The organism is Pseudovibrio axinellae (assembly GCF_900110875.1).
GTDB classification, from domain to species: Bacteria; Pseudomonadota; Alphaproteobacteria; order Rhizobiales; family Stappiaceae; genus Pseudovibrio; species Pseudovibrio axinellae.
In genome coordinates this window covers 229,358-286,667 of record NZ_FOFM01000007.1, presented here as the reverse complement: position 1 = coordinate 286,667, position 57,310 = coordinate 229,358, and the positions used below count along the sequence as shown (strand labels likewise).

Sequence of the window (57,310 nt, the reverse complement as noted above, 5' to 3'; positions counted from 1 at the left end):
CGCGGTGTTGGGATGGTGTTTCAAGATTCACGGCTCTTTCCGCACATGAATGTGGAGCGGAACCTGCTTTACAGCCAATGGGCAGCAGGGCGTAACTCTGGTGTTGGTCTGGGTGAGATTGCTGAGTTGTTGGGGATCTCGCATTTGCTGAAAAGGCGCCCCTTTGGGCTGTCTGGCGGAGAGAAGCAACGCGTTGCTATTGGCCGGGCGTTGCTTTCAAATCCGAAGGTCCTTGTCTTAGATGAGCCGCTGGCCTCGCTTGATGCCTCCCGTAAAGCGGAGATCCTGCCGTACCTTCTCAAGCTGAAGAATGAATTTGGCATTCCGATGCTTTATGTGAGCCATAGCCTTGGTGAAATTGAACAGCTTGCCGATACTCTGGTGCTGTTAGATCAGGGAAGCGTTGTTGCTTACGGGCCGATCGCGCAGATGCTGAGCAATCTGGAGCTGCCACAATTGGTGAACGGGCCGGATGCAGGTTCCTTGCTTTTTGCCAAGTTTAGTCAATACGATACGCATTGGCAGATGACAGAGTTTTCCTTAGAGGGGCAGAAGCTGTTTTTGCCGGGGCAGCTTGGCACGGTTGGACAGGATGCGCGTATCCGTATCAAAGCCAAGGATGTGGCTCTTGCCCGCAAAGTTCCCGAACAAGCCTCTGTAAGAAATGTGCTTTGTGTTTGTATTGAAGGCATTACGGAGACCGCTGGCCCCTACGCTGAAGTTGACTGCCGTGTTGGCGAACAGCACTTGCGGGCACGTTTGACACGCCACTCAGTGCATGAGTTGCAGCTGGCTGCTGGACAAGAGGTCTTTGCACTGGTCAAGAGCGTTGCGCTAGACCAGTGATCGTGCACAGGTTACACCAGAGCGAGCTTTGCGATGCTTTCGGCAGCATCCTACCCAACATCTGTATCGGACAATTGGCGTGAACAGGAAGAGCAGATCTGAGAGATGGCGGAGAATCTCCAGTTTTGCGCTGGTGACATTTGCTGTGTTCTCACTCATCGTTGCATGGGTCGCGATGCAGTTGAGCAGCCAGTTCTATATGGCAGATTTGCACACGCGTAGTCAGGCTACCTTGTCTGTGCAGGCTGCGGGGCTAGAAAAGTACCTCGACAAATACAGGTTGCTTCCTCCGCTTTTGGCACGGCGTTCTGATATCGTGCAAATCCTCGCCAATGACGGGCATCAACGTGGGCAAAATGTTGCCAAAGTGATTGCGGGAATGTCGGGTGCGCAGGAGGTCTGGTTCCAAAAATCGGATGGTCGCATAGTTGCATCCAACCTGATTGGTGATGCCAGTATGGCCGAGCAAGGTATGTCCTCTTATGCAGATGCCTTGCGCGCTGCTCAACAAGGGCGACTTGGACGGCAATTGGTGCTGTCGCGTAGTGGTGGCCCTGCCAGCTATGTCTTTATAGCACCTGTTCGCCAGGGTGATCAGGACTATGGTTTCATCGCTGTTCGTGTGAGCCTGGAAGGTGTTGAGCAGTCCTGGGCGCTTTCAAAGGACAGGCTGGTCGCCGTGGATCAGAACGGGATTGTGGTGGCTACCAATCAACCCAGCTGGCGAGGTGAGCGGTTGGTTGCCTCTCAAACGATGCGGCGCGGGCGAACAAGTAGCAAGGGGAATGGCGTTATTGAACGGCGCTGGTCTGATATGGACTTTCAGCTTGTGCGGTTGGGCCCGCCTTTAAATAAATCGAATTTCCAGATGATTGAGCAGGACCTTCCCGTTTTGAATTGGGAGGTGGTGTTGTTTGCAGATACCGCGCAAGTTCGGCAGCAATCCGTTTGGGCTGCATTGGTGGCCTTGCTGCTTTGTGTTGTTGGAAGTGGAATGTTTTGGATTGCCGGAGAGCGCCGCCGCCGATTGTTGGAGCGTATTCGGCAGGACAAGGTTTATGCAGCGCGTTTAGAAGAGCGTGTCCATGCGCGGACTTGTGAACTTTCCAACATGAATGCCTTGCTTGCACAGGAAGTTAAAGAGCGCGAGGCGGCGGAAAAAGAATTGCAGCAAGCTCAGGCCGGTTTGGTTCAATCTGCCAAGCTTGCAACACTGGGCGAGATGTCTGCTGCGATCTCCCATGAATTTAATCAGCCCCTTGGTGCGATCCGCACCCACTCAGAGAATGCTCAGGTTTTGATTGAGACCGGGAAAACGGAGCGCGCCCTCAAGAGCCTTGGCAAGATTGTTGCGATGGTTGAGCGAATGGCTGCAATCAGCCACGTGCTGAAAGGTTTTACCCGCAAAGCCGGGAGTGACCTTGTTCCGGTGAAGGTATCTGCTGTTGTTGACGAAGTGCTGATGATGACGGGGCCACGTTGTAAGCAGATAGGTGTCTGTGCAACGGTGGTACAGGACGACAAATCTATTGAGGTCCTCGCTGGGCAGGTTCGTCTTGCACAGGTGCTGATGAACCTGATGAGCAACGCGCTGGATGCGATGGGCGAACAAGATGATCCTCGTATTCAGATTTCTGTTATGCGTACAAAGCAGCAAGTGACCATTCGTTTTGAGGATAATGGACCGGGTATACCGGAGGATGTTGCTGCGCATATTTTTGACCCGTTCTTCACCACAAAGGATGTGGGAGAGGGATTGGGACTGGGGCTTTCTATTGCTTATAAAATAATAGAGGACCTGGATGGGCAGCTGCGGTATGAGCGGTCCGCGCTTGGTGGTGCTTGTTTTGTTATTGTACTGAACGACGCCTTTGCTGTTGCCGGCGATCTTGAGAAAGAAGATAGTTAGTATGGATGTTTGGGCAATCGATAAAGCAACGATCCTTCTCGTTGATGATGATGATGATATCCGCGAAGCATTGGTCGAGGGACTGGAGCTGGCCGACTATAAGGTTGTGGCGTTTTCTCGGGCTGAGGAAGCATTGGAACATATCTCGCATGAGTTCTACGGTGTCCTTGTCAGCGATATTCGTATGCCTAAAATGGGCGGCTTTGATTTGATGAAGGCTGCTTTCGAGATTGATAGTGCGTTGCCTGTGGTACTGATTACGGGCCACGGGGATGTGCCACTGGCTGTGGAGGCAATGCGGGCCGGGGCCTATGATTTCAAGGAGAAGCCGTTTCCTGTCAGCGGTTTGGTTGCGGTTATGGAGCGGGCGCTGGAAAAGCGCCGCCTGACGCTGGAAAACCGTGTATTGCGCGAGGAGCTGGGCAACCTTTCTGGCATGGAAGAGCGTATCGTTGGCAAATCTCCTTCGATGGAAGCGTTGCGGAATACGATTATGGCGCTTTCTGGCACGGATGCAGATGTCCTCATTTTGGGCGAGACGGGCTCAGGCAAAGAAGTGGTTGCACGGGCTTTGCATGAGGAGGGGGTGCGTAAAGACGGGCCATTTGTGGCGCTGAATTGTGGAGCGTTGCCTGCCGATATTATCGAAAGCGAACTTTTTGGGCATGAGAAGGGGGCTTTTACCGGTGCAAGTGGGCAGCGGATCGGAAAGTTGGAACATGCTCACGGCGGGACCGTTTTTCTCGACGAGATTGAATCGATGCCTATGGACTTGCAGGTTAAGTTGCTGCGGGTTTTTGAGACTCGCGCCATTGAACGCCTTGGCTCAAATAAGTCGATCCCACTTGATTTGCGATTTGTTGCTGCAACCAAGGAAGATCTGGAGGCGGCCTCCAATGAAGGGCGCTTCCGGAAGGATCTGTTCTACCGCTTGAATGTGATTACCTTGGCTATTCCTCCACTTAAAGAGCGGGTGGAAGATATTCCGGTCCTGTTTCATTATCTCACGCGAGGAGCAAGGGCACGCTACCGTAAAGAGGTGCCCGATATTTCCCGCGAATTTCTTTCTGAGTTAATGCAGCGCGATTGGCCGGGCAATGTACGCGAGTTGCGCAACGTGGCAGACAGGTTTGTGCTTGGGCTGGAAGGCCACCCTAAGCAAATGCCTAATGGCAGTGCAGGTGCGGCGGCGAAGGCTGGAGCTCTTGCTGAACGGGTAAGCGCTTATGAGCGTGAAATAATTTCTGCTGAGCTTGAGAAAAATGGCGGCAAGATCAAGCCCACTTACGAGGCGCTATCTGTGTCCCGTAAAGCGCTTTATGAGAAGATGAAGAAGTACGGATTGAGTAAAGACGATGGGTTTGAATAAATTTGTGTCGAATTCGACACAATCTTGGCTCCTAAATGTTACGCGTTCGTAACAAATATGAATCGAATAATTAGGTAAATATCCGTAAGTATCTGTATTTATTGTAGGTGTTAAAACTGGCATGCCGCTTGCTAGTAGTATCGTGAGGAGCACCGCTCCGATCCAATTGGGAGGATACTATGAAAAAGATTATTACTGCTGCGACAGTTGCAGCTGGCATGTTCACCGCTACTCAGACCGTCGCTGCTGAAGCGTGTGATCCGGGTGAAGTTGTAATTAAATTCAGTCACGTAGTGTCCGCAACCGGCCACCCTAAGGGTGATTTCGCAACTGCTCTTGCTGAGCGTGTGAACACTGAGATGAATGGTAAAGCTTGTATGCAGGTTTTCCCAAGCTCTCAGTTGTTCGACGATGACAAGGTGATGGAAGCACTGCTTCTCGGCGACGTTCAGATTGCAGCGCCTTCTCTTTCCAAGTTTGAAGCGTATACACTTAAGTACCGTGTGTTTGACCTTCCGTTCCTGTTCTCTGACATGAACGCAGTCAACAACTTTACTCAGGGTCCAACGGGGCAGGAACTGCTGGGCGCGATGTCTGACATCGGCTTTGTTGGTCTGGGCTACGTTTACAACGGTATCAAGCACTTCTCCGCCAACAAGCCGTTGCTGACGCCTGCTGATGCTGCTGGCCTGAAATTCCGCGTTCAAACTTCCGATGTTGCTGTTGCGATGATTGAAGCAATGGAAGCAAATGCGCAGAAACTTGCGTTTAAAGAAGTATACGGCGCTCTCCAGACCGGTGTTGTTGATGGACAGGAAAACACCTGGTCTAACATCTACACCAAGAAGTTCTTTGAAGTGCAGGACGGTATTACAGAAACCAGCCATCAGCTGCTGTCTTACCTTGCTGTAACCTCTCAAGAATGGCTGGACAGCCTTGACCCAGAGGTTCGCGATCAGTTTGTCACTATTTTTACTGAAGTGACGAATGAAGCGAATGCGCGCAGCTCTGCAATCAACGAAGCTAACAAGCAAAAAATCATCGAATCTGGTGTAGAGGTTCGCACTCTTACCCCAGAACAGCGCGAACAGTGGGTTGTTGTGATGAAGCCTGTATGGGCAAAATTTGCTGATGACATCGGTCAGGATGTGATCGACGCTGCCGTCGCAGCAAACAACTAATCCTAGTCTTGTTGTTAAGTTCGTCCGGCCTATGGCCGGGCGGACTCTGAAATACCACAATGGTTTCTTTCTCCGTGCCGCAACACACTGAGAAATGAGAGTGCTGTTGGGGGAGGGCGCTTTGTCTCGACTAAATAAAATAATAGATGCTTTCGAAGAAGGCTTTATCGCTACCATCCTTGCGGTGATGACGCTGGTTACCTTCTGGCAGGTCGTCATGCGGTACGGCTTTAATTCGGGTTGGGGTGGCGCGCTACAGTTCACCCGCGTACTGTTTGCATGGCTCATTCTTTTTGGCATGAGCTATGGGTTGAAAATTGGCTCACACCTTGGCGTTGATGCATTCATCCGCCTGTTTCCGAAACCGGTCTTCCGCACCTTTGGGCTGATTGGCGCCCTTGTGACGCTGCTGTATGCGGCGCTGCTGTTTGATGCAGATTGGTTTGGCTGGGTGCTCGGGCTTGATAACCGCGGTTCTTCCGGCGGTGCGTTCGATTACGTGTCGCGGTACTACAAGCTTCCTATCGGCATGGAAGATCTGAAGTTTCCTGAGTGGTATCAGGAGATGTTTGGTGTGAAAGAGCGTGTTCCACGGTGGTGGGGTTATGTCATTTTGCCGATTGGCCTTGGCCTTCTTGCATTCCGATCATTGCAAATGTGTTGGCTCATTTTGACGGGGCAGCGCGACACGATGATTGCCGCGCACGAAGCTGAAGAGCTCGTTGAAGAAAATAAAGACGTGCTGAAGGACTAAGCCCAATGGAAACCGCTGTTCTCTTTTTGCTGCTCTTTGGGCTGCTTCTTATCGGGGCACCAATCGCGATTGCGCTTGGCTTGTCTTCCGTTCTCTACATCGCATTGTTTTCTCATGACTCCATGAGCTCTGTAACTATTCAGATGTTCAATGCATCACAGAACTTTACACTGCTTGCTATCCCGTTCTTTATTCTGGCTTCCAGCTTCATGTCCACTGGTGGCGTTGCCCGCCGTATCGTAAACTTTGCTGTGGCAACTGTTGGCTGGGTGCGTGGTGGTCTGGCTATGGCTGGCGTGCTGGCCTGTATGATCTTTGCTGCGCTTTCCGGTTCGTCTCCAGCGACTGTGGTTGCGATTGGTACCATCGCGATTGCTGCGATGCGTCAGGCTGGTTACTCCAAGGAATTTGCTGCAGGCATCATCGCCAATGCTGGTACGCTGGGAATTCTGATCCCGCCTTCCATCGTGATGGTTGTTTATGCAGCTGCAACTAACGTTTCTGTTGGGCGTATGTTCCTGGCGGGTGTTATTCCGGGCATTGTGGCTGGTCTGATGCTGATGGTGACGATCTACATCATTGCACGCAAGAAAAACCTGCCTTCACAACCTTTCCCAAGCATTCGGGTGCTGTGGTCCACGTTTGCTGAAGCTGCGTTTGGTATGTTCCTGATTGTGATCATCCTTGGCGGTATCTATGCAGGTGTGTTTACGCCAACAGAAGCTGCTGCTGTTGCTGCTGTTTATGCGTGCTTGATTGCTCTGTTCATCTATCGTGACATGGGCCCGCTGAAGGACAAGAAGTGGCGGAAACCGAAAGAGAATCTGCTTGAAGCGGTAGTTCGTAACCTCGGCTTGATTGTTCTTTACTTCTTCCCTGCCTTCTTCCACCGGGACACGCGCAAAGTGCTGGTTGAGAGTAGTAAGACCACGATTATGTTGATGTTCATCATCGTGAATGCGCTGCTCTTTGCTCACACACTCACTGCTGAGCGTATCCCGCAGGTCATTACCGATTGGATGTTAGGTGCGGGTTTCAACTGGTTCACCTTCCTGATTGCCGTCAATATTATCCTGCTGATTGGTGGTCAGTTCATGGAACCATCTGGTTTGCTTTTGATTGTGGCGCCTGTGGTGTTCCCGATTGCTGTGGAGCTGGGTGTTGATCCAATTCACCTGGGTATCATCATGGTGGTGAACATGGAGATTGGCATGATCACTCCGCCGATCGGGCTCAACTTGTTTGTGACGTCGGGCATAACAGGCATGAGTCTGGTGCAGGTGGTGCGTGCTGCTGCACCTTTTGTGATGGTTCTTCTGGTGTTCCTCATAATGGTTACGTACCTGCCATGGCTCTCCACGGCGTTGCCAACCTATATGATGGGGCCTGAAGTTATCGTCAGGTAGCGTCAATCGACATCAATTATGAAAGGCCGGGGCATGTGCTCCGGCTTTTTTGTTGGGGCTTATTCGAGGCAAATGCGCCGCAATAGCTTAGGCGGATTTTGGGGGTAAACTGCGATAATAGGTGGGTACATTAATGTTGCCGCGAGGAGCTGATGAGTAGAGCATTTACTGCCGTAATTCTCGCTCTGGGCATTGTTTTCGGTGCACCTGCATTTGCCCAGATTGACTGTAAGCCTGGTGAAGTTGTCATCAAGTTTAGCCATGTTGTGCCGCCGAGCGGACACCCTAAAGGAGATTTCGCGCGCATGTTGGCGGAGCGGGTGAATACCGAGTTGAATGGTAAGGCGTGTATGCAGGTGTTTCCCTTTTCCCAGCTTTATGATGATGAAAAGGTGATGGAAGCCCTGATACTGGGTGATGTGCAGCTGGCTGCGCCCTCTCTTTCAAAACTGGAAGTCTACACAAACAAGTATCGGCTTTTTGATCTTCCCTTCCTGTTTGAGGATATGGATGCGGTGCAGCGCTTTACTGCCAGCGAAAAAGGGCAGGAACTCCTTGGCGTCATGTCTGATTTCGGGGTCGTTGGGCTTGGGTACCTCTTTGATGGATTAAAGCACTTTTCTGCCGATAAACCATTGCTTGTGCCCTCTGACGGAGCCGGGCTGAAGTTTCGGGTTCAGAATTCGGATGTGGCCGTTGCGATGATTGAGGCGATGGGGGCAAGTGCGCAGAAGCTGGCGTTCAAAGAGGTCTATGGGGCCTTGCAGTTAGGGGTTGTTGATGGACAGGAAAACAGTTGGTCCAACATCTTCACGTCGCGGTTCTTTGAGGTGCAGGACGGGACTACCGAGACCAACCATCAGCTGCTGGCTTATGTCGTTTTTACCCCTCAGGAGTGGCTGGAAAGCCTGGAACCTGATGTGCGGGAGCTGTTTCTGACTATCTTCCGGGAAACGCTGGTAAAGGCCAACGGGCAAGCGGCAAAGACGAGCGAAGTGAACCGGCAACGGATTGTTGATGCGGGTTACACCGTCCGTGAGCTTACGCCAAAACAGCGCCAACAATGGGTGGATGTGATGCGGCCTGTATGGGGAGATTTTGAAGATGAGATCGGCAAGGATCTGATTGACGCCGCAGAAGCAGCTAATGTGACCAAGAGCAACTGATGCCACCCAGCATAAGATATGCCTTAGATCTCGCTTTCAACCATGGAACCATCTTTAAATTCCAAGACTACACCGTGCTCCATATCCCACGCGCACATAAATTCGAGTTTTAAACCATCTATCGCACTTGGTAAGATTATGGTTTGAAGACGCAGCAAGCGACGTACGAATTCTTTCTGAGTAAAGCTTGTTTTATAGTGGTCTTCGATTGTTGTCTGTGCATATCTATAGTGCTTTCCTTCCGCATATGCTCCACCATCGCCAAAGGTGTAATGAATAAAGAAGTCCAGAATTCGTTCTTCGATTAATGCAGTGTGTTTGATTAGATCTTGCAAGGTTGTGACATCGTAATCTTTTTGGCGGTTATGGCCAAAAACATCCAAAATTGCAGCATTGGTGTGGGGAATTTCAAGCTCCTCAAAGTAGTCCGGGTTATTTTTGGACAACTCGTGATCCTCAGGATCCTCAAAGTTCTCTGGGTTGAATAAATCGTAGTGGATCTCCCAGGACTTGCAAATAAACTTCTCAATTTGCGCTTGGCGGTCAAAATCCTCTGATATGGTTGATATGAGTTTTGAATAGAAATTGGAGTTTTCTAGTTTCAGGATTTTAGTCATGTATCTGATCTTTAAAATAACAGTGGTGTTCTAGTTAAAGGCGGAGGGCATGTGACTGCAGTGAAACAATAAATACTACATATGAAAAGTGCATCTTTGAGTGGTAGGGTAGAGAAACTGCTATCATCTAGCAATTGTTTTTATGGGGTACTATGGGAATGCTGGGGCTTTGGCAGTTTTTCATGGCTGCTTGCATCTTCGCGTAATGTATTCGTATGATCAATGTTGATCATGTGATGGGTGCGCGATGTCTGAAGTTATTTATCTTTCTGCCAAAGAAGCTGCCAATGAGTTGGGGGTACGCCCAGCCACGCTCTACGCCTATGTGAGCCGCGGGCTCGTGCGTTCGGTTCAGGGGCCGGGGCGCACAAGGCTGTATGACGCTTCAGACATTCGTTTTTTGAGAAGTCGTCGTGTTGGAGAAGGTACGGAAGCGCATGAAGGGCAATCGCGCAATGCTGCTGCAAAAGGCGTGCTTGAAACCAAGCTCACACTTCTGACAGATGAAGGACATTACTACCGCGGTCAATCTGCACTGGAACTCGCAAAGGCTGGGACGCTTGAAAGTGTTTCGACGCTCTTATGGGAGTGCGAGAGTGACCCATTCTCACAGCCTACTCCTAAAGCCGTCAGTGTTTTGAGTGCTGACCAGAGGCCTGTTGAGCGAGCAATTGTGGCTCTGTGTTCCTGGCCGGAGCAGGATAATGCGGCCTACACTCTGTCGCAGGAGCTTCTCAAAGTGAAAGGGGCAGGCCTGTTACGCCTTGCTGCAAGCGCGCTGCTGTTGCAGCCTCCGAGTTCTGAGCCAATGCATCGTCAAATTGCTCGGGCATGGGGCGTGAAGAATGAAAAGGCCATCGATTTGATCCGAGCGACGCTTGTTTTGTGTGCTGATCATGAACTCAATACAAGTGCTTATGCGGTGCGATGTGCAGCTTCGACGCGTGCGCCACTGCATGCCGTTTTGATTTCGGGGCTAGGTGCATTCATGGGCCCCAGGCATGGAACAAATGCGGGGCGAGTCCTTAGTTGGCTGAAGCATATTCATGTAATTGACGATATCGAGAACGTGCTACAAGAAAGATGTATGAATGGCGAATACCTGCCTGGTCTTGGGCATTCTGTTTATGGAGGTCCCGACCCTCGCGGTGAGTTTATGTTAAAGATGCTCATACAAAGTGATCTTGATCATCCTCTCATTGAATTGATTCCACCTTTGCTGGAGAGGTCGCGGGAGCTCTTCGGGAAACACATGAATGTGGATTTTCCACTAGCACTTTTGGTGCAAGTTTTGGGACTTCCAACACACTCTGCGGGAATTTTGTTTTGTATTTCAAGAATTAGCGGTTGGATTGCTCAAGCATTAGAACAATACCAAATGCAAGAACAAATACGGCCACGTGCTGCATATGTTGGTATTCGACCTGCCTAATTCACGGCTCAGCTGAATAGTTAGTTTTTTTGATCTTTAACCTGAGCGTGTATAATTTATTTATTCTATCCTGTCCTAGCGTAAAATTTTCGAATTTACGTTTGTATGATGTAGATATATTTGTATCGATAATTTTTATTGGTAATGATTAAGTAAACGTTAGATTATCAATAATCGAGTCAGTTGATATCGATGTTATCTATTGCGTAATTGTGATGTTTTACATATCTTTGAGATGACTAAACTCTCCTGATGGTGTTCAAATTAGGAGCGCCATATGGTACGTCTATGTAATTAGTCTTAGTATTCGTTGTATCTCTCACTCTATCAAGTATAAGGCATTTCATGAATCGTTTGCCCCCTTTGAATGCTTTGGTCGCGTTTCGTGCTGTTATGGAAACTGGGAGTTTGGTTTCAGCAGCCCAAAAGCTAGCGATTACCGCTAGCGCGGTTAGTCACCGTCTTAAAGCCTTGGAAGATCACCTGGGATTGGAGCTGTTTGAGCGCCGTTCCCGAGCAGTGTTCCCAACGGCGGCAGCCTATCGATATGCTTCCGAAATTTCTGAGGCTTTTGATCGTATCTCGACTGCAACGCGCACAATCGAAGCGGTCGGAAATCGGGATACTTTAAGCGTTTACTGTTCCTCTAGTTTTGCCAGTAACTGGTTCCTGCGTCGGTTGCGCTCCTTTGCCTCGCAAAATTCAGAGATTACGGTCACTGTTTCCAGCAGCGGAGATGATGTGAGCATTGACGGGGGACTTTATGATCTTGTGTTTACCCGCCAGACTCATACTCCAGATGCGTTTGAAGAGATTTCTTTGGGGCGTGAGAAGTTTCGCCCGTTGATTTCGCCTGAATTGTTGGATTCGCTTGGCTACCCTAAAAAACCTCAGGAGCTGCTCAAGCTTCCTATTATTCGCAGCGAGGGAGCTTCGGTCTCTTGGGAAACCTGGCTGTCTGAAGCTGGTGTGTCAAACCCAATCATAAAAGAGACCATGGTGTTTGAGAATGCTGCGCTTTCTCTTGATGCGGCGGAGAAAGGATTTGGGATTATTCTTGAATCCAACTTGCTAAGTGCCGAGGCTGAAACTGCAGGGAAGCTTGTTCCGATTTTCCCAGAGTATCAGCTGGATGGGCGTGAGCATCGATTGATGTGGCGAGAAAAGCGCCGGGCTGAACCCAAAATTAGGGCCTTCCGAGAGTGGTTTGAGAGCCAGCTACACTATGACTTTGTCGATGATGAAGCGTATCAACCGGTCGCTGCTCTGGTTGAATAAATTGCTCGTTGGTTGATTATTGTCATCGAACGGCCTGAATAAATTGCTATTCCTAATCACTTGGGTGGGTGCTGATGTGCCCGCCCAATTGTGCTCGTAAGGGTTACTCCTCATATCACTAATCTATGCTTGAAATGCCTGTGTTTGCCCCATTTTGGAACACTGGCATTGTGGTGTTTGGGTGAGACGAAATTCTTCTGTTCATCCTTGATGAAATCCCTTAGAAGCTAAAAATAAACGCGCGCCCCATCTATCCTCGCAAAGGAAATGGGTTGATGCGCCAACCAGCAGCTCGACTTTAGAGCTGAACACACCAGAGAATTTGGTCGCTACAATGAGACGCTCGGAACTCCTTATGCCTGCGGGCAACCTGCAGAAGCTGAAGATTGCTGTTTTGTATGGTGCAGATGCAATTTACCTTGGAACCCCAGACATGTCGCTGCGCACGAAAGCGGAGTTTACGCTTGAGCAAGTGGTTGAGGGAATTGAGTTTGCGCATAAACACGGGAAACGGGTTTACCTGACCCTGAACCTGTTTTCGCATAACAAGGATATACCGAAGCTCGACGAATATGCCGAAACCATTCGTGACATAAAACCAGACGGTTTGCTCATCGCGGATCCGGGTGTTTTCCAGTACATGAAGAAGAAGCTGCCTGAGGTGCCGCTGCATATCTCGACGCAGGCCAATGTATGTTCCTGGTTGTCTGTAGACTTTTGGAAAGATCAGGGTGCTGCGCTCGTCGTGCTGGCTCGTGAAGTTTCCTTCCCAGAGCTTGCTGAAATTCGTGAAAAGTGCCCGGACATTCGTTTGGAGGCATTTGTTCATGGTGCAATGTGCATGACCTATTCCGGTCGCTGCCTGCTTTCCAACTTTATGGCGGAGCGTGGCGCGAACCAGGGTAATTGTGCAAACTCTTGTCGTTGGAACTACAAAGTTCGTATGCGCATGAAGGACGGCACCATCAATGAGCTGGAGCTGAACGAAGACAACGTTGGTATGTTTGAGTTCTTGCTGGAAGAAGGCTGTCGCCCTGGTGAGCTGATGCCAATTCTGGAGGATGGCCGCGGGTCGTACATTCTTAACTCCAAAGACCTTTGCCTGATGCCAAAGCTGGACGAGCTTATGCGCATTGGCGTTGATACACTGAAGGTCGAGGGACGTGGCAAATCCATGTACTATGTGGCTGTTGTGGCGCGTGCATACCGCATGGCGATTGACGATTACTATCGTGATCCTGATAACTGGAACCCGCAAAAGTACATGGACGAAATGTACAGTGTTGCGAACCGTGGGTATACGACCGCGTTCCATGATGGGCGTTTGAACAACTACGCTCACAATTACGAGGACACGCACTCCATTGGCGAGTGGGAATTTGCCGGTCTTTTGGAAAACGTCACAGATGACGCTTTCTATATGAAGGTGAAGAACAAGATCGTTGCTGGTGAGGTTTTGGAGTTTCTCCAGCCGATGTCTGGCGAAAGTGTTCTGCTGCGTATCTATGAGTTTGAGAATGCCAAGTCAGGCGAGATTACCCAGGAAGTGCATGCAGGCAAGCAGCCTGTTATTCGTATTCCGTTTTCTCTCTTCGACAAGGAGGAGGTTGCTGGCTTTAAGGACCGTTTCCCAATCAATACGATTGTGCGCAAAGAGCGTCCATTGACGCCAGAGCAGTGGAACCGGTTGAAGCTGGACCGCCTTGGTGAGCGTATTGAAGCGCGCGGTGAAGCTACTCCTGCACAGGAAAATAAGTATGAGAGCCAGCGCGACAAGCTGATCGATGCGATTGCAGAAGGCAGTCAGGACCGTAGAGCGAAGTCTCCACGCCTTGGCTTAGACGGCTGTTGTGGCCGTGGCTGTAACGGCTGCATGATCTTCTGGGAAGACCCGAAGTTTGAAAAAGCGCGTGAAATCCTGAAGTCCAAGAAACAAGGCGAAATGTTTGCCAAGAACGCGCTTAAGCACGAAGTTAGCTAGCTTCGTTCATATGCGTTTGAATAAAAGCCCGGTGCAAAGTGCGCGCCGGGCTTTTTTCGTTATGAGCTGACCACTTAAACCGGGATGATGACCCAGTAGTCCAAGTCAAGGATGACACCTTCTTTGTATTTCCCGTCTTCGTTTTTGAAAGGGAAATCTGTGCAGGTGAGATCTTTTGTGGCGACGAGGCGCATGCGCATGGCTGCGACGTCGCTTCGGCCTTCAATCTGCTTCTTGTCCAAGACCTCTGACCACGCATAGACCGTGTCGCCAGCGAAGAGCGGGGCGACGTGTCGTCCTGCGTTTATGCCAGTGATGTGGAATGCGTTGCCAAGTCCGTTGAAGGACAGGGCGCGGGCTAGTGAGATAACATGGCCACCATAGATCAACCGCTTGCCGAAGCGGCTGTTTTTCTCGCTGTGGTGGTTAAAATGGACTTTAGCCGTGTTCTGGTACAGGCGTGTGGCGAGCTGGTGTTCAGCCTCCTCAACCGTCATACCATCCACATGGTCGATCTTTTCGCCCACTTCGTAGTCGTGGAAGCGGAATGGAGAGCCAGATAAGTCAAAGTCCCAATTCTCGATCGAAAGCTCTGGCACAGCTTGTCCTAAGCTGGCCTCTGAGATGCCTTCTGGTAGCTCCGGCAGGGTTGTTTCTGGTGCTGGCGCTGTTTCATCGCGCTTTTTCACCATCACCCAGCGTGTGTACTCCAGAACCTTCTCCGGGCTCCCTGGCTCTTTATGGCGGTAGCCTGTCGAGCGTACGTAAACAACACCGGTCTTGCCGTTCGAGTTTTCTTTAACCCCGATGACCTCAGATGTCGCAGAAACTGTATCCCCGGCATAGATAGGCATCAGAAAACGGCAGTCGGAATAGCCCAGATTTGCCACGGCATTTAGCGAAATATCGCCCACTGTTTTCCCGAAGACTACATGAAATACAAGCAAGTCATCGAGCGGGTAATATGGGTAACCAATTTCCTCCGCAAAAGCAGTTCCTGATTGTACTGCAAACCGCGACCCATATAGTGCAGTATAAAGTGCCGAATCCCCCTCATTTATAGTCTTTGGTGTGCCATGTCTTATGACCTGGCCCACGTGAAAATCTTCGAAAAAATTACCGCAAGACGTTTTTGTCTTAACCGCAGTTAACGTCATGTATGTAGTCCCCCAACAACAACACGGCAGGCATTGAATAAGAAGTATTGTTATTTATCAAGCAACACCTTAGAAAGTTTACACTTTGCATGGCATCTGTCGCTTTTGCTAAATCCCTCCAATTGCCCTCGTATTCCTTTGGTTGCCCAATTGACTTGTTTAATTAAATTAAATCAATAGGTTGATGGACCTGTGGGTCCCCCCACGTGTCCGAAGTTGAAAAAAGTGACAAATTTACTCAAGAGAAACGAGCAAGCTTTTTGTCTGTTTGTGGCCCTTTATATCTCAGAATTAATTGAAATAGGCAAAATAAATATAGAATTAGGCTATATAGTTATGAGGTGTTTTTAGTCTAACCGACATTTTTCGGTTGAGTTTGTAGGATTGTGCAAGTGCTTCATCTGTTCTTTTGGTGTCGATTTGCTGATTCATTTGCTTCTATATGACCGATAAAGCTATGTTGAGCACCCCGAAAACCATTGGTTTTGCCTAGGCTTCAAAGCGTTACAATGTATCTCTGGAGGGTGTGGTGCATGGTGAGCTTTTTCTGGCGTGTCGTAGGCATCGTTTTACTGGCTTGGGTCGCCTGGGATCTCTATGCGGGATACACCCTCTTATATGATGTGATCTACAGTTCAACAGACGCTTTGATGTACTGGATTGGCATTGCTTTATGGACTGCACTTGGGCTGAGTTGCTTCTTCTCTTCAAGTCGCAGTGACTAACAGGTCTAATTCTCAATTGATTTGAACCGAACCTGATTGTATTTACTAGTTTACAAGCTCTGTCTTAGCCAAGCTTCGGTGGTGCTTTGGCGTACTTTCCAGGGAGGTTGCTGTGTCGCAGAGAACCCTTATTTCTTCAGGCTCACCATTTGAAAAGACAGCCGGGTATTCTCGTGCTGTGGTCGATGGTGAATTTGTCCATGTTTCAGGCACGACGGGCTATGACTACTCTACGATGAAAATGCCAGAGGATGTTGGCGCACAGGTCGTTAACGCTCTGGAGACGATCAAAGGCGCACTTGCTGAAGCAGGGTGCTCCCTTCTGGATGTCGTAAGAGCACGCTACTATGTGACCGACAGAAACAATGTCGAGACTGTCTTTGCAATTCTTGGAGAGTATTTTGGCGATATTCGTCCGGCGGCGACAATGGTTATTTGTGACCTTATCAAAGACGAGATGAAGGTTGAAATTGAAGTGACAGCACGGACCGTCTGAGCTGACTTTTGTGTTTTTGGGGAGTTTGGGCCTGATGCGGTGGTGTCATTGAAACTACTTTAAATCTTCTGGCCTTTGGCCAGTTGAAAGATTGTTTACCTTAGCTATATAGGCAAACAAGAGTGACTCTAATGAGATGGCGGGGCATGACAAACTTTCCAAAAGATTTGCTGACTGGATACGGCCTTTATAAAGAGCGGATTTACCGCCAGTTCGAAGAGGAATATCAAAAGCTCGCTATTTACGGCCAAGAACCTCAGACTATGGTGATCTCCTGCTGCGATAGCCGGGTAACGCCGGAAGGGGTTTTTCACGCCCAGCCGGGTGAATTGTTTGTTGTGCGAAATGTTGCCAACCTTGTTCCTCCCTTTATTCAGGGTGGTGGTACACACGGTACCAGTGCCGCACTTGAATATGCTGTAACTAGTTTGAAAGTGAAGCACATTGTGATCATGGGCCACTGTAAGTGTGGCGGTGTTCAAGCCTTCCGTGAAAGTAACGGTAAACTTGGAAAGACCGGCCAGTTTGTTGGTCCTTGGATCAAGATGCTGGAACCAGCTGCAATTACGCTAGCCTGTACGCCAGTTGATAAAAACGAAGACCCTCAGCTTGCGTTGGAATATGCCGGTGTCCGACAGAGTTTGAAAAACCTTCTGACGTTCCCTTTCGTTGAGAAGCTTGTCACTCAAGGTAGTTTACATATTCATGGAGCTTGGTTTGATATTGGCACTGGTTCGCTTCGGATCATGAACAATGAGACCGAGATTTTTGAGGATGCGCAGGATTTAGGCGCGCGCCTAAAAGAGCAAGAGGCTGCGGAACACGCTCCTGAAGAACCTGAAGCCTCTGAATAAGCTGCGGGCTGTGTCCTTTTTTTGAAGCCGCTTTCTACGGTGTAGGATGCGGCTTTTTACTTGGTATTCGAGCTTTCCAGCTTGGGCGGCGTAGCTTCCAAAGTATAAATGGTACACACAGCGTTATTAACACTCCGGGCACAATCAATGAACGGAACGATTTTGCTGTCAAATCAGGCTCATCTGGTGGGCTGAAGCCAAGGATAAATGCTGTAAGCGATGTTAAAATGCCGATGCTGCCAAGAATCCAGATGCCGTAGTTTCCAAAAGGAACTTTGTAGGCACGGGGCACATTGGGTCTCTTATACCGCAATCTGATCGCGGTGCTGTATAACATCACGTACATAACTGAATAGAGCATGACGGCAGTTGAGGTGAGGTAGAGAAACACTTCGTTTGTATTTCTATGTATCAGGAAGGCTAGGGCGATAAGTGTTGCGATTGTTGCCTGAATGAGCATGAGGCGGACAGGCATTTTAAATGTGTTTAAGCGATGCAGCACCGGGGGAAGCATACCATCGCGTCCGGCCTGAGCCAGTGCAAGAACTGGAGCTGCGATCCAGGTACTCGCCTGACCAGCAGCGCCGACCGCAATTAAGAGTGCGGCGATTGGCAGGACGCTCGGTAAGCCATAGTAATCCAGCAAGACTCTATATGTTTGGAGCACGCCCAGCGTGTTTAAGATCTCCTTTTCCGGGATAATCATGGCAATCGTCAGGCCTCCAAGAAAGGAGCTTGAGAAGCCAATGAGTGCGGCAATGAAAAGCGCCAGAGGGTAGGTGCGCCGAACGTCTCGAACTTCGGTGGCATGGGTCGCGGAGCCTTCCATTCCAATGAAGCCGAATAGGAAGCTAAGAAAAAGGTAAAGTGTTGCAGGCTGTGTGAACGATGGAAGCAGCTCTTCTTTGGTTAAGTTGATGTCGATCACGGGCTGAGACGGCCCGGAAACATATAGGAGCCCCAGAACTATCATGGTGAATGAGGGAAGGAGGGTACCTGCCAAGAGGCAAGTGCCAGCAATACGTTTTGTAACCCTTGTCCCTCTGAAGTTTGCTAGGGTTGCTCCCCAATAGATGATGACAACGCCTGCAAACATGATCCACGGATTTGATTCAAGCGGGCGGTCAAACGCAAATATGAGAGCTGCGGTGGTGTAGGCAACGGTTGCGACTACCGCAAGGATTGATTGAAACCACTGCAGAAAGATCGCCATAAACCCAAAAGGTGTGCCGAAGGCCTCCTCCACCCAGGAGTAAACGCCGTGTTTAGGCCAACCCGTTGCCAGTTCAGCGGAAATAAGTGATATCGGCAGAATGTAGCAAAGAACCACCGCAACATTGAAGAAGAGAATTTTTGTACCTGTTTGAGCCATAAGTGGCATGTTCAGCATGGTCATGAAAAGCGCTGAGGTCATAAAAACGAGATGCCAAAGAGTAATGTGGTGTTTTGGCAAAGGCCCGCGTGCTTTTGACATTAGCTGTGCCCTCTCGTTTTAGAGGGATACTGAATATATTTGCGCTGTTTGGCCCAAATGCCGATGGGCACAAGCAGGGCAAGAACGACAGCTGTGGCCATCAAAACCTCAAAGCTCTCCACTTTGAATGGCAGGTTACCTGGTGGAAGAAACCCAATGGCAAAGCAGCTGATTGCTGTTGTTGCACCAATTGCACCCAGCACCCAAATTCCCCAGTTTCCTCCCGGCACCCTGTAGGGGCGAGCGATATGCGGATGGGTGTAGCGCAGACGGATCGCGGCCACGTACATAAGCAAATACATGAGAGAGTAGAGCAGGACAGATGTGGACGTTAGCACTAAAAAGACCAGGTTTACGTTCTCAAAGACTATGAAGCTGAAGCTGATCAACGAGATCAGGCAGGCTTGTAAAATGAGTAAGGCTGTTGGGACGTTGTTTTTGTTAGCTTTGGAAAAGCGTTGCGGGAGTAATCCCCTTCGGCTGGCGGCCCATATTCCTTTAACAGGGCCAACGATCCATGTGCTGACCTGACCTGCGGCACCCAATGCTACCAGTAAAGCGCTCAAGGGTATGAGTGTAGATAGGCCAAAGGCGTTGAGGTAGGCTGAAAATGCCTGAAGAGCTCCATTGAGGTTGGAGATTTCTCCTTTCTCCAAAATGAGAGAGACTGCTAGCCCGCCTGCAAGGGTGATAATAAACCCAGCAATAGCAGCGGTGAAGATCGCGCGGGGATAGTTCTTTTGTGGGTTATCGACCTCGTTGGCATGGGAAGCTGAAACCTCAATGCCGACAAAGCCAAAGACGAAACTCATGAAAAAAATAAGACTGCTGGTTTCAGATAGGGACGGTACCCAGTTTGAAAATGTTGGGGAGGTATCAAGGGCGATTGGTGCGCCGGAAAAGAGGTAATAGATGCCAAAGCCAATGAGCAGTACTGATGGGAGCAGTACTCCAATAGAAACAGCGTAGCCGGAGATCCTCTCTGAAGTTTGCGTGCCTTTGAAATTGATAAGGGTTGCAGCCCAATACAGGGCCAGAACCGAAAATGTGATGTAGTATCGATTTGATCCGAGTTCAGGGTCAAATGCGTAGGTGAGGGTTGCTGTTGTATAAGCAACAATGGTGGTTACACCGAATATGGACTGAATCCATTGCAAGAAGACGGCAATGAAACCAACTGGTGTTCCAAAAGCTGCCTCGACCCAGTGGAAGACTCCGTTTTGAGGCCAGCCCGTTGCAAGTTCAGCTGAGATCAAGGCGGTGGGCAACAGATAGGCGAACACAGTGATCGTGTTGAGCAGCACCATTTGCAGGCCAGTTTCGGCCATCATTGGCATGTTACGCATGGTTAGAAACAGCGCTGTGGTGATCAGCACGAGTGGTATGAACGCAATCTTATGCTCAGTGCTGGGCGGTTTTTCCTGTTGCATTGGCCACCGGCGTTGTCATGGACATGCTGAACTGTAAATTGTGCGGCTGAAAAAAGCTTGAGAGTGCAGGTGGGAAGCATCTGTGTTGAATTAAGCTGCTGTTAGGCTAGATGCTCTTCAAGCATCGGGCAGAAGATCGCGATCAGCAGCTCAACCAAGGTATTTCCCAAGGTTAAGGTGGCCATCACTGCTCGGTTAAGTTGGATGCGTGAGACCAAGTCTGAGACCATGTGCCGAGCGGTTCCAGATAGACAAATAGGTCTTTGCCTTCCGTGGTTAATTCATAACCACTGTCTCCGTTTATCACGATCCCGCACTCTCGCAGTTCCTTTAGCCGTGTGTTGAGCACAGTGGGAGAAACAGACTCGCAGTTTGATTGCAGGCTGCGGAAGGTTTGTGGCCCGCTGGACAGATTCCAGATGATCCCGAGCGCCCAACGCCTTCCCAGTAGATCGAATAGGACCATGATTGGTTTGCCAGACTTTGAGCCTCTGACTGGCTCTCCGGCCTTTGGTATTTGTGCAGGCATAGGGCTTTCCTTTTTGCTACGTTTATTGTAGCAGATGAGTTGCTACATTTATTGTAGCGACTTTGGAGCGTTTTGCTATGGTTGTTTTAGCGGTATCTTCTGCTGTGGTTGCCTCGTTCGGGTGGGCATGTGGGTCTATGATGGCTCATACCCCGGTGAGAACTGTCGGGGTTTTTGAGTTTACTCGTATTCAGCTTTTGACATCTGGCGGGATTTTGTGCGCCCTTTGCACTGCGCTTGGTTATTGGCAAAGCGTGGTTTGGACCCAGTGGCCAGCATTTGCCTTGAGTGTGATTGTGAGTGTTATTATCGGCAATCTTGCAATGATGGAGTGTTTGCGCCGCGCTGGGCCGCGTAAAACTGAGCTGTTGCTTTCTCTAAAAACACCCATTGTTGCTGCTTTGGCTTTTCTGTTCCTGGGCGAGACCTTGAGCCTGGGAGAGTTGGGCGGGATCGGGATTGCGCTTTTCGGGATTTGCCTTGCGATTCTTTTCGGCAGCTCTGGTCAAGACGAGGCGTCTGTTTCTAGGCGCGACTTGTTGCTGATTGTTGTGCTTGGGGTGATTGCAGCCGCATCACAAGGGGTTGGATTCCTTGTTTTAAAACCTGTGCTAAGTGCAGGAACTGAGCCGCTGGCTGCCTCTGCTGTGCGGATTATGGGGGCGGCCTTTGTGGTGTCTTTGGCTGGATTAATGCCGCTTAAAGCTGTACGTCCGATTGCAGAAATGAACTGGCTGCTGCTGTTGCGGGTGATCGTTCCTGGGTTCATTGGTTATGGGATTTCTGTGTCGCTGCTGCTTTATGCGTATGCGCATTATGACGCAGCGGTCGCAACTGTGCTTGGCTCCCTCTCGCCGGTCTTTGTTCTTCCGTTGCTGTGGCTCAGAACCGGAAACATGCCTCATCCTTTGGCATGGGCGGGCGCTTTACTTTCACTTTCGGGGGCAGCAGTTATCTTGCTTTAGTCAGCGATGAATACAGGCTCAGCCTTCAAAGGTTGAGGTTTTGGTCTGCCTTGCTGAAGGCCTTGCAGATGTTGCCCTCGCACATGCAAGCAGCACTGCGAGGGCGGTTAGAGCAATTAATTGAGAGAACTGCGCTCATTTGTGTGGGCTTTTCTTTTAAGCAGCTTCTATCTGCGTTGCTGGAACTGTCTTTCTTTTTGCCGCAAGCACAATCAACGTCAGGCCAAGCAGGAGGAATTCTGCGATGACGCCGCTGTACCAGATTCCAACCTCACCCATAAAGAAGGGTAATAAGAATGTGAGGGGAATGGCAAAGAGGTAGGTTCTGGAGAGCAACAGAATAGTTGCACGTTGAGCATCTCCAATCGCTTGATAGAAAGTACCAGTGATCATTAATGGGCCAAACAGGAAGAATACCATTGTGATGATGGGCGTGATGCGAGCCACTTCTGCGATGGTCGCAGTATCATCAACGAAAATGAACCCTAGCTGATCGCTGAACATGAAATATAAAGCCTGCACCACGCTGCAATATACCAATGCAATAAGGATTGCCGTTTTTATGGAACTGGCTGTTCTCTCATGGTTTTGCGCTCCATAGTTATTACCTACGATGGATTGAAAGGCCATGCTGAGGCCAAGCAACGGCAGGAATGTTAAGGTTGTCACTCTTGTAACAATGCCATAAGCGCCCGCTGTTGCTTCGTAATTAGTGCCTGCCCACAGCTGAATGGCATACAGGACTGTGGCTGCCATGAGTGAAACACCGATATATCCAAGACTGGAAGGAATACCGAGCGCGAGCAGTGAGTTCCACTGAAAGCGGACGGGCCTCCATTTAAAAAAGGAAAAATGCCGGTGTTTGAGTGTGTAGTAGGCAACGAGCGCCGTGAGTGAGAGCAGTTGAGCTGTGAGCGTGCCATAGGCTGACCCAGGTACACCCCAGCCGAACTGTGCCACAAACAGCCAGTCAAAGAAGATGTTTAAAGACGCACCGCTAAGGGTGACTGCTGTCATGAGGGGGAGCAACCCTTCACACCGCAGCCTGTCGATGTTGATGGACAGGATAAAGCCCAGAGGAGACCCGATGATGAGGATCGCCATATATTGGTAGCCAATCTCGGCGAGTTCTGGTGTGCCGTTGGTTAAAAAGAGTGCCAGTTGAAACCCGAGTGTTACGAAAAACAGGATCAGCACCGCGCAGACAATCAATGCAAGAAAGATTGAACTGTCGATCATTTTCTTGGCAGTACGTTGGTTGTTCGCGCCCAAAGCTCTTGCATAGATGCTGGCGAAGCCGTTGGACACCAACGTAAACAGGGCCACAAGCACCATGAACAAGGGGAACATGAGTGTGACACCTGTCAGTGCCTGTGTGCCGACATACTTACCTAGAAAATAGGCGTCGACAACCGTGTGAAGACCGTTGACCAACATCACAATTGTGATCGGGATCGCGGTTTTTACGAACAAAAAAGGTATGGAGCCGGACAAGAAAATATTGTCTGGCTTAGATTGAGGTATTTCAGACATCAAAACGACTTTCTGTTTCTGATGCGGAGAGTTTCTGGAGCTCGCGTTGCCAGTGACCGCAAAATTGTGCGGTTTGATGTTGAAGGATGGAGCTTCACCAAAGCGAATGCTTGCGAGCGGCGGGTGCCCTGACCCAAACGGACCATAGATCGTGCTTTTTGAAGTGGCAAGGGGGAGAGCACGCATTGAGCAAGAATTGCAAAGTGTGGTTGTTGAGCTTGACGTTGCCCGTGTTGAAGACCTACTTGTTGTTCAATGATTTAAGTTAGAAAGGTCCGCCCCATGGCAAAAGCAATTCACATGATGATCCGCGTGCTGGATGAAGAGCGCTCCCTAGCGTTCTACCGTGTCGCATTTGGATTGGATGTTGCAAAGCGGTTGGATTTTGACAGTTTTACGCTAGTTTATCTGCGTAACGCTGAAAATGATTTTGAAGTTGAATTAACCGTCAATAAAGAGCGCACTGAAGCTTACACGCTTGGCGATGGATATGGTCATATTGCATTTTGTGTCGACAATCTTGATGGTGAATATGCCCGCTTCAAAGAAGAAGGACTTGCCCCGGAAGATATCAAAGAGTTCTTTGTAGAGGGCAAATTGCTTGCACGGTTTTTCTTTGTGACCGACCCAGATGGCTATCGGATTGAAATGCTGCAGCGCCATGGCAGATACCAATAGGACGGTTTGAAACACTCAATATTCGATCTCTTTTTCCGCAAATGTTGGGGGAGAGCTTCTTGCAAGCTCTTCTTGGCTGTAGCTGTTGAAGGTTTGGGTGAAGCCGTCGCGTAGTGTGTAGTGCGGTTGCCAGTCAAAATTTTCCAGATAGTTGGTTACATCCAAAGCACAGTCAAAGTCGCGGAACGGGAAATAGCCCCTAGGTGGGATGCCCGGTGCCACGTCTTCTCCGTAAAGGATATCTGGCTTGATTCCGGCAATCTTGCAAAGCATCTTTACCCATTGCTCAATCGTGAGAATGTGCGGATCTGCCAAGTTTACAGCGCAAGTGGGCATCGCATGCATTGCCAGCAGGTATAGGATAAAACTGGCAAGGTCTTCTTCATGCAGGAACTGAAGCTTGGTCCTTCCATCTGCAGGAAGAATGATCGGGCGCTCCGTTAGAGCACGCGCCCAAACGAATTGCTCGCAGTCAATATTATTGTGCGGCCCATAGAGATAGGGGGGGCGGAGTGCGATCGCAGGAGTATGTTCCTGACTGAGCAGAAATTCGTCGGCTGCAGATTTGCCTCTGCCATAATCACCCCAAACACTTGCACCGCCAATCGGGTCTTTCTCGCCAGGCAGATGGTTCTTGGTTTCTTTGTACACGGCAGCACTGGAAAGGTGGATCCATTTTTTTGCGTGAATGCCAAAAATATTGAATGCAAGTTCTGCCTGTGCGCGGGTGTAAGCGCTTGTATCGATTACGGCTTCGTAGCGGCCAGCTGTTTGCTGCATGGCGAAGGGGTCATTCCTGTCTGCGATCAGCTGGTTTGTTCCCGGCACAGGCTGTGAACCTCTATTGAGCAAGGTTACATTATAGTCCTTCGAAAGTAATGCGGGAACGAGAGAGGCTCTCACAAATCCTGACCCACCTATGACTAACAACTTATGCATATTTTGCAGTGCCTTAGACCTGTGCGCATTGGGTGTAGAACGACCATTATGGTGGGGTTGGAAAAAACTGTCTATCTAGGAATAGTTGAGGACCCATCCAGTTTCGTTGAATTATTGAACCTTGCAAAACCCAAGGGGAAGCGGCACAAATGGTCAACTTTAATTTGCAAAAACGGGGACATTGACCCATGGCATCCAACAAGCTCTTGCTTTTTCCTGGTGACGGAATTGGTCCGGAAATTATGGAAGAAGTAAAAAAGGTTATCAGCTGGCTCAGTGAGAATGGCGAAGACACCTTTGAATATGAAGAAGGCCTTGTTGGGGGCAGTGCTTACGACGTTCATGGTTGCGCTATTTCTGAAGAAGATATGGTGAAAGCACAGGCAGCTGATGCTGTCATCTTCGGTGCTGTTGGTGGACCGAAGTGGGATGATGTGCCTTATGATGTTCGTCCAGAGGCAGGGTTATTGCGTCTGCGTAAGGACCTTGGACTGTTTGCAAACCTGCGCCCGGCGATTTGTTACCCGGCTTTGGCTGATGCATCTTCGCTGAAGAAAGACATCATTGAAGGCCTGGACATTCTGATCGTTCGCGAGCTGACAGGTGGTGTTTATTTCGGTGAACCGAAAGAAATCATCGAGCTGGGCAATGGCCAGAAGCGCGGAATTGATACGCAGGTTTATGACAGCTACGAGATTGAGCGCATTGCTGGTGTTGCATTTGACCTTGCACGGACCCGTGGTAACAAAGTTTGTTCCATGGAAAAACGCAATGTGATGAAGTCCGGCGTGCTTTGGAATGAGGTTGTTACATCAACACACAAAGCTGACTATGCGGATGTTGAACTGGAACATATGCTGGCAGATGCTGGTGGCATGCAGTTGGTTCGCTGGCCGAAACAGTTCGATGTTATTGTAACTGACAACCTGTTTGGCGATATGCTTTCTGATGTTGCTGCAATGTTGACCGGCTCGCTGGGTATGCTGCCTTCCGCCTCTTTGGGCGCGACGGATGAAACAACTGGCAAGCGCAAAGCGCTGTATGAGCCTGTGCACGGTTCGGCTCCAGATATTGCAGGCGCAGGTGCAGCCAACCCGATTGCAATGATTGCCAGCTTTGCAATGGCCCTGCGCTACTCCTTCCAGAAGATTGCAGAGGCAGATATGCTTGAGAAGGCAATCTCCAACGCATTGGATAAAGGGTTGCGGACCAAGGATATTGCTCAGCAAGGTGAAGCCACGATCACAACCGCGCAAATGGGCGATGCAATTGTTGCTGAACTCAATGCTTTGGCGGGTGTGTCTGCCTGATTGGGCGGATGCTAACTAAAAGAACTGACGAAGGGCCTCTGATTGATCAGTGGTCCTTGTGTTTTTCCATCTCGTTGAAAATCCAATCGCGGAAGAGCTTTATTTTTTTATGGTTTCGCTGTGTTTCGCGATAGACCAACCAGATTGGTTTTGCTGCCACGCACTCTAACTCGAATGGCTGAACCAATAGCCCGTCCCGGAGCGCGGAAGCGTAAAAGATCGGCGACAATATTGCTATACCGTGGCCGGCTATCGCGATATTGCCATCAACGGCTTGCGTGCCCATTCGCGAATGGTGCTGGTTTGAAAAATCGGGATTTTTGATACCAGCAGCCTCAAACCAATCAATCCACCATGGATCACTTGCGTCAATAAGAGGAAACCTAAGCAGATCATCGGGGCTCTTAATTTCGCCGATGCTCTCTAGCAGTTTCGGGCTGAGCATGGGCGTATATGTAATCTCCGCGAGTTTTTCTGTGCAGAGGCCCGGCCACTTTCCCCATGCATGCCGGATTCCAATATCAAAATCTGAAGAGGCGAAATCAACGACATTACCGCTGGTATCCAGTTGCACTGCAATCTTGGAGTTTTCCATCTGGAAGGCGCCGATACGCAAAGACAGCCAGTTCATTGCAAACGTGGGCAGCACGGTTAATTTTAGCGTGAAGTCCCCCGTCTCCTGCAACGCAGAAAACCCAGTGCGGATCGATTGAAATGCCTCACTGGCAACGGCGGCAAACTGCGCACCTGCTTCTGTCAGAATAACCTGCCGTCCCACACGGTTGAATAAAGGTTTGCCCGTACGGTCCTCCAGTACCTTAATCTGGTAGCTCACGGCGGCCTGTGTCATTCCCAGCTCTTGCGCTGCGCGGGTGAAGTTGGAGTGTCTGGCGGCAGCTTCAAATGCACGAAGCGCGTTGAGGGGAGGTAAGCTGTTTGCCATCCTAGATAAATACTCCTTATGTATTGATCCTTATATTCGATTGGACTGAAAATTCAATTTCCGCCATTAGTTATCCCAACAAACCGAGGAAAAACCATGGCAAATTGTGTAGATGAAGTTCAGATATCAAGTGTTAAGTCCCATAATAAAACAAGCTTATTCAGATCGGTAGCTGGATTATTCAAGTCTTCTTTCTCCCGCAAAGAGAAGATCATTTGCAACGGTCAACTGTCGCCATATTTAGAAAGGGATATCGGATTTGGAACTCACACAGGACCATCCATCCGATAAATAAACATAAGGTTTTTATATATATTGTTTCGCCCCAAAGGCCCTTTGATCCGCTCCGCCGCTTATGTCGCCCCTCAAACGCCATAGGTTGATTAGCAACTGTTCCCCAGACAAATCCCGTTGTTTTTGAACATGACAAATAAGCGAGGAGCTGCCCAAGCAGCTCCTGCAAGGCTTAGCTTTACGGCCTTCAAGGGGCCTTTGGTATAAGGGGTAGTGGTGGTTGGTGGGCAGGAAGTTCGATTAGTTTCATTTCACTGCCGCTTACATCAAAGTCTTCAAAGTCGACCGTTCGCAAAGTCTGGTTCTCATAGGTCTTGATGTAGAACTTCTTTGCCTTCATGTCTGAGATCGCAGTCCACTGGGTATAGTCGTCATCCGTCTTTCCCTCGGATTCTGATGAGGTGGGAGAGCGAACAAAGCCTATGGGAATGTCAAAGTTATTGAGGACGTGCTCCATGGTGGTGAGCGGTGCTTTATTGAGGTCGGAGGCATCGACTGTCGTAATGAACCCAAGTGCGCGAATAAAGCGAGACGGTGGGGTTGGGTCTCCAGGAATACCAAGCAAGCCGGAACCCTGTCCAAACGGGGCGAGTTGCTCGCCCATGATGTCTTTGGAGTCGACGTTGAAGGGAGACAGAAAAAGGTAGTTACGGATGTTCTGCGTGTGCCATTCAAAATCAGGCGAATTGGTAAGCACACTGTAGGGGTTGTCGTAGACCTTTATCTCCCCATTCATCGGTTCAATGACAATGGAGTGCCCCTCTGTGTCATGTAGTGTGTAATGCAGCGGAGGGATCTCATTCATCGGCTTGTAAAAGCTGGCGACAAGTGAAACCTGATCCAGACCAGCCTTGACATCATCCACGGTTTTGAAATTGGAGAGCACCCAAGTCAGGAAGTCGACTGGGGAGACCTCATTGGCGCGCGTTTTGGGATCATCGGCCGGGTTTTTGTAGCCTGCATAACCTGGGAAATAGAGCGCGCCGCCAGACAGGCCATGCTCGTTTATGCCGTCCACAAGTGCAAAGCTATCGAAAATACTGGCACCAATCACCGCGTATTTACCTTTCCAGCTATGCCCGGGCTGCTCGTTGATCTGTGAGGCAAATTCATAGCCTCGCGGGATCAAGCCGACCTTTGTGGGAAGCAGTTGAGCGAACTCCATGGTGCGACCATACATTCTGCTGCCGTCGGTTGCCGTTAGGGTAAAGCTTGTGCAGGCGTTTGCGGCGACTGGCACTATAATAAATGCAAGTGCTGCCAGAGCGAGCTTGAAAACGGCAAGAGCGTTGGCTGTGATACGCGTGAACATTTGGCCTCCGTTGCGGGTGTTTCTGTCAGCAAGTGTCCGCCATAAACACGAATGTTCTGTTAGATCATCACGGCGCTTTAGGATTGGTTTTTGGCAAGTTCGGAGAGCTGATGTTAATCACGGGTGTTAGGTGTGCGATGTGGTTGCGTTGAAAACTTCAGTGCGGCATAAGCGTGAGCCAAGACAAGTTTGAGAAACAATGCTGGAAGAAATAGCATGGATGAACGTTTGACGCCTTTCCTCGGAACCTGGATTCTGGATCCAGACCTTTCAAGATATGAGCAGGGCTCAGTGCCACTGGGTGGCAGCCTGAAAATTATTGAGAAGGGCGGCGAGATTGGTTTCTTCATGAAAACCGTTGAGGGTGATGGGGAGACAGTGGCAGCTAACTTCTCCGGTATTCCTGACGGCGAAGATCGCCCGATGCCTCAGAACCCGTTTGCCGATACATTGTCCCTGAGCCTGGAAGCTGGGCAGATTCTGACGTCTGAAGCAAAGCGCGGAGGTCTTACCATTATGGTTGCCAAGCGTGAGCTGAATGAAAACGGATCTGAACTGACCGTCTACCAAACCGTGCATTTGCTGGATGCAGGTTCGTTTACCAACGAAGCGGTTTATGTAAGAGCGCATTGAGTGTTTTAAGTTTGTCTTAGCTTGCCTCTGTTGAACTTGGTTGTGTCTGACAAAAGAGAGTGAGAGGCAGCCATGATCACTTCCAAAAAGCTTTTGGGATTTGGCGGAGTTTTTGCAGCAGGACTGATTTCGGTCCTTTCGGGGGCACAGGCATTCAGCCTTGGGGCGGGGCCCTATATTGATAACCGCAGCTCACCCCAAGCGGTTGTTGAAAGCTATTATAATGCGATTAATAGCAAGGATTATCCGCGTGCCTATAGCTACTTCGTTTCTCCTCCCAAGGACTATGAGAAATGGAAGAGTGGCTATAGCGACACAGCATCAGTTCAGCTTCGTTATGGCACCGCGAGCGCTGATGCGGGTATGAGCCAGATTTACTGGTCTCTGCCAGTTGCGATCGAAACGCACCTCAATGATGGTAGTTCACAGGTATATGCCGGATGTTATGTGCTGCATTCAACGGACCCTGGAGTGATCACGGAGCCTCCATATTCTCCTATCGGTATTCAGAAAGGCGAGTTGAAAGCGACGGATAAGCCCTTAAATAAGGCTTTGCCGACCAAGTGTGATAATGCAGAATAGCGTTGTGACCACCTGCCTGACTGCTGCGGGGGTGCAGTGCAGCCCCGCTAGATGTAGCCGAAGAACCTTCCGCAAATCAGCATTCCTGTCCAACTCATCAGCGAGACAAGTCCTGCAGATTTAAACCGTGGAATTGTGCCTCTGGAATCCACCTGTGACAGATAGCGCCACGGCTTGTTGAAGCGCAGGAGTAGCGCATTAAGCAACGCAATCATGAGAAAGCCGGACTTTGCCCAAAAAATCGGTGAGCTGACGTAAATGCGTGCTTTTACCGAGAGCAGGAAAACGCCGGTGGTGATCGCGATCAGGGCCCCAAACAGAGCAATGCGGGTAAGTGGGCGCGCCATGTCGTAAAGTGGGATGGATCTCCACATGCCTATCATGCGCAGGTCCAGTGACACAATGGAACCGAAGAGCATTGCAAGGCCTAAAATGTGCCCGGTATTGAACGCCGGATAGACCCACCACGCATACTGAAAGACCTCAGGAAATCGTGAGCTCTCAAAATCCTTTGCGAGTTCGAGTGCGTATTGGAGAAGTTCCATTCGTTCTTCCTGAGGTTCTTGCTTAAATAAAGCCTAAAACTGGAAAGTTGTGCGAAGATGTGCAAGGGGCACCTGCCGAGATTGAGCACATGCCCACCACTTTCTCTGGTTTGGCCTCTAATTGAAGGTGTAGGACTTGTTGGAGACACTAATCCTTGGTGGAGTGCGGCTTTCTTCGAACCACGAGTAGCCTTCCTGTAAGTTCTCCCAAAAGGGCACCCACTCACTGCTTGCGTGTTTTATCATGTTTGTTTCTGTCATCCGGAACGGAAAGATGTGAGTAGGTACAGAACGTTGCCCGCCTTTTTGAGCGGTTTCGACTAGCAGGTAAATCTCTTCCATGTGTGCATCGGTCATCGCGTAGCAACCAGCAGACAAACAGTTGCCATGAACCATTAAAAATGAACCGGTCCTGTTGTTCGCTCTGTCATAGGAATTGGGAAAACCAATGTTAAAGGCGAGGTGGTTCACGCTGTGCGGGTTGAGCTGATTGCTGGAAACACGGTAGAAACCTTCAGGCGCTTGCTTGTCGCCCTCTTTGAGCTTTGGCCCTAACTTTCCAGAATACGAGCAGATTTCATAAGTTTTGAAGAGCTGGTACTGGCTGCCTTGTTGCTTCCAGACTTCCAAAGCTGCCTCTTCTTTAAAGATCCGCAGGAAGACCGGGTCATTTAGGTTCATTCCCTTTTCAGCAAGTTCGGTAGAAAGGCGAGGTGTGATGCTGCGTTTTACATCCTTGAGATCAGCCGTTTTGGCAAACCAGTATGAATGTGATGAAAAGTATGGTTGGGTAGGATCATAGCGTGTGAGCAAAATAAACGTTAGTGCGGCTATGATTGCGACTGCGCCTGCTGCAATGCTGTACTTGATGAGTGTCATAAAAGTCTTTCGGAGAAATCGGCCCAAGAGTTCTTAGATTGTATGGCACCAACACAGGAATGCCAGTGATATTTGGGGGGCTCTTGAGTGGTGGATTTTGTGCATGTGGAGTGGGGCAGGGGCGCGGAGCGTGACGGGTTTGCGGCAACCGTCATCGTGGACTGCCTTAGCTTTTCGACTGCAACATCTGTTGCGTGTGGCAGGGGAGCGCTGGTTGTGCCAGTTGCAGAGCGGGAGACTGGAAAGGCTCTGGCTGCGGAGGTTGGTGCCACTTGTGCTGGAAAGCGCCGAGAGGGTGGTTTCACGCTGTCACCGCCAAGCCTAATGAACCTTGATGCGGGGGACATGTTGGTCTTGCCCAGCCCGAATGGAGCAACGCTTTCTGCATTGCCTCGAGAGGGCAGAGTGTTTGCGGGTACTCTTAGAAATGCAGCCGCACTCGCCTCTTATCTCAAAGAGGTTCCCGGTAAGATCTTACTTTTGGCAGCTGGAGAGAAGTGGCCGGATGGCAGTTTGCGCCCGGCGTTTGAGGATCAACTCGCGTGCGGTGCCCTGGCGCATTTGTTGGAAAGCCCGATGTCGCCAGAAGCATCGATGGCGCGTGCTGGATATCTGTCGTTTGCTGAGGGTTTGCACGAGGCTTTGCAAGGCTGTGTGAGTGGGCAGGAGCTCTCACGGCATGGATATGCGTGTGATGTGGAGTGGGCAGCCCAGCAGGACAGTGAGACGTGTGTGCCAGAACTACTGCAAATCAATTGTGCTAACCAGGTGCTGAGTGCCTTCGTAGATGTTTCAACCCCAGACATCGCGGGCTCAAAAGTTGAGCTTACATCAGGGTTTATTTTGCCTGAATGAAGTTTCTTGTCTGCTAAGCCTTGTATCCTGCCGTTTTTGCTGGTGCGATGTTGCCACGCATTGGAGACGCTCAAACACTGCTAAAACAATGGTTATTGACAAATGTTTCGCGTCAAGGCATGAAACTGGCGATCTATTTTTTTGGGAAAGAGTTACGCGGAATGTTCCTTCGCACGACCGACAAAATGAAATTCATGCGCACCGTGGTTAAATCCGCGGGCATGATGTCGGCTGCAAAAGTGACCGTGAAGACAACCAAGACAATCACCACGAAAACGACAAAGACCACCGTCTAAGGTGCCACTCTTTCCCGCGCTCTCCCCGGGACGGAGGGCGCCAAACGGCTCCTCGGGCTCAGGTAGCCTCCGGAAGCCAGCGGGGGAGACGAAGAGGACAAGACCAATGGGTTATAAGATTGCGATCGCAGGTGCTACCGGCAATGTGGGTGCGGAGATGCTGGATATTCTGGCAGAGCGCGGTTTTCCTGCTGATGAAGTGATTGCACTGGCGTCTCGCCGCTCTCAGGGCAAGGAAATCTCCTTTGGTGACAGAACGCTGAAGGTGAAAGCAATGGAGAACTTCGATTTCTCCGATGTTGATATCTGTCTCATGTCAGCTGGTGGTTCTATTGCAAAAGAATGGGCACCAAAGATCGCGGCCAAAGGGTGTGTTGTCATCGATAACTCATCTGCATGGCGCTATGACCAAGATGTGCCGCTGATCGTTCCTGAAGTGAACGCAGATGATATTGTTGACTTTAAAAAGAAAAACATCATCGCGAACCCGAACTGTTCCACTGCTCAGCTGGTTGTTGCTCTAAAGCCTATTCACGAAAAAGCTGGTATCAAGCGTCTTGTTGTTTCAACCTACCAATCTGTTTCTGGTGGCGGTAAAGAAGCGATGGATGAGCTGTTTAACCAGACCCGTGCTGTGTTTGTGAATGATCCGGTTGAGCCGCAAAAGTTCACGAAGCGCATTGCGTTTAACGTCATTCCACATATCGACGATTTCATGGAAGATGGGTACACTAAGGAAGAGTGGAAGGTTCTTGCGGAAACCAAGAAAATTCTCGATCCGACCATCAAAGTGACTTGTACTGCTGTTCGTGTTCCTGTGTTCGTTGGTCATGGTGAGAGCGTGAACATGGAGCTTGATAGTCCCCTGAGCGTGGAAGAAACTCAGGATCTGTTGCGCGAAGCTCCGGGCATTCTGGTTGTCGACAAGCGTGAAGATGGCGGCTACGTCACTCCTTACGAGTGCGCTGGCGAAGATGCGACCTATGTGTCCCGTATCCGCGAAGATGCGACTGTTGAGAACGGCCTGAACATGTGGGTTGTTTCCGACAATTTGCGCAAGGGTGCTGCACTGAACACCGTTCAGATCGCCGAGGTTCTCGTCAATCGCGGCCTGATCCAGCCAAAGGCAAAAACGGCAGCTTAAGCTAGATGGCAGAAAACGAAATTACGAAGGGCACCTTTTAAGGTGCCCTTTTTGGTGCAGGGTAGAGATAAATATTGCTATGGACGGTGTGCAATTCTCCCTCCTAAATGCTCTCTCGTGTGCAAGAAGCGTTAGACATGATTGAGTCCTTTGCTGACGTTCAACAGCTCCCAGTTTCTCGCGGATGAAACAAAGCTGGTGTGTGACCAGAGTTGCCGTTCGCTGTTGCATGCATGAAAATCGATAGTGCAGCCAGCCTGTTTCCAGCCTCAGGCGCCCCATTAAATGTCTTAATGGGCTCTATAAACTCCTGATTGAGGTTAGATCATAAATTCACTTCCCATTTGCCACGTGTTGACTACAGTAATAGAAATTAGACTCAATACTATCTAAAATTTTTGGAATTGTTTTCACGTGACGGAAGAACAAATTACCAGGACCGCCCAGTCTTGTTTTCAAGGTTGCCCCACAATCGTCCTCGGCAGCGGGGCATCAATGCCCCATGGGCTTCCCAGTATGGGCGAATTGAGCACTTACCTTTTCGAGAATATCGAGACCGACGGTGATGCTGAACATGACGCGTGGCTATTGGTCAAGACAGCGCTGTCCAACAACGATCACCTTGAGGCGGCTTTGGAAGGTAAAACACTGCCTCCATCGCTCCTGTCAAAAATTGTAGGTCTGACTTGGAGTTGCGTGAACGCCAAAGACAAGCAGCTTTTGGAAACCGCTGCCCACGATGGAGAGTTTGCTTTGGGCAGACTATTGGACAACATGTTCAGCAGTACTCATAGCGAGGTACATGTGGTCACGACAAATTATGACCGCGTTGCCGAGTTCGCTTGCAACTCCAAGAACGTGTTGTTTCAGACTGGCTTTGCGCCAGGTTACATTCAAAAGTGGGAAAGTACGGGCCGGGTAAAACTGACACACGGAACCAAGGCAGCCCGCGTCGTTAAGATTTGGAAGATCCACGGGTCTCTAGATTGGTTTCGCACCGCCGATGACAGGTCTATTGGATTACCAGTGTTTGAGCTTCCGTCCAAAGATCACTACACGCCGCTTATCGTAACGCCAGGGTTAAACAAGTACGAAAAGACCTACGAGGACCCGTTCCGAACAACCATCAACGGAGCCGATGCAGCACTAAAGAACGCTTCAGCTTTCCTTTGTGTAGGTTTTGGTTTTCGAGATCAGCATATCCACCCCAAGCTCATCGAACGATGCCGGGAGCAGAACGTCCCAACAGTAGTACTGGCCCGAACGCTAACGGAAGAAGCGCAAGACTTCCTGAGAAACAAGGCCGGCACGAACTACTTGGGTATCGAACGCTCTGGAACCGGAAGCAGAGTTTACTCGCCGAGCTACCCGGAAGGCACCAATGTCGCAACACCAGATCTTTGGTCACTCGAAGGCTTCAACAGCTTAGCCCTTTAGGAAATGCAAATGTCCATTTTCGACTTCACCGACACAGAATCTCTTGGCAGCGTCATTTCAGTCGATACCGCTGCAGTCACTATCCGTATCGATGACCTGGACCGTCTCAAACGTCTCCAGGTCAATCGGTTAGTTGTTCTACAAAGCAGTAAGCCCGGTCAGCACTTAATAGGCATTGTAGTGAAGATTACCCGGAAGCCAGACACACGTGAGCTGGTGGAGGCTGAGCTTGCCGACGATGATCTTGTTCCAAATGAAAACAACTTGGTGAAAGTCACTCTCATTGGCACACTGCTCGACCGCGTCGGCACTGATCAAAACGTGTTTCGCCGTACTCTTGAGACCGTCCCGGAAATCGACGCTAACTGCTTTTCGCTGGATGGCGAACGACTTACCAAATTCATGCAAGTCATTTCTGACGTAAAAACAGAAGGCCCAAAGCTATCTCTTGGCCATTTCACGTTGGATGACGAAGCTATCGCCTATCTGAATGGGAACAAACTCTTTCAGCGCCATGCGGTAATAGTTGGCAGTACAGGTTCTGGGAAGTCTTGGACTACAGCAAGGTTACTCGATCAAATTGCCGAGTTGCCGCAAGCGAATGCCGTCTTGTTCGACATCCATGGCGAATATCGACCGCTCAAAAGCAAAGCATTCAGGCACCTTCGGATTGCCGGACCATCAGACATCGAACACAATCGTGGTTTGGCTGATGGCGTCCTTCATCTACCCTACTGGCTACTAGGCTATGAGGCCTTATTGTCGTTGTTTGTTGACCGAAGTGACCAGAATGCTCCGAACCAATCAATGATCATGACCCGTGCAATCGTTGACGCTAAAAAGAGCTCTCTTGACCCAGTCGAGCACAAAGAGGTCTTGGAGAATTTTACGATCGACAGTCCGGTGCCGTTCGATATCAACACCGCTCTCATGAAGCTTAAAGAGCTGGACACCGAGATGGTCCCAGGAACAAGGGCGGATAAGCAAGGTCCATATCATGGCAAGCTCAGCCGGTTGATTGGTCGCCTAGAAGCCAAAAGGCATGACCGTCGTCTGTCTTTCCTGTTCCAGCCTCCACCTGAATGTATGGACATGGCTTGGCTCGAGCGTATGGTTCACGCCATCTCTGCGGGGCGTGGCGCACAAGACAATAACGAAGGTGGAATCAAAATTATCGACTTTTCAGAGGTGCCGTCTGACGTGCTTCCACTGATGGTGAGCTTATTGGCTCAAATTCTCTTCTCAACCAGCCTTTGGACGAAATCTGACAAGCGCCATCCAATAGCAATTATGTGTGACGAGGCTCACCTGTACATCCCGGAACGCATGCAGGCGGATAGTGCTGACGCCGTTGCTGTTGAGATATTTGAACGGATCGCCAAAGAGGGCCGAAAGTACGGAATTGGTCTTGTTGTGATTAGTCAGCGACCATCAGAAGTAAATCGAACTGTACTCAGCCAGTGTAATAATGTGGTAGCAATGCGCCTGACCAACAGCGACGATCAAAGCGTTATCAAGCGGCTCTTACCTGATAGCCTTGGAAGCTTCGGTGACTTACTGCCCGTCCTGGATATTGGCGAGGCACTTGTTGTTGGTGATGCCAGCCTGCTGCCAACGCGAGTTCGGATCACTGAGCCAAGGATGAAACCAGATAGCCAAACTGTTGCCTTTTGGGATCGCTGGAATGAAGATACTCCAGTATCTGATACACAAACTTCTATTGGTTCCTGGCGCAAGCAAAGCTCGTCTTGATGTTGAACTAGGTTTTACCCTGTAGCGAATGGCGATGAGGGAGGGTAAGTGCTCTGCTTTATGAAGCTAAGGCTGCTCCGCTTCGGCTATCATAAAGTTACTCCCCTTACCGTGACCTCCCTTATTCTAAATTTCATGTTCACGTAAACGGGCAGCTAAGGGACCGTCCTTTAGTTCGGCGTGGGCTGGGCGGGGCTATCAGGTGAAGTAACGCATCATCTGGCGGGTTCGTTGAAACACCCCTTGAAAGCCTTTAGTGCAGGGGCCAAGCGGAAGCTGGTCACCCGAAGGGCGTCTACACTGGCATGTGTAACTGTTTTGATAGCTACAACTATCCTGATAGGCGTGACTATCATTGACAGTAAACTGGCCTGAAATGTGCGGCTCTTAGCAAAACTTGTGTTTGTTGGAGCTCACGTCGATGACTAGGCACGTGCTCCCAATGCCTTTTGGTGGAGACCTTGTTTCATACAAAAACGCCCGGGCAAGGCGAGTAGCTGATGCCGAAGACTCATATTTATCCAAGTAGCGCAGGTATTGCCTGCTCGCCTTGTCCACCTCGTTTTAAGTCTCACCACTGCATGGGTTCTATGCGGTGCAAAAGGTGTTTGTGCAGATACGTTGCGTGCGACCCATGCTAGGCTTTCCTCATGAGAGAGGCAGCATGCAGACACTTGAGATAAGATCGGCACACTATAATGAATTGCCAGCGGTTGCTCGCATGTATCGGCATTCGCGTGACAGGTGTCTTTCGTTCTTACCCAACCGATATAGTCCAAAAGAAGATCTCTGGTATTTCCAGAATGTTGTTTTTGAGAGCTGTGAACTGATTAATGTCATAAGTGACGGTCAAATCATCGGTATGATGGCTACTCAAGATGACTGGATAGAACAGCTTTATCTGGACCCAACACATTTGCGCAAAGGGATTGGTTCTGAACTCTTGAGCCAAGCTAAAGCGAAATCCTCGGGTAAGCTGAGGCTTATGTGTTTCGTTGAGAATAGCGCTGCCAGGTCATTTTATGAAGTTCACGGCTTTAAGGAAGTGAAGAGGACAAGCGGTTCGGAGAATGAAGAAGGCGCCCCGGATATTTTGTATGAATGGCGGGCCTGAGTTGCCATCGCATTGAGCGGTACTGTGCATGAGTCGAAGGCAGATACGTTAGAACTATACCCCTTAAATATCAGGGGTCATATACGGTGATTTCCGTCTGGTCTCGGCTTTCTCTGAGTGGCATTGTTTGAACGACGTCAATTCTTGGACACTGTGTTGGGAGGCACTTGAGAATGCTGAAAACTGCAAGTTATGCCAATTATAAGGCTGCTCATCGCGATGAGACTTTTACTGATTGGCTGGTAAAATCTGCAGGGCCTTTATGGAGTAGGGCCATTGAACACCCTTTCACCAGTGCAGTTGGCAATGACACGGTAAGTACTGAGGTGTTTACCCGGTATATGCTTGAGGACTATCATTATATTCAAGACCTGGCCTCAGCTCTTGGCTTCCTAATCGCCAAAGCCCCAACAATGGCTGCAAAGGCGCGGCTTGCAGACTTTGCCAGCCATGTGACTTGCGAGGAACTCGATTACTTTGTGCGAACATTCAAAGAACTGGGTGTAGAACCTGAAGTGTATTTGAATACGAAACCAAACACTGTGACCCGTGCAATTGGTGCGACTTTGCTCTCCACCGCAGGTAAAGGGCACTATGTTGATGGCATGGCAACGCTGCTTGCTTCTGAGTGGATCTATCGCGAATGGGGCATGCGCGAAGCCTTGAAGCCGCGACCAGAACGGGCTTACCTTGCTGAATTGCTCGGGGTTCTCTCAACAGATGAACTCGGTGCGTTTATCGATTGGGTCAAGCAGGAAGTGAATACTATTGGCGAAGAGGAACGTGAGAAGCGCCAAAGCGAAATCTCAGAGAGTTTCACCCATATGTGTGAACTTGAAGCTGAATTCTTCGATATGGTGAGCTGATCCCAACCCTTAGTTCTGATAGAAAATGCTCCCTATCTTGCGTGGAGCATTTTTTTTCGTGCCGTGTCGCCTGACCTATACGTTTTGCCCAGATACGGCGTTAATTGCGCCTTTTGCTTGTAACATCTTCGTGATTTATCTCGAAAATTGCAGAAATCAGTAGGATTTTGTCAAATTAGATTTTAAGGATTCATCAGATGCGGGATGCATTTTTTAAAAACAACGGGCCGGTTGGAACTTTGTTCTATTAATATCAACTATTGGTAGTTTATTTGATTTAGTTGGCTGTTTGTTGTGCGAAATTGTAGAAAATTTTCCTCTATCTGCTAGAACAGGCTCAACAAAATATGACTAAGGAATAGATATGTTCTCTCGTTCTACTGTTGCTGCCCTTGCCCTTCTCGTGGCTGTTCCTGCACAGGCTGAAACAATCCGTGTGGGTATGTCTGGTGGGTATTTCCCATTCACTTTTGTCAAGCAGGATGTCCTGCAGGGCTTTGAAGTTGACGTTGCTCGCGCGATTGTTGAGCAGACAGGTGACGACGTTGAATTTGTCACCATGAGCTTTTCTGGTTTGATCGGCGCGCTTGAAGCAGGCCGCATCGATACTGTTGCAAACCAGATCACCATTACTCCTGAGCGTGAGCAGAAATTCACCTTCTCTCAGCCGTATGTTTATGATGGTGCACAGGTTGTTGTAAAAGCAGGTAATGCAGAAATTTCAGGCGTTGAAGACCTGAAAGGCAAGAGCGTTGCTGTGAACCTTGGTTCTAACTTTGAAGCGCTTCTGCGTGAGCTGCCTTATGCTGACGAGATCCAAATAAAGACCTATGATAGCAATCTTGAGCAGGAAACAGCTCTCGGACGCGTAGATGCTTTTGTGATGGACCGTGTGAGTGCGTCTCAGGTGATCAAAGAAACTCCGCTGCCACTGGCTCTGGCTGGCTCACCGTTCTCTGAAATTCGCAATGCATTGCCATTCCGCAGTGATGAAGATGGTAAAGCTTTGGCTGCTAAGGTAGATGTTGCTATCACCGAACTTAAACAATCTGGCAAACTTGCCGAGATTTCTGAAAAGTGGTTTGGCGCAGATATTACCAAAGCTGACTAACTGCTCTGTTTTCCAAACTAACAATAATAAGACCTGATTATGCGCGCCTTAGATCTGGATTATATGCTCGGCCTTTTGCCGGTCCTCTTAAAATACCTACCCCTCACTTTGGGTATGGCAAGTGTGTCTATGGTCCTGGCGCTTATACTTGCATCGTTGTTTGCGATTATCCGCGTGGTCCGTTTTCCGGTTTTGGATTGGGTCACGCGGCTCTTCATCAGCTTCTTTCGCGGTACGCCGCTGCTCGTTCAGCTGTTTCTGTTCTACTACGGCTTACCGCAGCTGTTTCCGTCCCTAACACTGATTGACGGTATTTCGGCTGCTATTATCGGATTAACACTGCACTTTTCTGCCTACATGGCCGAGAGTATTCGTGCTGCAATTCTGGGCGTCGACCGCAGCCAGTGGGAGGCCTCCAAGTCCATCGGAATGAGCACCGGGCAGATGATGCGCCGGATCATTCTTCCGCAGGCTGCACGTGTGGCCGCGCCGACTTTGATCAACTACTTTATTGATCTCATCAAGAGCACCAGCCTGGCCTTTACACTTGGTGTTACTGAGCTGATGGGGGCTGCCCAAAAAGAGGCTGCGGGAAGTTTCCTTTACTTTGAGACGTTTATCGTCGTTGCTGTACTCTACTGGCTTGTTGTTGAAAGCCTTGCTTTCGTTCAGTCCCAAATTGAAAACCGACTATCAAAGGCTGTTTCCAGATGATCCAGATCCGCGGGCTCACAAAGATCTATAATGGTGTTCCTGTGCTCAATGGAATCGACCTTGATATCAAAAAAGGCGAACGCATAGCTATTATCGGCCCTTCAGGGACGGGAAAGTCTACATTGTTGCGTTGTCTCAACTTCCTGGAAACGCCAGAAAAGGGTGAGTACATCCTTGATGGAAAAATGATCGACGTTCAAAAGGCAAAAGCTGCTCAGATTAAAGAGATGCGCCTGAGGACAGCGTTTATATTCCAAAATTACGCGTTATTCGCCAACAAGACTGCGCGTGATAATATCGCCGAAGGTCTGATTACCGTGCGCGGAGTCGCAAAAGAACGTGCGTTAGAGCGTGCTGATCATATCCTGCAAGATATTGGCCTGGCAGATAAGGCTGATGCGTATCCTGCCTCCCTTTCTGGCGGACAGCAGCAACGTGTGGGCATCGGCCGTGCGATGGCGAGCGATGCAGAGCTGATGCTTGTTGATGAGCCGACTTCTGCTCTTGATCCTGAGTGGGTTGATGAGGTGCTGCAGCTGCTGACACGCGTTGCGCAGGCACATCAAACCATGTTGATTGTGACACACGAAATGGCGTTTGCGAAAGAAATTGCAGATCGTGTTCTGTTTATGGAAGGCGGGCGTATTGTTGAACAAGGCCCTCCCGAAAAGATCTTCACAAATCCAGAAGATCCAAGAACCCGCAGTTTTTTACGCAAGATCTTGTAGAGTGTTTTGAGAGCAGCATTATCAATCAGAGTGCTGCTCTTTTTTGTTATCGGCCAGACAATGTGTTGTTGACCTGAATTAGCTCGGCGTTGCCGCCACAAAGAAGAACACCGATACGTTCTCCATCCTCTGGCTTATAAGCACCTGAAATCAGCGCAGCTAACGCTGTTGCGCCGCCCGGCTCTACAACGAGCTGCATTTCCCTCCATAAGCGCCGCTGTGCGGCCAGAATAGCTTCGTCTTCAACAAGAACAGACTTTGCAATGTGTTTGCTTGCAATCTCGAAGGGGCGGGTGCCACAGCATTTTGCCCCCAACGCATTCGCTGCAACACTGTTCAATTCCACATCGACTGGTCTGCCAGCTTTTAGTGCCGCGTGCATGGAGCAGGAGCCGTATGGTTCAATTGCAATCACTCTGGTTGAAGTACCTGCGTAAAAACTTGCAACACCAGCTGCGAGGCCGCCACCGCCGACTGCTACTAGGATTGTGTCCATATCAGGGTTTTGTTCAGCCCATTCCAGTGCAACGGTACCCTGACCGTTGATTGTATTCACTGCGTCGTACGGGTGGATATCAATTGCGCCAGTTTGCTGCTGAAATTTTGTGCATATGGCAGCGGCGTCTGCATAGGCCGCTCCTTCAATATGCACATCTGCCCCAAAGCTACGGATCTTATCGATTTTTGCAGGGTTTGAGATTTCGGGAACAAAGATCTTGGCTTTTATGCCGAGCGCATGTGCAGCACATGCTACCGCTGCACCGTGGTTTCCTCCGGAAGCGGCTGCAACGCCGGCTTTGGGCACTGTGCAGTTTAACAATGAGTTGAATGCACCGCGTGCTTTGAATGAACCAGAGTGCTGGAGGTGCTCTAGCTTTAGTGAAATGGAGCGTTTCAGGCCGAACGTTCCGAAGCCACTGATAATTGAAGGTGTTTTACGAATGTATTTTTGAATGCGTTGATGCGCGTTTTCAATTTCTTGTTTGGATATGTACACTGTAATGGCCTGATATTTTGAATAAAGAGAAGCCTCGGCAAAACCGAGGCTTCTTTAGAATGCTAACTGTAAATTAAGCAGCAGGCATTGCGGTTTCTATGAGTTTGATGAAATAGGAACATCCATAAGGAATAGCCTCATCGTTGAAGTCGTACTTCGGATGATGCAACCCTGCAGAGTCACCGTTGCCCATAAACATGAAGGCTCCCGGCTTTTCTTCCAGATAATACGCGAAGTCTTCACCGCCCATGGTTGGTTCAGCATTTGAATCAACTTTTTCGACGCTACCAGCAATTTCTGCCGCGATTTTGGTCGCAAATTTGGTTTGGTCTGGGTGGTTTGTGGTGGTTGGGTATCCATCCTTGAAATCAAAGTCCACACCAGCACCATGTGCAGCACAAACGCCATCAACGACTTGCCTTACGCGCTCAGCGACCTGTGTGCGGACATCCTGATTGAGTGTGCGGATTGTACCGCCCAGCTTTGCTGAGTCTGGAATGATGTTGTAAGCGGTGCCGGCATTGAAGAAGGTGACTGAAACCACAGAGGATTCCAATGGACCGACATTTCGTGAGGTGATGGACTGCAACGCAGATACGACCTGAGATCCAACAACGACCGGGTCGATTGTCTTATGCGGGTATGCAGCGTGTCCGCCGACGCCTTTGATAGTGATCGTAAACTCGTCTGTTGAGGCCATCAAGGCGCCAGAGCGGGTTTCGAATTGGTCGATCGGGGTTCCTGGCAAGTTATGCAGGCCGTAAATTTCGTCCACCTGCCAGCGTGTGAAGAGACCGTCGTCCATCATCGCTTTTGCGCCTGCGCCGCCTTCTTCAGCTGGCTGGAATACAAGAATCACCGTGCCATCAAAGTTGCGGGTTTCAGCGAGGTACTTTGCGGTGCCCAGCAGCATAGCTGTGTGACCATCGTGGCCACAGGCGTGCATCGCGCCTTCGTGTTGGGATGCGTATTCTTTGCCAGTCTCTTCTGACATCGGAAGAGCGTCCATGTCAGCGCGAAGGGCAATAGATTTGCCAGCGCCGCCATTGCGTCCTTTGATAACGCCAACGACACCTGTGTGGCCGATACCAGTTGCTACTTCATCAACGCCAATCTCTTGCAGGATCTTGGCAACTTTTGCGGATGTGCGGTGAGTTTCGTAAAGAACTTCGGGATGTTCATGAATATCACGGCGCCAAGCGGTGATTTCATCGTGCATTTCTGCAAGGCGATTAATGGTTGGCATAGGAGGGCTCCCTCAAAAACTTCGGATTCTTATTGAGTTCAGAAAATGCATCCTACTTTGAACTGGTGCTGAGATCTATTGCAAGGGTAAATTAGCTGGATTGTCGTTAGTTGAGAACAATTAAACATACCAGAGCGATGACGCATTAACTACCTAGGCGTCACCTCAATCACATCATGGAATCGCTGACGTCTGTTCACATATTGCATGTGTTTAAACGATAAAATGGTGAGGCGATATGACGATTTATCGGAGTGTTTTTCGCAATAACACAGATGAAAAGCAGCACTGGATGTTTCTTAATAAAGCCAATCGGTACGTTAGTTGGTTATCAGCCAAATCCGAGTATGAAACAGGGCCTTTTGATTTTCGCCGCAACGTGTCAGTCAACCTCCTCGTGAATGGAGGCCTCTTCGGCACATCATTGCGTTACAATTCATTGCGCGACAGCTGGAGCCTGTGGCCTTTAACCAGTGACTTCTCGCTGCAGGTTGAAAAGCGCACGTTGGTTGTGGAGTGCGCGTTAACTTCGCACTATCAAAGCGGAGCAAATGTGGAATCGCTTGCTTTGTTTTTTGAGCAAATGAGTAGTCCTAACCAGTGAGCGCTGTCTTTATTGAGGCAAAAAAGTAAAGACTGATGTCTTCTTTGTCTCGTTGTCCTCTAGTTCTCGCTGAACCGGGATTTCGTAGGTTTGCAGGTGTGTGAGCTGCGAGGCTGGAAAATAGGAGCGTTGCGGGTCTCCGACCAATATGTGAGTTGGTTTCGATCGGTCGCTGCTATGCAGCCAGTTAAGAACCCTTTTGGTCATGTCCGGATCATAAAACACATCACCACAACAAATCAGATCGTATTGGGATGGAGGCTTGTTAAGCAGGTCTTCTGTTGTGCTTTTGATTGTAACTGAGTTTAGTGTTGCGTTGATAAGCGCTGCGTCTGCAGCGAACGGGTCGATATCTGCTGCGACAGCAGACCTGGCGCCTGCTTTTATCGCCGCGATGGCGACGAGGCCAGAACCGCTAGCAAAGTCCAATATGTGCTTACCTGCAACGACCTCTGGATTGTCGAGGATATAGCGGGCTAGGGCTTGTCCTCCGGCCCAGGCAAAGGCCCAGAACGGGGAGGGAAGCCCCAGTGCTTCCAGCTCATCTTCGCCCATGTGCCACAGGTCGACGTCTTCATCAGCTAAATGAAGAGAAATAGATGGCGCATGTGGAACAGGGTGAATACGAGTTTGTTCCAGTATAAACTTGCGCCGATCCGTTAGTTGCATCGTGGCTAGACCTGCGATGGATCCATGCCGGCCATTTCCAGCACGATGGCCCATTCTTCCGGCTTTACTGGCTGCACTGACAAACGCATGCTAGTTACAAGTGCCATGTCTTGCAGGCGCTCTTCAGCTTTCACCTGTGCCAGAGTAACTGTCTGCGGCAGGCCTTTAACAGCTTTAATATCTACACATTCCCAACGTGGGTCATCGGTTGTGGAATCTGAGTGGGCGAGGGCGCAGACTTCTACGATACCGACAACTTCCTTGCCGATGTTGGAGTGGTAAAAGAAACCAAGATCGCCAATTTTCATGTCGCGCATGAAGTTACGGGCTTGATAGTTGCGTACGCCGTCCCACTCTTCGCCTTGTTCGCCCTTGGCTTTTTGCTGGTCCCAAGACCACTTGTTAGGTTCGGATTTGAACAGCCAGTATTGCAACTTTGCCTCCTTTAAAGCAGTTTGTTTCACGCGCATTCCTACTCGAAAGCCGGACGCACTTTTCGGGAATACTTTTAAAAAGAGCACCTGTTTGCAGCGTGAGACGGGTGCTCCCTGATTGCTATGTTGTAATACTTACAGCAAATTTAGGCTTCCGGGTTCTTAAGTACCCAGTTCCAAGGTCGGATTTCAACAGATTCAAAGAGGCCGGCAAGTGCATAAGGGTCTTCATTTGCGACAGCCATTGCTTCCTCCCTGTTTGCAGCCTCAACCAAGACCAGCGAACCTGTGGGGGATACCAGGTCATCAGACATAAAAGGTCCAGCTGCCTTCAAACGAGTACCAAGGCCGTTTAGAAATTCGAGGTGGCTCTGCCGGTTCTCTTGCCGAATGCCTTCAGAATGAGCCTTATCAGTGCAGATGAGTGCGTACAGCATGTTGGATACTCCAGTCGCAGGTTTTTAGCCTAACCATTTGATTTTTTGATAGATAATCAGGCAGTTATTACTTTAAAGGGTTTCTACTAGGGGTGGTTCTCTCGTTTCAGGGGGCGAGTCATTAAGCCGCTCAAGGCCTGTGCGACGTCGATTTTACCTGTCAGGATTTGTGAAACCGCCTCGGCAATCGGCATGTCAACGCTGTGTTCTGCAGCCAGAGTCACAGCGATGCTGGCAGAGTGTGCGCCTTCTGCAAGCTTCTGGCCTGGTGCGAGGAGTTCTTCGGGTGTTCTGCCCTGACCGATCTTGAGACCGAATGCGAAATTGCGTGATTGGGTGGATGAGCAGCAGAGCACCAGATCGCCCAGGCCGGACAAACCAGTGAGCGTTTCACTCCTTGCATTCATCGCCATGCCGAGGCGGGTTAGCTCTGCAAAACCGCGAGCGGTCAGGGCTGCCTGTGCGCTGGCGCCAAGGCCGTAGCCGATTGCTGCACCACATGCGATTGCAAGAACGTTCTTAAGTGCCCCACCGATCTGGACGCCTGTTAAGTCGTCGGTTGCATATGGTCGAAAGCTCTCGGAAGCGAGGGCGAAAGAAAGCTGGTCCGCAACAGCACCGTCCTCAGCGGCGATGGTGACCGCTGTTGGCAACCCTTTGGCAACATCATGCCCGAAACTTGGACCGGAAAGTGCTGCCGGAGTAGCGTTGTTTGTTACTGACTTGATGACCTCTGAAAGCAAGCTGCCAGTTGATTGCTCAATACCCTTGGCGCAGAGAACAACGGGCGTATTTGCAGGGAGGAAGGTTTTGATTTCCTCCATCATCACACGGGTCGTTTGCGCTGGTGTGACGAGCAGGATTGCATCTGCGCTGCTGACTGCCAGCTCTAAAGAAGACGTGGCAGAAATTTGCTCGGTCCACTCGATTCCAGGCAAATACTTTGGGTTGGTCTTGGATGTATTTATGGCGTTGATGGTCTCTGCATCACGCGCCCAGATCATCACCTCACGGCCAGCTCTTGCTGCTGCCAGCGCCAGTGCGGTTCCCCAGGATCCTCCGCCCAGTACAGCAATCTTGTTTAGAGCAGTGACCATATTATTTTCCTTATTGCGTGATGTTCAGTCGTTCGCAAAGCATTTGCAATGGGAGATCGAACCCGCCATGCATTGTTAGCTTGGACTTAGTTTCGTTATCTGCCAAATCAACCCAGAAGAAGCGAAACAGGATAGGATCTCCACCGTCATTTGGGCTCATTTCGTAATGATCCCAAGTCTGCTTTGCTTTTTTCTGAATTTTGAGATGAAAAAATTTGCGGCGGTGTAGCTCCGGACCTGAAGTGAGAGCATCGTCATATAGGAAATCATGGCCTATGAACTGTTCAAGAGCGCCGGAAACACTGAGGCCGGTTTCTTCTTCAAACTCGCGTTTGGCAGCTTGCAGATAGCTTTCGCCCGGATCCAGTGTTCCACCTGGCACCTGCAATGTGCCTGCGATGTCGGTTTCCGGTTCGTCAAAAACGAGAAGATGTGTGCCGCAGGTCATATAAACGTAGGCTTTGTGCCGAGGCTGCAATGTCATTTCCACCATGAATCAATCAAATCAATGTTGTTTGAATTTGGCAGATGTTATTTGCAGGAGTTTGTTGCAAGCAAGGCATTATAGCAGTTTGCACATAAATAGCGGCATGACACGCGCTTTAGCACCGCATGGCTTTACCTGCAGTGTGGAACTGAATGCCCCGAAAGTTCGGGTGTGAGCAAGGCGAGCAGGCAGTGCCTGCGCATTGTGAGTAAATTAGTTTCTTCGGCATTGGCTGCTCGCCTTGCCCGGGCGTTTTTGTATGAAACAAGGTCTCCTCCGAAAGGCACTGGGAGCAGGCACTGTCAACGATGCACACACTTGCCAGAGGAAAATGCGATAGTCGATGATAGCTAAACGCCTGCCAGTGTAGACGCCCTTCGGGTGACCAGCTTCCGCTTGGTCCCTGCACTAAAGACTTTCAAGGGGTGTTTCAACGAACCCGCCGGATGATGCGTTACTTCACCCGGTAGCCCCGCCCAGCCCACGCCGCACTGATGGGCGGTCCATCAGCTGCCCGAATACGTGAGCACAGGATTTAGAATAGGGCAGTGGTTGGCCGGGGGGATAAGTTATTTTAATGTGCAAAATCTGAAATTGCTTCTGGCCCTGGAATAGCCTAGCTTAAACAACTTAATAGAGGAAGGTAGGAACATGGATAGGCGTGACCGGTAATTCGGGTTCCTGAACCGATAATTTCTTCATTTCACCTTAAGGATTTTTATGCCCAGATTATCAGGCAAAACTTGCCTTGTGACCGGTGCTGCGCGCGGCATTGGAGAGGCAATCTCCCGTATGTTTGTAGCTGAAGGCGCAAACGTTATTCTCACCGATATTGATGTTGCAGCAGGTCGTGAAACAGCCCGTGCACTTGACATGCCATTTTTTCAGCTTGATGTATCTAGTGAGGCTGACTGGCAGGCGATTGCCAGAGAGGTTTTAGAGCTCGACGTGCTCGTGAATAATGCAGGTATTACAGGTTTTGAAGGTGAGATGCGTGCGCATGATCCTGAAAAAGCTGCGCTTTCTGACTGGCGGGCGGTTCATGCTGTGAACCTTGATGGTGTGTTTCTTGGTTGTCGCTACGCAATTGGCGCAATGCGTGTGAAACAAGTCGGGTCTATTATCAATATTTCGTCACGGTCCGGAATGGTGGGCATCCCTGCTGCTGCTGCTTATGCATCCTCGAAGGCAGCTGTGCGTAATCATACGAAAACAGTCGCTCTGTACTGTGCTGAACAGGGGTGGAATATTCGTTGCAACTCAATCCAACCTGCCGCGATTATGACCCCGATTTGGGAGCCAATGTTTGGTGATGGGCCGGACAGAAAAGAGCGGATAGCAGCGTTGGTTGCGGATACCCCGATGAAACGATTTGGGCAGCCTGAAGAGATTGCCGCGCTGGCCGTGTTGCTTGCCTCAGATGAGGCTACTTATATGACTGGGGCTGAGCTGACTATTGATGGAGGACTTCTGGCGGGATCAGCAGCCAGCGCCAAACGGTAACAGTTGAAGCTGTTCGCGGTTGCAGGGAAACAGCAGAACTGCTTTTACCTGCGGCTTTGCAGCTTGCAACATGCCTCGGTTTCAGGAAGGCTGGGTTGATTAAACCTTCGCGCCTTTTTTGCCAAAGCCAACGACGCTTTCGGAGATTTTGTCCAGTGGCCAGCGGGGGCGAGGGGACACATGCATGTCGTCTCCCTTGCCGCTTTTCTCCAGAATTTCCGGGTTTTCTGCTGCTAGTTTCTTCAAGCGTTCTGCACCTGCCCACGCAATCATAGCTGCGTTGTCGGTACATAGTTTGTGTGGCGGCGCGATCAGCTCCGCATCATGTTCGGCTGCGACTGCGGTGAGGCGGGTCCGAATTGCCTCATTGGCTGCAACGCCGCCCGCAATAACCATCTTTGGAGGGGTGCCGGGATAACGTTCCTTGAAAAGATCAAAGGCCCTGGCGCTGCGCTGTCCAACGACATCTGCAACAGCTTCCTGGAACGAGGCGCACAGATTGTTGACGACCTGCTCACTCACCGGCTCTTCTTTCAGCGCTGCTGTGCGGACCGCTGTCTTTAACCCAGCAAATGACATGTCCAGACCGGGGCGATCAAGAAGTGGGCGTGGCAGCTTGAATTGGGTTGGATCACCAAGTTTTGCAGCTTTTTCTACAGCCGGACCACCGGGATAAGGCAGGCCGAGCAGTTTGGCTGTTTTGTCAAACGCTTCACCAATCGCGTCATCAATGGTTGTGCCCAATCTTTCGTATTCCCCAAGAGCTTTTACGAGGAGATACTGGGTGTGACCACCTGAGACGAGGAGCAGCAGGAATGGGAATTCAACCTGATCCGTCATACGAGCGGTGAGAGCGTGGCCTTCCAAATGATTCACTGCAATCAATGGCTTATTGATAGCCATGGAAATAGATTTCGCGGTCATCAAGCCAACAATTACGCCGCCGATAAGGCCGGGGCCAGCAGTTGCTGCAACCGCTGAAAGGTTGGACCAACTCATATTTGCTGACTTCATCGCTTGTTCTACGATCCCATCTAGCAACTGAATATGGGCGCGCGCTGCAATCTCTGGTACAACACCGCCGAAGGGTGTGTGTTCATCGATTTGTGAATGCACCACGTTGGACAAAATTTCGCAGTTGCCATCTTGATCAATCTCAAGGACAGCGGCGGCAGTTTCGTCACAACTCGTTTCGATGCCGAGGATGGTCAGCAAGTCTGGTCTCCTTTGGCCCATGGTTTTTGTCGGTCTTCTATCCATAATGGGCAGTTGATTTCGCGGGCCTATGATTTTATGTCGCTCATTTAACATGAGCCCCTAGCATTGGGAATGTGATCCTTGCAAACAAAACCTATAAGAATTGGTACACGTGGTAGCGCTCTGGCCCTTGCCCAGGCGCATGAAACACGCGCTCGTCTCGCGAAGGCACACGGTCTGACTGATGATGACTTCGAGATTGTTGTTATAAAAACAACTGGAGACCAAATTCAAGATAGGCCTCTTTCCGAAGCAGGCGGTAAAGGCTTGTTCACAAAGGAAATTGAGGAAGCTTTGCTGGATAAGTCTATTGATCTGGCTGTGCACTCTTCCAAGGATATGCCAACAGTTTTGCCCGATGGCCTGGGCATGACTGCTTACCTTCCTCGAGAAGATGTGCGTGATGCATTTATTTCTCCGAGTGTGGAAAAACTCACGGATCTTCCACAGGGGGCTGTGGTTGGATCTTCCAGTTTGCGTCGTCAGGCACAGATTAAGCGCTTGCGCCCTGATCTGGATGTTGTGATGTACCGCGGCAATTTGCAGACTCGCCTGCGCAAACTAGATGAAGGTGTGGTTGATGCAACTTTCCTTGCCTACGCTGGCTTGCGTCGTTTGGGGCAGGGGGATCTTGTGACCTCGTTGATGGATGTGGAGCACTTTCTTCCAGCTGTCGGGCAGGGCGCGATTGGTATTGAGGCGCGTCTTGGTGATGAAGAGACTGCGCGCATTCTTGCGCCGATCCATCATGCAGAGACCGAGAGCCGCCTTTTGTTGGAGCGCGCTTATCTGGCTGAGATGGATGGTTCCTGCCGGACACCAATTGCTGGTCTTTCCCATGTTGAGGGCGATCGCATTCGCTTCCGTGGTGAAGTTATCAAGCCGGACGGAAGCCAGACCCACACTATTGAAGGTGAAGGGTTGGTGAGCGATGCGGAAGAACTTGGCCGTGAGCTTGGAAAAGAGCTTAAAGCGAAATCTGGACCGAACTTTCTGGAGCTTTGATGAAAATACTCGTGACCCGTCCTCAACCGGAAGCCGATAAAACTGCGCGGCGACTGGTTGCTATGGGACACGAGGTTGTCATTGAGCCGATGCTGCACTTCCAGCCGCTTTCCCTTTGTGGTGGTGTGGCTGGAGACGCAAAAGCGATTGCAGTTACGAGTGCGAAAGCAATTGAAGCGCTTGTTTTCAATGATTTGGTCAGCTCGCTACAACAGCTCCCTGTCTTTTGTGTCGGGGACGCGACTGCGAAAGCTGCTGAGTTTGCTGGCTTTCATAGGGTTATGAGGGCGCATGGAGATGTTGACTCTCTTGCGAAGCTGATTGTTGAAAGTCACTTGAAAGGTCCCTTCTTTTATCCAGCTGCCGTTGATCGTAGTGGAGACCTTGCCGGACGGTTAATGCAGCAGGGCGTCGCATGCCGAATGGTTGAAACCTACCAAATGGTTGCTGCTGCAAAGCTTTCTCAGATCACCCGAGATCAGCTCCAGGCCGGGGGGGTTGATTGTGCGTTGTTTTACTCAGCGCGCACAGTTCAAGCTTTTCTCAATGTTTCAAATCTTGAAAAAACCATAGTGTTTCTTAACTCTATGAAAGCATTATGTGTTTCTAAGCGAGTTGCAGAACATGCTGCATCGTTTGGCGAGGTGCTTGTAGCCAAAACGCCTAGCGAGGAGAGTTTGTTTGAACTTCTCACATCTTTACAGGGCTGAGTGTGGTGATTTGGCCTTGGGTGAGAGCATACTCTGTTTAGCAAGGTGCTAATTCTCCCTGATAGCAACTTGCTTCCAGGGTGTTTATGTTGATTGCTGGGCCTATTGGTGAGGTTCTTAGTGATTGCATACGTATTAAAATTGGCGCGGCTGGAATCCGCTTGAAACGCGCCGTTGTAGGAGGTTTTGATGGCTGCTGAAGACAAAAAAGGTGGGACATCCGCCGGAGCAGGCTCGGGTGGTGGAACACCTTCTCGGAAATCTCCGCTTTCTGGCGGGTCCCGAAAGCCTGTGACAATTGATTTATCCGCGAAAGATGTGTCCAAAACTGAGACTGCTGCATCAAAAGTGAAGCGTGCCGCCAAACAGCCAGCAGGAAAAGCAACCGCTTCTCGCACCAGTGCTGTGCCATCTTCCGGCAAGCGGCAATCAACTTCCGCAGCTAGTGCTCAATCAACTACAGATGCAAAGGCTGCAGCTGACGTCAAGACCGCTGCCGCGTCGGCGCGCCCATCTGCTGATACTAAAACGGCTGCTCAGACCAGTGCAACAGGCCAATCCACAGCTGATAAAACCACAGCTGCTAGCGCCAAGGGCTCTGGGAACGGTCAGGCTGACAAGGCTGGGCCTAAAGGAACTGGAGCGCCACCACCACCGCCGCCATCTGGTAAGGGCAGCGGTACTCCCCCTGACGAGCCTGCGCGTCCACCTAAGCCAGGTGCTGGTTTTGGTGCGATGCTTGCTGCCGGTGTTATTGGTGCGCTGATTGTTGGTGGAGCAGGTTTGGGCCTTCATCGGGTCGGTATGTTGCAGATGGTGAGTGCGGGTTCTGTACAAAATACCAGCGAGATTGAAGCGCTGCTGGAAAGCTCTAAGCGGCAATACTCTCAGCTACAGCAGGAAATTACTGCGCTCAAAGATCGTGCTGCTGACAGTTATGCTGCAAAAGAGACTATTCAGAACCTGACAACTCAGCTGGACGTCGTTCAGAAAGAAACCAGCGCAAAGCTCAAGGATGCGATCTCTGGTGTAACAAACCGTGTGCAACAGGAAGCTACGACGCTGGGTGCGGAGATCAAACAGCTTAATGACTTTATTGCAAGTGGTACGGCCGGTGATGGTGCGGCACTTGCAAGTTTAAAGAGGACGCAAGATCAACTTGCCAAACAGGTTGCGACGCTGTCGTCCTCTTCTCAAAAGAATGTTGAACAGGTTTTGAGCGCAATACAAAGCAATCTTGCCGTTTTACAGAACCAGTTTCAGGCCATGAAAGAAGCGCCGGTCCAGCTTAAAGATTTTGGTGATCAACTGGCACTTGTGAGCACCAAGGTTGATGAGACGGCTGCCCAGATTGGGAAGCTCGCGGCTGAGCAGCAAACTTTGGAAGGCAAGGTTGACGTTCTTGTTCAAAGAGATGCTGAAGCCAATAAGCTGCTAAACGATCGCGTGGACGGCTTAGCGAAAGCTCTGGGTTCAGCAAGTGCGCAGGAACGTGCTGCACGGGCGATCGCGATCGCTTCTCTTCGCAATGCTGTAGATTCTGGTGAGAGTTACGAAGCTGAATTGGCCGCTGTGGAGACAGTGCTTCCAAGTGATGCGCGAGAGCTGGCTTCATTGAAGGCAGGTGCGGCTAACGGTATTCCGTCTTCGGCTGAGTTGATTGCCGGCTTTGCTAAGGTTGCTCGCGATATGAGTGCAGTTTCGCTGACAAGCGAAAACGACGATGTTGTCGACCGCTTGTTCTCCAGTGCCAAGTCTCTCGTTTCAATTCGTAAACCGAGTGATAGCGAGGGCACCAGCTCCAACGAACTGTTGGGCACGATGGAGTCCCGCGTAGCAGCGGGCGATCTTTCGGGTGCAATGAAAGCCTATGATGCGTTGCCTGAGCCTATGAAAAAGGCTGGTGCAGCGTGGGCTGTACAGGTGAAAGCTCGTTTAGCTGCTGATGAATTGGTGAAGAAAATCACCGCGCAAGTTTTGAAGTCGCTTGTTTCTGAAAACAAGTAGTATCGGAAAGGAGCGAAGGACATGGTCCGCGTTCTCATCTTTTTCGCGTTTATATTCGCGCTGGCTCTTGGCGGTGCCTGGATGGCAGATCGTCCAGGAGTTGTTACGCTTGAATGGCAAGGATACGTAATTCAGGCAAGCTTGCTGACGACCGTTGTGGCGTTCGGTCTTTCGATTGTTGCGTCAATTGCAATTTGGGGGTTTGGGCGACTGCTCTGGAAATCTCCAACACTGGCTTCCCGTTTCATGCAACGCCGCCGCAAAGACAAGGGCTATGACGCGCTTTCGCAGGGCTTGTTGGCACTTGGGGCTGGCGACACGCTGCATGCGCGTAAGTTTGGCCTTAAGGCCGAGAAACTGCTGGATGGCGGAGAGCCTGCTGCTTTGCTGCTTTTGGCGCAAACTGCGCAGCTGGACGGGGACCATAGTGACAGCCGTTTGCGTTTTGAACAAATGCTGGAAGACAGCCGTTCAATGGCTGTGGGCCTGCATGGCCTCTACATTGAAGCTGAACGTGAAAATGAGCCTGCTGCCGCCCGTCACTTTGCGGAGGAAGCTTTTAATCTGGTGCCTGGACTACGTTGGGCCGGTAATGCGGTGCTTGGGTATCAAGCTGTTTCTGGCGACTGGGAAGAAGCTATCGCTACGCTTGAGCGCAATTATGCTGCTCGCATGTTGGACAAGAAAACTCTGCGCCGCCAAAAAGCTGTCCTGTTAACAGCTCGTGCACTTGAGCTGGAAGACGAAAACCCAGATCGCGCCAGGACACTTGCAGTAGAGGCGCATGGCCTGGCGCCTTCGCTTGTGCCTGCCGCAATTGTTGCTGCTCGTCTGCGTATCCGTGCTGGTGACATTCGCAAGGCAACTAAGATCATTGAAGCGACGTGGAAGCTTAACCCACACCCAGATCTAGCAGAAGCCTATGCGCATGTGCGTCCGGGTGACTCTGTGACGGACCGTTTGAGCCGTGCACGCACATTGGCAAGTATGCGGGCTTATTCTTCTGAGGGGGCAATTGCAATTGCCGTTGCTGCCATTGAGGCCAAGAAGTTTGATGAAGCGCGTGAACAGCTGAAACGGGTGTTACGCTCCGAGCCAACGCAGCGCGCATTTTTGCTGATGGCTGACCTTGAAGAGCGTGAACACGGTGATCAAGGGCGCATTCGTGAGTGGCTGGCCCGTGCTGTGCGAGCTCCTCAGGATAAGGTGTGGGTTGCAGATGGTGTGGTTTCTGCAAACTGGGCTCCTGTTTCCCCAAGGACGGGGCGAGTAGACGCTTATGAATGGGCAGCGCCTGAAAGTGTTAGTGACTTGGAACAGTCAATTGAAGTGATTGACGAGAAGTTGTTTGAGCCACCTGAACTTGCTGCGCCGGTTGTTGTGCTTAATGAAGCTGTTGATGCAGACATTGTTATGGCGAAGGCAAGCGAGAGCGAAAAGTCTGAATCAAGCAAGGATCAAACAGCTGCTGATGACAAGCAGGAGGAGCCCCAAAAGGTGCCAGTTGAGCCGCATAAAGCTGAGGAGGCTGTGAAGCCATCCGGGCCTCCGGCAACTGTGGTTCCCGTCGAAGCTTCAAGCTGGGCGCCAACCAAGGCCGAGCAGAAGGGGGAGGCGGGCACGACCAGTACTTCTCAACCTGCCGCAGGCGCATCGGATGAAAAGGACGCCGACGCGAAGGATGAATCGATGGTTGAATTTCCACTCTCCCATCTTCCTGATGATCCGGGGCCTGACCCTGATGACGATGACCCCAAGGCTCCTACGGCCACAAGCTTTAAGTTCTTTCGCTAGTCGTATTTCGTTGGAAGCTAAGGAGTTTTTCTTAGCTTCCAAGTAGATGTCGATAGGTGGTGGATGCGTCCTTCACTTTTGCAAATCAGGCTTGCATCTTATTAATAGCTTGGTTATCAAGCTTCCACTTTCCAGATGCGTTCATCGCGTCATTTGGAATGCCGCTGTAGCTCAGATGGTAGAGCACGTCATTCGTAATGATGGGGTCGTAGGTTCGAGTCCTATCAGCGGCACCACTGATTCCCCATTACTTCATAATGCTGCAAAAACTTGTTAGCTTGGGTTTCTTAATCGCTTGCAAGTCGAGATTTGGACCGTGTTCTGTGGGCTGCTTTGTTGAACCTTGGAGCACTCAGATTCCATTAACAGATATGAGGCGATCGCGGATTGTAGTGGAGCGGTAGGCTGATGGCATGGAGCACCAGAAATGATTGTCGATCATTTAAAAGAGTTGCGCACCTGGTTGTTTGAGGGTGCTTTGCCGCTTTGGCTGAAGGTGGGCGAAGATTCTGAGAACGGTGGATTTTCTGAAACAGTCACTCTGGATTGTCTTGGAAGTGCGGATCTTAGGCGTGGCCGTGTCAATCCACGTATGGTGTTTGTGTATTGTGAGGCCGGGCGCCTAGGTTGGGATGGCCCATGGATGGACGTAGCTTTAAGAACGCAAGCCTATATCGAGCGGGTCTTTGGCACGTCTCAGGGCTATATCGGCGCACTTGCTTCCCCTGCCGGTGAACTGGTTGATGCTTCTTTTGGTCTTTACAATCAGGCATTTGCGCTGCTTGCTCTTTACAATATTGCTGATGTGAACAGTGACATGCGTTCGCAGGCCTGTACAAAAGCTGCTGCTTTACTGGATGTGTTAAACAGTCGCTTTAAGCACCCAATTGCGGGTTTTCAGGAGGCTGAACCACCTCGTGCCCCACTTCGGGCCAACCCGCATATGCACCTGTTTGAGATGTGTCTTGACTGGGAATCCTCTGAAAACCTAAGTGCCGAACAAAAAGCTGTCTGGGTAGCTCTGGCAGATGAGCTGGGTGATCTGTGTCTGACGCATTTGATTTGCTCCAAGACAGGTGGCCTTCGGGAGTTCTTTGCGTTGGACTGGACGCCAGCGCTGGGTGCTGCGGGCAAAGAGCTTGAGCCAGGACATCACATGGAGTGGGCCTGGTTGCTTTTGCGCTGGAGTAAGCTGCGCGGTGATGAACGGGCAAAAGCTGCTGCTATGCGGCTTTTTGAGATTGCTGAAACTCATGGTGTGGACCGTGAGCGTGGTGTCATCATGATGGGCATTAATGATGATTTCTCTCCACGTGATACTATGGCCCGTTTGTGGTGTCAGGCAGAGTGGCTGAAGGCTTCTATTGCGATGCTTGAATGTACCCCTGAAGAGGAATGGCCGCGTTACCAAGCGTCTCTGTCAGACGCGTTGGGTGCTCTTGAAATGTTCCTAAAGGATGTTCCTTTTGGGCTTTGGAAAGATAAGTGCTTAGAGGACGGCAGCTTTGTAAATGAAGCAGCGCCTGCAAGCTCGCTTTATCATATTGTCTCCGCTATCTCTGAACTTGACCGCTTCTTAAAAACGGAAGTCGGGCAGAAAATGGCTGCATTTGAGTTGATTAAATAGCTTTTCCAAGAGAATAGAGCTGGAGACTACTAGTGGTTAAATGGGGTGTTCTATCAACTGCACGGATTGGCCGTAAAAAAGTTATTCCTGCCCTTCAGAAGGCACGTGGTGTTGATGTTGTGGCTATTGCTTCTCGTGACGAAGAGAACGCGAAAAAGGTTGCAACGGAACTTGGAATTCCTAAGGCCTATGGTTCTTATGA

General features: G+C 50.1%; 54 protein-coding genes and 1 tRNA gene (2 of these 55 cut by a window edge). 36 read left to right on the top strand and 19 right to left on the bottom strand.

The features are described from left to right. From modC to BMZ51_RS16560, 7 genes are all read left to right on the top strand, one after another. Positions 1–846, top strand: the 3' portion of a protein-coding gene (gene modC, locus BMZ51_RS16590) for a molybdenum ABC transporter ATP-binding protein (protein ID WP_068003506.1). The gene continues 222 nt to the left of window position 1, outside the view; only the last 846 of its 1,068 coding nucleotides appear in the window; its start codon lies off the left edge, out of view; it ends in the stop codon at positions 844–846. Positions 847–991: 145 nt separating this feature from the next. After that, positions 992–2,755: a sensor histidine kinase gene (locus BMZ51_RS16585; protein ID WP_208979532.1), complete on the top strand. Its 1,764-nt coding sequence runs from the start codon at positions 992–994 to the stop codon at positions 2,753–2,755. Position 2,756: 1 nt separating this feature from the next. Further along, positions 2,757–4,124, top strand: a complete 1,368-nt coding sequence (locus tag BMZ51_RS16580; protein ID WP_068003511.1) for a sigma-54-dependent transcriptional regulator — start codon at positions 2,757–2,759, stop codon at positions 4,122–4,124. A 179-nt stretch (positions 4,125–4,303) separates the two neighbouring features. Next, on the top strand, positions 4,304–5,305 hold the full coding sequence (locus tag BMZ51_RS16575) for a DctP family TRAP transporter solute-binding subunit (protein ID WP_068003513.1): 1,002 nt from the start codon (positions 4,304–4,306) through the stop codon (positions 5,303–5,305). A gap of 121 nt (positions 5,306–5,426) precedes the next feature. Next, positions 5,427–6,059, top strand: a complete 633-nt coding sequence (locus BMZ51_RS16570; protein ID WP_068004173.1) for a TRAP transporter small permease — start codon at positions 5,427–5,429, stop codon at positions 6,057–6,059. A 5-nt stretch (positions 6,060–6,064) separates the two neighbouring features. Continuing rightward, positions 6,065–7,465: a TRAP transporter large permease gene (locus BMZ51_RS16565; RefSeq protein WP_068003517.1), complete on the top strand. Its 1,401-nt coding sequence runs from the start codon at positions 6,065–6,067 to the stop codon at positions 7,463–7,465. Between the two features lie 152 nt (positions 7,466–7,617). After that, the gene (locus tag BMZ51_RS16560; RefSeq protein ID WP_068003520.1) at positions 7,618–8,631 is read left to right on the top strand and encodes a DctP family TRAP transporter solute-binding subunit; all 1,014 of its coding nucleotides are present in this window, start codon (positions 7,618–7,620) and stop codon (positions 8,629–8,631) included. Between the two features lie 23 nt (positions 8,632–8,654). Here the strand turns inward: BMZ51_RS16560 and BMZ51_RS16555 are convergent, their stop codons facing one another. Next, a complete protein-coding gene (locus BMZ51_RS16555) occupies positions 8,655–9,248 on the bottom strand; it encodes a DUF6985 domain-containing protein (RefSeq protein WP_068003524.1) in 594 nt (197 codons plus the stop codon). A gap of 247 nt (positions 9,249–9,495) precedes the next feature. On the opposite strand from BMZ51_RS16555, the gene BMZ51_RS16550 reads away from it, so the two are divergent. The 3 genes from BMZ51_RS16550 to BMZ51_RS16540 all read left to right on the top strand — a co-directional run bounded on the left by BMZ51_RS16550 (position 9,496) and on the right by BMZ51_RS16540 (position 13,939). After that, positions 9,496–10,680: a citrate/2-methylcitrate synthase gene (locus BMZ51_RS16550; protein ID WP_068003527.1), complete on the top strand. Its 1,185-nt coding sequence runs from the start codon at positions 9,496–9,498 to the stop codon at positions 10,678–10,680. 345 nt (positions 10,681–11,025) lie between these two features. After that, positions 11,026–11,958, top strand: a complete 933-nt coding sequence (locus BMZ51_RS16545; RefSeq protein WP_068003530.1) for a LysR substrate-binding domain-containing protein — start codon at positions 11,026–11,028, stop codon at positions 11,956–11,958. A 334-nt stretch (positions 11,959–12,292) separates the two neighbouring features. Beyond that, entirely contained in the window at positions 12,293–13,939 is a 1,647-nt protein-coding gene (locus BMZ51_RS16540) for a U32 family peptidase (protein WP_068003533.1), read from the top strand. A gap of 74 nt (positions 13,940–14,013) precedes the next feature. On the opposite strand, the gene BMZ51_RS16535 is transcribed toward BMZ51_RS16540, so the two are convergent. Then, positions 14,014–15,096: a MaoC family dehydratase gene (locus tag BMZ51_RS16535; RefSeq protein ID WP_068003536.1), complete on the bottom strand. Its 1,083-nt coding sequence runs from the start codon at positions 15,094–15,096 to the stop codon at positions 14,014–14,016. A 533-nt stretch (positions 15,097–15,629) separates the two neighbouring features. Here BMZ51_RS16535 and BMZ51_RS16530 point away from each other — a divergent pair. The 3 genes from BMZ51_RS16530 (at position 15,630) to BMZ51_RS16520 (ending at position 17,171) form a co-directional block, all read left to right on the top strand. Next, complete coding sequence (locus BMZ51_RS16530; protein WP_068003538.1) at positions 15,630–15,821, top strand: hypothetical protein; 192 nt, start codon at positions 15,630–15,632, stop codon at positions 15,819–15,821. A gap of 112 nt (positions 15,822–15,933) precedes the next feature. Continuing rightward, on the top strand, positions 15,934–16,317 hold the full coding sequence (locus BMZ51_RS16525; RefSeq protein WP_068003549.1) for a RidA family protein: 384 nt from the start codon (positions 15,934–15,936) through the stop codon (positions 16,315–16,317). 146 nt (positions 16,318–16,463) lie between these two features. Further along, positions 16,464–17,171, top strand: a complete 708-nt coding sequence (locus BMZ51_RS16520) for a carbonic anhydrase (protein WP_068003551.1) — start codon at positions 16,464–16,466, stop codon at positions 17,169–17,171. Positions 17,172–17,205: 34 nt separating this feature from the next. Here the strand turns inward: BMZ51_RS16520 and BMZ51_RS16515 are convergent, their stop codons facing one another. The 3 genes from BMZ51_RS16515 to BMZ51_RS16505 form a co-directional block, all read right to left on the bottom strand. Next, positions 17,206–18,645: an APC family permease gene (locus tag BMZ51_RS16515; RefSeq protein ID WP_068003553.1), complete on the bottom strand. Its 1,440-nt coding sequence runs from the start codon at positions 18,643–18,645 to the stop codon at positions 17,206–17,208. Beyond that, entirely contained in the window at positions 18,645–20,075 is a 1,431-nt protein-coding gene (locus BMZ51_RS16510) for an APC family permease (protein ID WP_068003556.1), read from the bottom strand. Before BMZ51_RS16510 ends, BMZ51_RS16515 begins: the two co-directional genes overlap by 1 nt. Positions 20,076–20,259: 184 nt before the next feature. Beyond that, on the bottom strand, positions 20,260–20,604 hold the full coding sequence (locus BMZ51_RS16505) for a winged helix-turn-helix transcriptional regulator (protein ID WP_068003558.1): 345 nt from the start codon (positions 20,602–20,604) through the stop codon (positions 20,260–20,262). A gap of 77 nt (positions 20,605–20,681) precedes the next feature. On the opposite strand from BMZ51_RS16505, the gene BMZ51_RS16500 reads away from it, so the two are divergent. Continuing rightward, entirely contained in the window at positions 20,682–21,569 is an 888-nt protein-coding gene (locus BMZ51_RS16500) for a DMT family transporter (RefSeq protein WP_068003559.1), read from the top strand. 156 nt (positions 21,570–21,725) lie between these two features. Here the strand turns inward: BMZ51_RS16500 and BMZ51_RS16495 are convergent, their stop codons facing one another. Continuing rightward, complete coding sequence (locus BMZ51_RS16495; RefSeq protein ID WP_208979530.1) at positions 21,726–23,288, bottom strand: MATE family efflux transporter; 1,563 nt, start codon at positions 23,286–23,288, stop codon at positions 21,726–21,728. 96 nt (positions 23,289–23,384) lie between these two features. On the opposite strand from BMZ51_RS16495, the gene BMZ51_RS16490 reads away from it, so the two are divergent. Further along, complete coding sequence (locus BMZ51_RS16490; protein WP_068003562.1) at positions 23,385–23,780, top strand: VOC family protein; 396 nt, start codon at positions 23,385–23,387, stop codon at positions 23,778–23,780. A 15-nt stretch (positions 23,781–23,795) separates the two neighbouring features. Here the strand turns inward: BMZ51_RS16490 and BMZ51_RS16485 are convergent, their stop codons facing one another. Continuing rightward, the gene (locus BMZ51_RS16485) at positions 23,796–24,719 is read right to left on the bottom strand and encodes an NAD-dependent epimerase/dehydratase family protein (RefSeq protein ID WP_074882157.1); all 924 of its coding nucleotides are present in this window, start codon (positions 24,717–24,719) and stop codon (positions 23,796–23,798) included. A 188-nt stretch (positions 24,720–24,907) separates the two neighbouring features. Here BMZ51_RS16485 and leuB point away from each other — a divergent pair, with 188 nt between their 5' ends. After that, on the top strand, positions 24,908–26,029 hold the full coding sequence (gene leuB, locus BMZ51_RS16480; RefSeq protein ID WP_068003566.1) for a 3-isopropylmalate dehydrogenase: 1,122 nt from the start codon (positions 24,908–24,910) through the stop codon (positions 26,027–26,029). 46 nt (positions 26,030–26,075) lie between these two features. Here the strand turns inward: leuB and BMZ51_RS16475 are convergent, their stop codons facing one another. Beyond that, on the bottom strand, positions 26,076–26,972 hold the full coding sequence (locus BMZ51_RS16475; protein ID WP_068003568.1) for a LysR substrate-binding domain-containing protein: 897 nt from the start codon (positions 26,970–26,972) through the stop codon (positions 26,076–26,078). A 481-nt stretch (positions 26,973–27,453) separates the two neighbouring features. Continuing rightward, positions 27,454–28,578: a choloylglycine hydrolase family protein gene (locus BMZ51_RS16470; RefSeq protein ID WP_068003570.1), complete on the bottom strand. Its 1,125-nt coding sequence runs from the start codon at positions 28,576–28,578 to the stop codon at positions 27,454–27,456. Between the two features lie 216 nt (positions 28,579–28,794). On the opposite strand from BMZ51_RS16470, the gene BMZ51_RS16465 reads away from it, so the two are divergent. Continuing rightward, positions 28,795–29,211, top strand: a complete 417-nt coding sequence (locus BMZ51_RS16465; RefSeq protein ID WP_068003572.1) for a hypothetical protein — start codon at positions 28,795–28,797, stop codon at positions 29,209–29,211. Between the two features lie 72 nt (positions 29,212–29,283). Continuing rightward, a complete protein-coding gene (locus tag BMZ51_RS16460; RefSeq protein ID WP_068003576.1) occupies positions 29,284–29,793 on the top strand; it encodes a hypothetical protein in 510 nt (169 codons plus the stop codon). Between the two features lie 47 nt (positions 29,794–29,840). Here the strand turns inward: BMZ51_RS16460 and BMZ51_RS16455 are convergent, their stop codons facing one another. Both BMZ51_RS16455 and BMZ51_RS16450 read right to left on the bottom strand, forming a co-directional pair. Further along, positions 29,841–30,338 (bottom strand): hypothetical protein, encoded by a 498-nt coding sequence (locus tag BMZ51_RS16455; RefSeq protein WP_068003579.1) that lies wholly within the window; start codon positions 30,336–30,338, stop codon positions 29,841–29,843. A 117-nt stretch (positions 30,339–30,455) separates the two neighbouring features. Then, positions 30,456–31,217, bottom strand: coding sequence for a L,D-transpeptidase family protein (locus BMZ51_RS16450; RefSeq protein ID WP_139201407.1), 762 nt, complete (start codon positions 31,215–31,217; stop codon positions 30,456–30,458). A gap of 87 nt (positions 31,218–31,304) precedes the next feature. On the opposite strand from BMZ51_RS16450, the gene BMZ51_RS16445 reads away from it, so the two are divergent. From BMZ51_RS16445 to BMZ51_RS16400, 10 genes are all read left to right on the top strand, one after another. Then, positions 31,305–32,072 carry a 2-phosphosulfolactate phosphatase gene (locus tag BMZ51_RS16445; protein ID WP_068003580.1) on the top strand — a complete coding sequence of 256 codons (768 nt, stop codon included), beginning with the start codon at positions 31,305–31,307 and terminating at the stop codon, positions 32,070–32,072. A 47-nt stretch (positions 32,073–32,119) separates the two neighbouring features. Further along, positions 32,120–32,368 carry a hypothetical protein gene (locus BMZ51_RS16440; RefSeq protein WP_139201406.1) on the top strand — a complete coding sequence of 83 codons (249 nt, stop codon included), beginning with the start codon at positions 32,120–32,122 and terminating at the stop codon, positions 32,366–32,368. A 106-nt stretch (positions 32,369–32,474) separates the two neighbouring features. After that, positions 32,475–33,512 (top strand): aspartate-semialdehyde dehydrogenase, encoded by a 1,038-nt coding sequence (locus BMZ51_RS16435; RefSeq protein ID WP_068003585.1) that lies wholly within the window; start codon positions 32,475–32,477, stop codon positions 33,510–33,512. A 495-nt stretch (positions 33,513–34,007) separates the two neighbouring features. Then, positions 34,008–34,949, top strand: a complete 942-nt coding sequence (locus BMZ51_RS16430; protein WP_082825565.1) for an SIR2 family protein — start codon at positions 34,008–34,010, stop codon at positions 34,947–34,949. A 9-nt stretch (positions 34,950–34,958) separates the two neighbouring features. After that, positions 34,959–36,701 (top strand): ATP-binding protein, encoded by a 1,743-nt coding sequence (locus tag BMZ51_RS16425; protein ID WP_068003590.1) that lies wholly within the window; start codon positions 34,959–34,961, stop codon positions 36,699–36,701. 664 nt (positions 36,702–37,365) lie between these two features. Continuing rightward, a complete protein-coding gene (locus BMZ51_RS16420; RefSeq protein WP_068003592.1) occupies positions 37,366–37,815 on the top strand; it encodes a GNAT family N-acetyltransferase in 450 nt (149 codons plus the stop codon). 173 nt (positions 37,816–37,988) lie between these two features. Beyond that, positions 37,989–38,681, top strand: a complete 693-nt coding sequence (locus BMZ51_RS16415) for a TenA family protein (RefSeq protein WP_068003595.1) — start codon at positions 37,989–37,991, stop codon at positions 38,679–38,681. Between the two features lie 364 nt (positions 38,682–39,045). After that, the gene (locus BMZ51_RS16410) at positions 39,046–39,792 is read left to right on the top strand and encodes an amino acid ABC transporter substrate-binding protein (RefSeq protein WP_068003605.1); all 747 of its coding nucleotides are present in this window, start codon (positions 39,046–39,048) and stop codon (positions 39,790–39,792) included. A 39-nt stretch (positions 39,793–39,831) separates the two neighbouring features. Further along, a complete protein-coding gene (locus tag BMZ51_RS16405) occupies positions 39,832–40,506 on the top strand; it encodes an amino acid ABC transporter permease (RefSeq protein ID WP_068003608.1) in 675 nt (224 codons plus the stop codon). Then, positions 40,503–41,234, top strand: coding sequence for an amino acid ABC transporter ATP-binding protein (locus tag BMZ51_RS16400; RefSeq protein ID WP_068003610.1), 732 nt, complete (start codon positions 40,503–40,505; stop codon positions 41,232–41,234). Before BMZ51_RS16405 ends, BMZ51_RS16400 begins: the two co-directional genes overlap by 4 nt. 46 nt (positions 41,235–41,280) lie before the next feature. Here BMZ51_RS16400 and BMZ51_RS16395 read toward each other — a convergent pair whose 3' ends face one another. The 7 genes from BMZ51_RS16395 to BMZ51_RS16360 form a co-directional block, all read right to left on the bottom strand. Beyond that, entirely contained in the window at positions 41,281–42,231 is a 951-nt protein-coding gene (locus BMZ51_RS16395; RefSeq protein WP_068003612.1) for a threonine/serine dehydratase, read from the bottom strand. A gap of 73 nt (positions 42,232–42,304) precedes the next feature. Next, positions 42,305–43,477 carry a M20 aminoacylase family protein gene (locus tag BMZ51_RS16390; RefSeq protein ID WP_068003615.1) on the bottom strand — a complete coding sequence of 391 codons (1,173 nt, stop codon included), beginning with the start codon at positions 43,475–43,477 and terminating at the stop codon, positions 42,305–42,307. A gap of 613 nt (positions 43,478–44,090) precedes the next feature. Further along, positions 44,091–44,750 (bottom strand): class I SAM-dependent methyltransferase, encoded by a 660-nt coding sequence (locus tag BMZ51_RS16380; protein ID WP_068003618.1) that lies wholly within the window; start codon positions 44,748–44,750, stop codon positions 44,091–44,093. Positions 44,751–44,755: 5 nt separating this feature from the next. Beyond that, positions 44,756–45,184 carry an EVE domain-containing protein gene (locus tag BMZ51_RS16375; protein WP_068004177.1) on the bottom strand — a complete coding sequence of 143 codons (429 nt, stop codon included), beginning with the start codon at positions 45,182–45,184 and terminating at the stop codon, positions 44,756–44,758. Between the two features lie 146 nt (positions 45,185–45,330). Next, positions 45,331–45,621, bottom strand: a complete 291-nt coding sequence (locus BMZ51_RS16370) for a YciI family protein (protein WP_068003620.1) — start codon at positions 45,619–45,621, stop codon at positions 45,331–45,333. Positions 45,622–45,707: 86 nt separating this feature from the next. Then, positions 45,708–46,718, bottom strand: coding sequence for an NAD(P)H-dependent glycerol-3-phosphate dehydrogenase (locus tag BMZ51_RS16365; protein WP_068003623.1), 1,011 nt, complete (start codon positions 46,716–46,718; stop codon positions 45,708–45,710). A gap of 10 nt (positions 46,719–46,728) precedes the next feature. After that, a complete protein-coding gene (locus tag BMZ51_RS16360) occupies positions 46,729–47,202 on the bottom strand; it encodes an NUDIX hydrolase (RefSeq protein WP_208979529.1) in 474 nt (157 codons plus the stop codon). A 723-nt stretch (positions 47,203–47,925) separates the two neighbouring features. Here BMZ51_RS16360 and BMZ51_RS16355 point away from each other — a divergent pair. Then, positions 47,926–48,708: an SDR family oxidoreductase gene (locus tag BMZ51_RS16355; RefSeq protein ID WP_068003626.1), complete on the top strand. Its 783-nt coding sequence runs from the start codon at positions 47,926–47,928 to the stop codon at positions 48,706–48,708. 99 nt (positions 48,709–48,807) lie between these two features. On the opposite strand, the gene tsaD is transcribed toward BMZ51_RS16355, so the two are convergent. After that, a complete protein-coding gene (gene tsaD, locus BMZ51_RS16350; RefSeq protein WP_068004181.1) occupies positions 48,808–49,920 on the bottom strand; it encodes a tRNA (adenosine(37)-N6)-threonylcarbamoyltransferase complex transferase subunit TsaD in 1,113 nt (370 codons plus the stop codon). Between the two features lie 126 nt (positions 49,921–50,046). Between tsaD and hemC the strand changes: the two genes are divergently transcribed. The 7 genes from hemC to BMZ51_RS16315 form a co-directional block, all read left to right on the top strand. Continuing rightward, the gene (gene hemC / locus BMZ51_RS16345; protein ID WP_068003628.1) at positions 50,047–50,970 is read left to right on the top strand and encodes a hydroxymethylbilane synthase; all 924 of its coding nucleotides are present in this window, start codon (positions 50,047–50,049) and stop codon (positions 50,968–50,970) included. Then, positions 50,970–51,680 (top strand): uroporphyrinogen-III synthase, encoded by a 711-nt coding sequence (locus BMZ51_RS16340; RefSeq protein WP_068003630.1) that lies wholly within the window; start codon positions 50,970–50,972, stop codon positions 51,678–51,680. Before hemC ends, BMZ51_RS16340 begins: the two co-directional genes overlap by 1 nt. Positions 51,681–51,869: 189 nt before the next feature. Then, positions 51,870–53,687: a COG4223 family protein gene (locus tag BMZ51_RS16335; RefSeq protein ID WP_068003632.1), complete on the top strand. Its 1,818-nt coding sequence runs from the start codon at positions 51,870–51,872 to the stop codon at positions 53,685–53,687. Between the two features lie 21 nt (positions 53,688–53,708). Further along, positions 53,709–55,481: a heme biosynthesis protein HemY gene (locus BMZ51_RS16330; protein ID WP_068003635.1), complete on the top strand. Its 1,773-nt coding sequence runs from the start codon at positions 53,709–53,711 to the stop codon at positions 55,479–55,481. A 160-nt stretch (positions 55,482–55,641) separates the two neighbouring features. After that, positions 55,642–55,717: transfer RNA gene (locus tag BMZ51_RS16325), tRNA-Thr, on the top strand. Positions 55,718–55,908: 191 nt separating this feature from the next. Continuing rightward, on the top strand, positions 55,909–57,108 hold the full coding sequence (locus BMZ51_RS16320) for an AGE family epimerase/isomerase (RefSeq protein ID WP_068003638.1): 1,200 nt from the start codon (positions 55,909–55,911) through the stop codon (positions 57,106–57,108). Between the two features lie 32 nt (positions 57,109–57,140). Beyond that, positions 57,141–57,310, top strand: partial view of a Gfo/Idh/MocA family protein gene (locus BMZ51_RS16315; RefSeq protein ID WP_068003641.1) — the start only. The gene runs 835 nt beyond the window's last position; the window shows 170 of its 1,005 coding nt (coding positions 1–170); the start codon lies at positions 57,141–57,143; its stop codon lies beyond the right edge, outside the window.

Bases quoted from the DNA above. Each gene is read 5' to 3' on its own strand.
- BMZ51_RS16580 (WP_068003511.1), top strand. From the start codon at position 2,757: ATGGATGTTTGGGCAATCGATAAAGCAACGATCCTTCTCGTTGATGAT.
- BMZ51_RS16575 (WP_068003513.1), top strand. From the start codon at position 4,304: ATGAAAAAGATTATTACTGCTGCGACAGTTGCAGCTGGCATGTTCACC.
- BMZ51_RS16565 (WP_068003517.1), top strand. From the start codon at position 6,065: ATGGAAACCGCTGTTCTCTTTTTGCTGCTCTTTGGGCTGCTTCTTATC.
- BMZ51_RS16560 (WP_068003520.1), top strand. From the start codon at position 7,618: ATGAGTAGAGCATTTACTGCCGTAATTCTCGCTCTGGGCATTGTTTTC.
- BMZ51_RS16555 (WP_068003524.1), bottom strand. From the start codon at position 9,248: ATGACTAAAATCCTGAAACTAGAAAACTCCAATTTCTATTCAAAACTC.
- BMZ51_RS16550 (WP_068003527.1), top strand. From the start codon at position 9,496: ATGTCTGAAGTTATTTATCTTTCTGCCAAAGAAGCTGCCAATGAGTTG.
- BMZ51_RS16545 (WP_068003530.1), top strand. From the start codon at position 11,026: ATGAATCGTTTGCCCCCTTTGAATGCTTTGGTCGCGTTTCGTGCTGTT.
- BMZ51_RS16540 (WP_068003533.1), top strand. From the start codon at position 12,293: ATGAGACGCTCGGAACTCCTTATGCCTGCGGGCAACCTGCAGAAGCTG.
- BMZ51_RS16535 (WP_068003536.1), bottom strand. From the start codon at position 15,096: ATGACGTTAACTGCGGTTAAGACAAAAACGTCTTGCGGTAATTTTTTC.
- BMZ51_RS16530 (WP_068003538.1), top strand. From the start codon at position 15,630: ATGGTGAGCTTTTTCTGGCGTGTCGTAGGCATCGTTTTACTGGCTTGG.
- BMZ51_RS16520 (WP_068003551.1), top strand. From the start codon at position 16,464: ATGACAAACTTTCCAAAAGATTTGCTGACTGGATACGGCCTTTATAAA.
- BMZ51_RS16515 (WP_068003553.1), bottom strand. From the start codon at position 18,645: ATGTCAAAAGCACGCGGGCCTTTGCCAAAACACCACATTACTCTTTGG.
- BMZ51_RS16510 (WP_068003556.1), bottom strand. From the start codon at position 20,075: ATGCAACAGGAAAAACCGCCCAGCACTGAGCATAAGATTGCGTTCATA.
- BMZ51_RS16505 (WP_068003558.1), bottom strand. From the start codon at position 20,604: ATGCCTGCACAAATACCAAAGGCCGGAGAGCCAGTCAGAGGCTCAAAG.
- BMZ51_RS16500 (WP_068003559.1), top strand. From the start codon at position 20,682: ATGGTTGTTTTAGCGGTATCTTCTGCTGTGGTTGCCTCGTTCGGGTGG.
- BMZ51_RS16495 (WP_208979530.1), bottom strand. From the start codon at position 23,288: ATGCGTGCTCTCCCCCTTGCCACTTCAAAAAGCACGATCTATGGTCCG.
- BMZ51_RS16490 (WP_068003562.1), top strand. From the start codon at position 23,385: ATGGCAAAAGCAATTCACATGATGATCCGCGTGCTGGATGAAGAGCGC.
- BMZ51_RS16485 (WP_074882157.1), bottom strand. From the start codon at position 24,719: ATGCATAAGTTGTTAGTCATAGGTGGGTCAGGATTTGTGAGAGCCTCT.
- leuB (WP_068003566.1), top strand. From the start codon at position 24,908: ATGGCATCCAACAAGCTCTTGCTTTTTCCTGGTGACGGAATTGGTCCG.
- BMZ51_RS16475 (WP_068003568.1), bottom strand. From the start codon at position 26,972: ATGGCAAACAGCTTACCTCCCCTCAACGCGCTTCGTGCATTTGAAGCT.
- BMZ51_RS16470 (WP_068003570.1), bottom strand. From the start codon at position 28,578: ATGTTCACGCGTATCACAGCCAACGCTCTTGCCGTTTTCAAGCTCGCT.
- BMZ51_RS16465 (WP_068003572.1), top strand. From the start codon at position 28,795: ATGGATGAACGTTTGACGCCTTTCCTCGGAACCTGGATTCTGGATCCA.
- BMZ51_RS16460 (WP_068003576.1), top strand. From the start codon at position 29,284: ATGATCACTTCCAAAAAGCTTTTGGGATTTGGCGGAGTTTTTGCAGCA.
- BMZ51_RS16455 (WP_068003579.1), bottom strand. From the start codon at position 30,338: ATGGAACTTCTCCAATACGCACTCGAACTCGCAAAGGATTTTGAGAGC.
- BMZ51_RS16450 (WP_139201407.1), bottom strand. From the start codon at position 31,217: ATGACACTCATCAAGTACAGCATTGCAGCAGGCGCAGTCGCAATCATA.
- BMZ51_RS16440 (WP_139201406.1), top strand. From the start codon at position 32,120: ATGTTGCCACGCATTGGAGACGCTCAAACACTGCTAAAACAATGGTTA.
- BMZ51_RS16435 (WP_068003585.1), top strand. From the start codon at position 32,475: ATGGGTTATAAGATTGCGATCGCAGGTGCTACCGGCAATGTGGGTGCG.
- BMZ51_RS16430 (WP_082825565.1), top strand. From the start codon at position 34,008: ATGCCCCATGGGCTTCCCAGTATGGGCGAATTGAGCACTTACCTTTTC.
- BMZ51_RS16425 (WP_068003590.1), top strand. From the start codon at position 34,959: ATGTCCATTTTCGACTTCACCGACACAGAATCTCTTGGCAGCGTCATT.
- BMZ51_RS16420 (WP_068003592.1), top strand. From the start codon at position 37,366: ATGCAGACACTTGAGATAAGATCGGCACACTATAATGAATTGCCAGCG.
- BMZ51_RS16415 (WP_068003595.1), top strand. From the start codon at position 37,989: ATGCTGAAAACTGCAAGTTATGCCAATTATAAGGCTGCTCATCGCGAT.
- BMZ51_RS16410 (WP_068003605.1), top strand. From the start codon at position 39,046: ATGTTCTCTCGTTCTACTGTTGCTGCCCTTGCCCTTCTCGTGGCTGTT.
- BMZ51_RS16405 (WP_068003608.1), top strand. From the start codon at position 39,832: ATGCGCGCCTTAGATCTGGATTATATGCTCGGCCTTTTGCCGGTCCTC.
- BMZ51_RS16400 (WP_068003610.1), top strand. From the start codon at position 40,503: ATGATCCAGATCCGCGGGCTCACAAAGATCTATAATGGTGTTCCTGTG.
- BMZ51_RS16390 (WP_068003615.1), bottom strand. From the start codon at position 43,477: ATGCCAACCATTAATCGCCTTGCAGAAATGCACGATGAAATCACCGCT.
- BMZ51_RS16380 (WP_068003618.1), bottom strand. From the start codon at position 44,750: ATGCAACTAACGGATCGGCGCAAGTTTATACTGGAACAAACTCGTATT.
- BMZ51_RS16370 (WP_068003620.1), bottom strand. From the start codon at position 45,621: ATGCTGTACGCACTCATCTGCACTGATAAGGCTCATTCTGAAGGCATT.
- BMZ51_RS16365 (WP_068003623.1), bottom strand. From the start codon at position 46,718: ATGGTCACTGCTCTAAACAAGATTGCTGTACTGGGCGGAGGATCCTGG.
- BMZ51_RS16360 (WP_208979529.1), bottom strand. From the start codon at position 47,202: ATGACATTGCAGCCTCGGCACAAAGCCTACGTTTATATGACCTGCGGC.
- BMZ51_RS16355 (WP_068003626.1), top strand. From the start codon at position 47,926: ATGCCCAGATTATCAGGCAAAACTTGCCTTGTGACCGGTGCTGCGCGC.
- BMZ51_RS16340 (WP_068003630.1), top strand. From the start codon at position 50,970: ATGAAAATACTCGTGACCCGTCCTCAACCGGAAGCCGATAAAACTGCG.
- BMZ51_RS16335 (WP_068003632.1), top strand. From the start codon at position 51,870: ATGGCTGCTGAAGACAAAAAAGGTGGGACATCCGCCGGAGCAGGCTCG.
- BMZ51_RS16330 (WP_068003635.1), top strand. From the start codon at position 53,709: ATGGTCCGCGTTCTCATCTTTTTCGCGTTTATATTCGCGCTGGCTCTT.
- BMZ51_RS16320 (WP_068003638.1), top strand. From the start codon at position 55,909: ATGATTGTCGATCATTTAAAAGAGTTGCGCACCTGGTTGTTTGAGGGT.